We start from the raw sequence: 55,709 nt of genomic DNA on the forward strand, positions 1-55,709 counted from the left end.
GGGCGGGGCCCGCCTCGGGGGACTCGAAGTCGGTCTGGCAGCCGGTGATCTCCCACAGCTTCTGGCCGTTGGATGCCTCCCAGGCCTGGACGCCGCCGCCGCGCGTGCCGGTGACGACCGTGCCCCGGTCGGCCTTGAGGGAGTACACCCAGGCGTCCGTCTGCAGGCGCCACAGGTCCGCGCCCTCACGGGCCTCCAGGGCGAACAGCGTGGGGCCGTCCGAGGCGTGCACCCGGCCGTCGGCGACCGCCATCGACCAGGCCACGTCCCGGGTCTTGAAGCGGCGCCGGCCGGTGGCCACGTCCAGGGCGTGCACCTCGAAGGAGGTGACGTAGACGAGGTCGCCGGCGACCGCCGGGGTGCCCCACACGTCGTTGGACATGCGGAAGCGCCATGGACGCCAGCCCGCCGGGGTCTCCGGGGCCGACGGGAGAGCCGGGGCCGCCGTGGGGGCGGTCAGGGCGGTGTCGGCGCCGTTGACGCCGGGGCGGATCCGGGTCCAGGAGGCGACCAGGCCGGGCTCGGGCACCGGTGCCTTGACGGCGGCGGTGGCGCGGACGTCGGCGACGCGCGGGCCGGGCCCGATCGGCACGGCCGCGCCGGCCAGGCGGACGGGGCCGGTGTCGGGGGCGCCGACCGCGATCGGCGCGGGGGCCTGCGGGGCCGGGACCACCGGGTCGTGGGACGGCGGGGGCGGTACGGCCGGGCGGGCCATCCCCACTCCGCCGCCTCCGCCGCCGCTGCGCGGGCTCGCGGGGGCCGACTTGACCGGCCTGAGGCCGCCTCGGCGGGTCTCGATGAGGGTGACGGCCTTCTCGGGCAGCCACGCCGACGCCGTACCGCTGTCGTCGGAGCCGGAGCCGAAGAGATGGGGGGCGAGCTGGGCCTGGAGGTCGGCGGGGTTGGGGCGGGCCGTCGCCTCCATCTGCATACAGGACTCGATGAGCGGCCGCAGCTCGTCGGGGAGGCCCTCCAGGTCCGGGCCCTCGCGCAGCAGCATGAAGACCGTCTCGACCGGGTTGGCGCCGTGGAACGGCGGATGCCCGGTGGCGGCGAAGACCAGCATCGAGCCGAGCGAGAAGACATCGCTGGCGCCGGTGACGCTCCGGGAGTCCTTCGCCTGCTCGGGGGACATGTAGGCGGGCGTGCCGACGGCCACGTTCGTCATCGTCAAACGCGTGTTCGAGACGCCGGACGCGATACCGAAGTCGATCACCCGGGGGCCGTCCTCGACGACGAGGACGTTCGACGGTTTGAGGTCACGGTGGACGAGCCCGGCGCCGTGGATCGACTGGAGCGCCTCCGCGACCCCGGCCGCCAGCCAGCGCACCGCCTGGGCCGGCATCGGCCCGCACTCGTTCACTATCTCCTCGAGGGAGGGCGCGGGAACGTAGGCCGTGGCCAGCCAGGGCACGGCCGCGCGCGGATCGGCGTCGACGACCGCGGCCGTGTAGAAGCCGGAGACCGCCCGGGCCGCCTCCACCTCGCGCGTGAAGCGCACGCGGAAGAGCTGGTCCTCGGCCAGCTCGGTGCGGACCGTCTTGATCGCCACGCGCCGTCCGGACGCCGAGCGTGCCAGATAGACCAGCCCCATGCCGCCGGCCCCCAGCCGTCCCAGCACCTCGAACGGCCCGATCCGCCGCGGATCGTGCTGCGTCAGCTGATCCACCACTTGCCTGCCACCTCCCCGTACGAGCCCTGTCACCCACTTGTGTACACGGCCCCGTGCAGCGTCTCACCACCGCACCGCCATGGCGGCACGCACCCTGATTCTTCCTGGCCGGAAGGCCGGTTGCGAACCCGGGGACAAGCGGGGTGTCTCATCTCATATGCGGGCAATCCTGTACGTCACACACGCCGATCAGCGCTGAAGCAGCGCGAACGACGCCCCCTGATTGTCCGTGACGACTGCCACGGTGCCGTACGAGGCGGTGAACGGACCAGCGGTGACCCGCCCGCCGAGCCGGGTCACCTCGCCGAGCACGGCCTCGCAGTCCTCGACGCCGAAGTGCACGAGGAAGTGGGACGGCATGACGTCCGCGAAGACGTCCCCCACCGGCGACCGGCCGAAGTCGGGCTCGGCGCCGGGCCCGAAGAGGGCCTCGGCGAAGAGATGGCCGTAGAAGCTGTTGGCGGCCTCGGTGTCCCGGGCGTACAGCTGCGCCCAGGCGAAGGTGCCGGGGGTGTGCCGGACACCGAAACCCGGGTGGCCGCCGGGGGGCGCGCCCGCCTGCCAGAGGCCGAAGACGGCGCCCTCGGGGTCGGCGGCGAGCGCGGCGGTGCCCAGGCCGTCCACCGGGAACGGGTCCATCACCACGTGTCCGCCGGCCGCCCCGATCCGCCGGACGGTCGCCTGCACGTCCGGGGTCGCGAAGTACACCGTCCAGACGGTGGGCATCCGGCCGTCCGTCTTGTGGGCGAGCGCGGCGACGGCCGCGCCGTCGCGCCGGGCCCATACGGAGGTGCCGTAGGCGTCCTCGAACGTCCACCCGAACAGCTCACCGTAGAACCGCCTGCCCGCGTCCACGTCGGGGAGCTGCGCGTCCACCCAGCAGGGGACGCCCTCGGGGTACCCCTCCGGGGATCCCCCTGTGTACACCGATGCCCTGTTTTCGGCCATACAGCCAAACTAACGGCGGTGCACGCAGCCCGCAGACCAGGCACACCCGCCTCCGCACCCCCGCGCACCCCATTTGCAGTCGGCCGAATCGCGCTCCGATCACCCCTCGGTAAGCTGACGGCATGACAGGACAAGTGCGTACCGTCGACGGCCGCGTGGCCGGTCGGCGCGGGCAGGCGACGCGGCAGAAGCTGCTGGACTGCCTCAGCGAGATGCTCAGCTCTTCTCCGTACCGCGACGTCAAGGTCATCGACGTCGCCCGGAAGGCGGGCACTTCGCCCGCGACCTTCTACCAGTACTTCCCGGACGTCGAGGGCGCCGTCCTGGAGATCGCCGAGCAAATGGCCGCCGAGGGCGCCGGGTTGACCGAAGTCCTGGAGGGACGCTCCTGGGTCGGCAAGGCCGGCTGGCAGACGGCGCAGGAACTCGTCGACGGATTCCTGGAGTTCTGGAAGAGGAACGACGCGATCCTCCGCGTCGTCGACCTCGGTGCGGCCGAGGGCGACAAGCGTTTCTACAAGCTCCGCATGAAGATCCTGAACTCGGTGAACAACTCCCTGGCGGACGCCGTCACCGAGTTGCAGGCCAAGGGCAAGGTCGACAAGGACGTGAACCCGGCGGCGATCGCCGGTTCGCTCGTCGCGATGCTCGCGGCGGTCGCCTCGCATCAGAAGGGCTTCCAGTCGTGGGGCGTCAAACAGGCCGAACTGAAGCCGAATCTGGCGCTGTTGGTGCATCTCGGCATCACCGGCAAGAAGCCGACGAGGTAGCGGCGGCGCAGCCGACGATCCGGCCGGCGTATCAGCACCCAAGTCCTGTCTCTCGGGCGGTGGTCCACTGGGGTGGACCACCGCCCGTGCCGTTACGCCGGCAGCGGCCGGTCCTTCACCACATGCTTCATCACGAGCGTGGACGTCAGCCGCTGCACCCCCGGCAGGGTCGCGAGCCGCTCGTCGTACAGCCGCTGGAAGGCCGCGAGGTCGGCGGTGGCCACCCGCAGCAGGTAGTCGGGCTCCCCGAAGAGCCGCTGGGCGTCCAGGACGTGCTCCACCTCGCCGACGGCCCGCTCGAACTCGACGACCGTGTCCCGGTCCTCCTGCCGCATGGACACGAAGACCAGCGCCTCGAAGGCCAGCCCGACGGCCGTCGGCTCCACCACCGCCCGGTAGCCGCTGATCGCCCCGGACCGCTCCAGCTCGCGCAGCCGCCGGTGGCACGGCGAGACGCTGAGGCGCACCCGCGCGGCCAGCTCGGTCACGGTCAGCCGCCCGTCCTGCTGAAGCTCGGCAAGAATCTTCCGGTCCACGTCGTCCATGGGGAAGATCTTCCCTCACTCTCCCCTTTTTCGGGAAAACATCGGAAACACTTTCGGCCGCATCGCGCCTAATGTCCCCCCTATGGACTCCGCGACCCTTCTCTCCTTCCTCGCCCTCGACCTGCTGCTGGTCTGCGTGCCGGGCGCCGACTGGGCGTACGTGATCTCCGCCGGGCTGCGCGGACGCTCGGTGGGCGCGGCGGTGGCCGGGCTGGTGAGCGGCTACGCCCTGCACACGGCGCTCGCGGCGGCGGGCCTGGCGGTCCTGGTGGCCGGCTCCCCGGCGCTGCTCACGGTGCTGACGGTGGTGGGCGCGGCGTACCTGGTGTGGCTGGGGTGGAGCGTGCTGCGGACGCCCGGGGTGCCCGGGGCGGGCGAGGCGGTCACGGAGGGCGGCGCGCGGGTCTTCCTGCGGGGCGCCACGATCAGTGGCCTGAACCCGAAGGGACTGCTCCTCTATCTCTCCGTCCTGCCGCAGTTCCTGGTCGCGGGCGAGGGACATCTGCCGGTCGCCGCCCAGACGGCCGCCCTGGGGCTGCTGCACATGGCGTGCTGCGCGGCCGTCTACCTCACGGTGGGCGTCCTGGCCCGCACCCTCCTGGGCGCCCGCCCGACGGCGGCCCGCGCGGTGACCCGGACCTCCGGGGCGGCGATGCTGGGGATCGGGGCGTTCCTGCTGATCCAGCGGGCGTTCTGAGCCCCGCGGCTCCTCAGGCCCGGCGGACCAGCCGGAACAGCCGGATCTCCCGCTCCACCCGCGCCTGATAGGTGGCGTACGGCGGCCAGAACGCCAGCAGTTCCCGCCAGACGGCGGCCCGCTCCTCCCCTGTCAGCAGCCGGGCCGTGACCGGGATGTCGGTGCCCTTCCAGCTGATCTCGGCGTCGGGGTGGGCGAGGAGGTTGGCGGTCCAGGCGGGGTGACCCGTACGGCCGAAGTTGGAGCCGACGAGGATCCAGCCGCGACCGGTGCCGTTGCCGTCGGACTCGGGCATGCAGGCCAGGGGTGTCCGCCGCGGCAGGCCGCTTCTCGCGCCGGTCGAGGTGAGGATCACCCCCGGCAGCATCTGGGCGCTGAGCAGCACCTTTCCCCGGGTGAGCCGGTGGACGGCCCGGTCCAGGGCCGGGATGAGATGCGGGGCGACCTTCGCGAAGGCCCGGGTCGAGGAGACCCTCTGCACCACGCGGACGCCGATCACACCGCCACCTCCCCGCGCGTGAAGAGTCCGGCCTCGTCGGCCGCGTGGGCGCGCAGCCGGTGGACGGGCCCGAAGAGCAGCTCGTCGCCCGCGGCGCGCTTGAAGTACAGGTGGGCCTCGTGTTCCCAGGTGAACCCGATGCCGCCGTGCAGCTGGATCGCCTCCCCGGCGGCGGTCCGCAGCGCCTGGAGCGCCTGGGCGAGCGCCAGCCCGCCGGCCCGCTCCCCGTGCCCGGCCGCCCAGGCGGCGTAGTACGCGGCGGACCGGGCCGCCTGGACCGCCACGTACACATCGGCCAGCCGGTGCTGGACGGCCTGGAAGGAGCCGATCGCCCGGCCGAACTGCTCCCGCTGCCCGACGTACTCCACGGTCCGCTCCAGCGCCCGTCCGGCGGCCCCCACGGCCTCGCAGGCGAGCACGGCGGCGGCCCGGTTCCCGGCCGCGGACAGCGCCCCGGTGACGTCCGCGTCCTCGCCGCCCAGCACCTCGGCCGCCACGTCCCGGAGTTGGACGCGCCCCTGGGGCCGGGTCGCGTCGAGGGCGGTCTGCCGCGCCCGGACGAGACCGGGGGCGTCCCCCGGCACCAGGAACAGCAGGGTCCGGGACCGGACGAACCCGCCAGTGTGGGCGGCGACGACCAGCAGCCCGGCGCTGTGCCCGTCGAGCACCTGCGCGGCCTCCCCGTACAGCCGCCAGCCGGCCCCGGCGCGACGGGCCTGGACGCCGCCGGCCCGCCCGCCCCCGGCCCAGTCGCCGCCGTTCCCGCCGCTCAGGGCGAGGGCGGTGGTGAGCCGCGGTGCCGGGACGGCGAGCGCGGCGGTCAGCCGGCCGCCCGCGATGCGCGGCAGCAGGCTCGCCCGCTGGGCGTCGGTGCCGAGGGCGAGGATCAGCGGGGCGGCGAGGACGGACGTCGCGAGGAAGGGCGAGGGCGCGAGGGCCCGTCCGGTCTCCTCGGCGGCCAGGGCGAGGTCCGTGACCGGGCAGCCGACACCGCCGTACGCCTCCGGGAGGGCGAGCCCGGGAAGGCCGAGCTGGTCGGCGAGGGCGGTCCACAGGGCGGGGTCGTGTCCGGCGGGGGTGTCCAGGGCGGCCCGCAGTTCCTCGGGGCCGCAGCGTTTGTGGAGCAGTTCCCGCAGCGTGCGGCGGATCTCGTCCTGCTCGGCGGTGAAGCTGGGGTCCATGGCACTTCCCTCCGCATCTGACGGTCCGTCATATTAGGAGCAGCGCAACGAGATGCACAGAGGGAGGCGGCCCTTCATGACAGCGGGAACCCGGAAGGTGGCCGTGGTCGGCGTGGCCCTCTCCGACTGCGGCCGCGTGGACGACGCGACCCCGTACGCCCTGCACGCCCAGGCGGCCCGGCGCGCGCTGGCGGACGCGGGCCTCGACCGGTCGCTGGTGAACGGCTTCGCCTCCGCCGGGCTGGGCACCCTGGCCCCCGTCGAGGTCGCCGACTATCTGGGCCTGCGCCCCACCTGGGTGGACTCCACCTCGGTCGGCGGCTCGACCTGGGAGGTCATGGCGGCGCACGCGGCCGACGCGATCGCGGCCGGCCACGCCGACGCCGTCCTGCTGGTCTACGGCTCCACGGCCCGCGCGGACATCCGGGCCGGCCGGCGCACGGGCACGTTCGCCTTCGGCGGGCGCGGCCCGCTCCAGTTCGAGGTGCCCTACGGCCACACGCTCGTCGCCAAGTACGCGATGGCCGCGCGCCGCCACATGCTCGAACACGGCACGACGATCGAGCAGTTGGCGGAGGTCGCCGTCCAGGCGCGGGCGAACGCGGCCCTGAACCCGGAGGCGATGTTCCGCGACCCGGTCACGGTGGACGACGTCCTGTCCGGCCGGATGATCGCCGACCCGTTCACGAAGCTCCACTGCTGCATCCGCTCCGACGGCGGCGCGGCGGTCCTGCTGGCGGCCGAGGAGTACGCACGGGACTGCCGTACGGCCCCCGTGTGGGTCCTCGGCACCGGCGAGCACGTCTCGCACGCGAGCCTGTCGCAGTGGGAGGACCTCACGGTGTCCCCGGCGGCGGTCAGCGGCCGGCTGGCGTTCGCGCGGGCCGGGGTAGGTCCGCGGGAGATGGACTTCGCTGAGATCTACGACGCGTTCACGTACATGACGCTGGTGACCCTGGAGGACCTGGGCTTCTGCGCGAAGGGCGAGGGTGGGGCGTTCGTGGAGAAGGGGCGGCTCCGGGTGGCGGGCGGTGAGCTGCCGGTGAACACGGACGGGGGCGGACTGTCGGCCCAACACCCCGGGATGCGGGGCCTGTTCCTGCTGGTGGAGGCGGTACGGCAGCTGCGCGGCGAGGCCGGGGAGCGGCAGGTCCGGCGCGGGGACGGCGGGTTGCCGCGCCTGGGGGTGGCGTCGGGCACGGGCGGGTGGTTCTGCTCGTCGGGGACGGTGGTGCTGGGACGGGATTGAGAGCGCCGGCAACCTTTCCGAGCCCGGCGGCCACTGGGTAATCGGAAGGTCTGCCGGACCTGCACCCCCGAACCGCGTAAGGATTCATCCGTGGCATCCACCTCACACCGCCGCTCCCGCCCGGAGCGCCGCACCCCCCGCGCATCGGTCGTCTCCGTGGTGGCCCTGGCCGCCGTGGCGCTCGTCGTATCCCTGGTCGTGGCGTTCCGTCCCGACGGCGGGGGCAGCGACGGCGCCGACAAGGTCGCGCCGGTGGCGGGGGCGGGGGTGAGCGGGTCACCGACGGCGGCATCGGCGCCGCCGTCCGCGAAGCCGTCGTCGGCGTCCCCGAAGCCGAGCCCGACGGCCGAGGCGAAGAAGACCCCCTCGGCTTCCCCGACCACTGCATCGGCCCGCCCCTCCGCGAGGAGCACGCCGCGGGACTCCTCGGCCGGAGGCTCACTGGCGGGCCGCATCCGCCCCGGCGCCACCTACCGGGGCGTGGCCACCTCCTACGACATCGGCGACGGCAACGGCGCCTGCTCCTTCGGCCCGACCGCCGACGTGATGACCGCGGCGATGAACACGGCGGACTACGAGACGTCGAAGGCGTGCGGGGCGTACGTGCTGGTCCGGGCGGGCGGCAAGTCCCTCACGGTCCGCATCACGAACCTGTGCCCGGCGCCCTGTGCTCCCGGTCAACTGGACCTCAGCCAGCAGGCGTTCGCCAAGCTGGCCCCGCTCTCGACGGGCCGGATCCCGATCACCTGGACCCTTCTGAGCCCCGCCACCTCCGACACCATCTCGATCCGCTACAAGACGGGCTCCAGCCAGTACTGGTGCGGCATCCAGGCGATCGGCCACCGCAATCCGCTGGCCCGCCTGGAGGTCCGTACGAGCGGCGGCACCTGGCTTCGCCTCCCGCGCGCGGAGTACAACTACTTCCTCTCCGAGCAGGGCACCGGCTGCGGGGGCAAGATCAGGCTGACAGACATCTACGGGGAGCGGCTGACGGTGGACGGGATCGCGGTGCGGGCGGACGCGGTGCAGGGGACGGGAGTGCAGTTCGCCCGGCACTGACCCCGGCCGGATACTTCGTCCATGGCTACGGATCTTCATGAGCTGCTGAGGTCGCTGCGGGTGTGGGCCCCGGGCGCGACGGAGCTGCGCCCCTTCGGCCCGGCGTCGGCGCCCGACTCCCCGCTGGCCCTCTTCACGGAGTGGTTCGCGCAGGCGGTGGCGGCGGGCGAGCGCGAGCCGCACACCATGACCCTGGCGACGGCGGACGAGGACGGTCTGCCGGACGCCCGGATCGTGATGCTGCACGGCGCGGACGCGGACGGCTGGTCCTTCGCGACCCATGCCACGAGCCGCAAGGGCCGCCAGCTCGCCGCCCGCCCGTACGCGGCGCTCACCTTCTACTGGCCCGCGCTCGGCCGCCAGGTCCGCATCCGCGGCCCGATCACCACCGCCCCCGCCCGAGCGGCCCAGGCCGACCTGCACGCCCGCTCGGTCGGTGCCCTGGCCGCCGCCCTGACGGGCCGCCAGAGCGAGCCGCTGACCTCCCTGGAGGAACTGGCCGCCGCCTCCGAGGCAGCCTGGCGGCACGCCCGGGCGAACCCCACCGCCGAGTCGGAGACCTGGACCCTCTACCACCTCCACCCCGACGAGACGGAGTTCTTCCAGGGCGACGAACACCGCCGCCACGTCCGCCTGACGTACCGCAGGGACGGGGAGGGCTGGTCCCGGGGGCTGCTGTGGCCGTGAGGGCCCGACCGGCCCCCGGATCAGGCCGCGCGTTCCTCGAACACGACGGTGTTCCGCCCGTCGGAGACCACGACTGCCACGACCAAGCGTACGTCGATGCTGGCCGACCTGGCGGCCGAGAGCAAGCGGGGCTGGTGGGACACGTACGGGGGTCAACTCCCCGCGGCGCTCATGGACATCGCGGAACTGGAATGGCACGCCAGGCGGGTGCGGGCCGGCCTGGCCATGCACGTACCCGGCCTGCTCCAGACCGACGCGTACGCCCGCACCCTGTTCTCGGCCGCGCTCCCTCCCCTCTCCCGGGCCGAGGTCGAACTACGCGCGGCCCTCCGGCTGCAACGCCAGCAGGTGATGCACGGCGAGGACCCCATCGGATACGTCGGTTGGTGCACGAGGCCGCGCTGCGGGTCGAGTTCGGCGGCGCCAAGGTCATGCGGGCGCAACTCGAGCAGCTCTGCGAACTGTCCGAGCAAGGCAACATCGACGTACAGGTGATCCCTTTCCGGGCCGGAGCCTTCCCCGGAGCCGGGCAGGCCGTGATCTACGCGGAGGGGCCGGTACCCCAACTCGACACCGTGGAACTGGACGCGGCACACGGCCCCGAGTCCCTGCACGGACAGTCCCAGCTCGACAAGTACCGCGCGCACCTGGACTGGATGGAGTCGGCATCCCTGTCGTCCGCCGACTCGCGTGACTTCATGCACCGCATCGCCAGCGACTTCTGAGGAGCCCCCGATGAACCAGATCACCTGGGAAGACCCGTACTGCGGCGAAGGCAACAACTGCTTCCGCATAGGCACCGACCGTTCCTAAAAACTGAGCGGGAGTGAGTCCTGTTGCCAGGAGCCATGCTCAGCCGCGTGTCCCGAACGGTGTTGGGCACGCTGGTTCCCCGCTGTGACCGCACGGCCGGTCGCCGCCCTCTGGGGGCTGGTTCCGTTCCGTGTCCGGCGGAGTCCCTCACGCCCCCGAGTACCACGATCGGCCTGGACGGTCCGATGCCCGCCACCATCGCTCTGGTGGTGGCGGGGCGGTTTCGTCCGTCGCCGGATCGGGTGCCCGAGGGCGCGCCTTCCGATCGCGATGCCCGCCGCGTCGTGGCGGGTCATCGCACGCTTGCTGCTGGTCAGGGGTGTCTTCCAGTGCTCGGCGCCCCACTTGGAGGTGTGCGCCGGGTCGACGGCGACCAGGGCCAGGCCGTGCTCGGCGGCCATGTTCACCAGCCTGGCCTTGACCTTGCCAGTGGGGATGCCGTGGATGAGCTGCCGGAAGCGCTTCTTGCAGCCGAACTTCTCGCGGGTCTTCCCGTCGGAGAAGTCGAGGTCTTCGACGGCGATCGCGGTGACGCCGATCCGGGTGGCCCAGCGCAGCAACCGGCTGAGCGCGTGGCGTAGCTGCGCGTCGCGGTGGTCCGCCGAGCCGGTGAGGTCGTAGGTGAACCGTTGCGGGTCACCGACCGGGTTGCCGTGCTGGTCGAGGCGGTACGCGGCGAAGTGGTCGGCGTTCGTGTCCACACCGATCAGCCCGCCCGCCCGCGCCGCCTCCAACGGGATGGTCCGCACGGCGGGGCGCTTCCACGAGGCGGTCAGGTACCAGCGGCCCTTGGCCACGTCGTAGTGGATCTCGTACGCGACCGCACGGTTGTGGGCGATGCGGTCGGCCCACTCCTCGCCCCGGTGCTGGAACGCGACGCGGCTGGTCAGGACGTACCGGCCGCGCGGGCTGTTGGCCAGGTACTCCAGCGGCTTGGGCAGCTTGATCGAGACCTCGCCGTCCGGGGCGACGCGGATCGTCTCGTTCCCGAACCGCTTCCCCGACTCGCCGTCCGCGCTCAAAAACCAGCGGGCAGCCTCCCAGCGTTCCCGCCATCCGGTCTCGGTGAGTTGGGCGGCGGCCAGGTTGTGCCGGTTGTTCGCGAGCCTCTTCCCGCCGCGCACGACGTGCACCCGGCCGGTCGCGATGTCCTCCGAGACGGCCGCGAGACGGGCCTTGAGGATGTGGAGCCGGCGGGACTTGCGGAACCACTCCGCCTGCGACCGGTACCCACCCGGCCTGCCCTTCGTGCCCTTCTCCCCGACCGGGAGGGACAGGCGGTGCCCAAGCATGCGGATGCCGTCGGTGAGCTTGTCGCGGTACGCGAACTGGCCGCGCCGGGCCAGGGCGTACTGGTCGTGGGTGCCCTTGGTGACGGCACCGGCCCAACGCGACGACGACTCGGCGGTCAGGTCCTGCTTGCGGGTGGCCCAGGTCTGATTGGTGCGCCCGAAACCGGCCCGCGAGTACAGGGCGAGGTCAGCGGCTGCGAGGGAACCGACGTGGGCGCCGACCAAGCGCAGGACCTTGTCGTCCTGGGGTGTGAGGTCCTTGAACCGGTCACGGATCGCGACACCCGTCGCGTCCTGGACCACGAACGGGTCCCGGACGCCACGGAACGGCTCCTTACGCTCGTTCACTGCGCGGCCGCCTCAAGTGCTTTCCGCGCCCGGTTCCTCGCCGAGCGGCGGCCGTACAGGCGGGCACAGAACGAGGTCAGGACCTCGGTCATGTCGCGGACCAGGTCGTCCTCGACCTCGCACTCGTCGAGGACGACCAGGCGGCGGCCGTGCGCGGCCAGAGCGGCCTCGACGAGCTCAACATTCATCCGGCCGAGGCGGTCCTTGTGCTCGACGACCACGGTCGTTACGGCCGGGTCGGCCAGCAGCCGTCGGACCTTCACCCGCGCTCCGTTCATGCCCGAGGCGATCTCCGACTCCACACGCACGACCCGGTGCCCGGCCTTCGCCGCCCACCTGGCGAGGCGCGCGGTCTGCCGCTCCAGGTCAGCCTTCCGGTCGTGGGAGGAGACCCGGGCGTACAGGCCCACACCACCGGTGACATCGACGGCCTGGCCGGCCTCGATGTTCACCAGGATCGTGCGCGGACCCACCCGCATCGCGGGCACCGGCAGCGTTCCTTCACGAAACCAGCGGCGCGCGGTCTGCGGGTGGACACCCTGAGCCTTCGCCCACTCAGTCAGATTCACAGTCCCGACCGTAAGGGGCACTCACCCATGAACGCCCATAATCGCTCGTTCTTCACTAGAACGAGTGCGGTTCAAACCCCACCGGCAACGCCTACATCGCGATCGCCGGCCAGGAGGACACCCCCCTGACCGACACCCACGAGGCCCTCCGCGCCCTCATCCTCAACATCAAGGCGGGCAAGGCCGACCACCTGCTGTGAACGAGGGGCGGGTCAGGCCGGGCAGGAATGCGCGGCGGAGAAGAGCGCGCGTGGCCTCAGGAGCGATCCGTGGCGCGAGGGTGGCCGGTGCCGGCGAAGGTGACCCAGCAGGTGTCGCGGGACGTGTCCAGGAGATACCAAACGCGTCCACCGCCGGTCACTTCGATCTGCCACTGCTGGCAGATCCGCCCCCGGTACGCACCGTGCGCCAGGCTGCCCTTGAGGCGGTGGTGCCGGGGCGTCTCGACGCGCGGTGCCGGGTCCGTGCGCATGACGGTCCAAGCCCGGTACGTGTTCTCACGCGCCTGCTGTGCCAGGTACTCCCAGCCCTTCGCCGCGGCCGCGTCCGCGAAGCGGACCTCCCACTGGCCTTCCGGTGCCGGCGGCGCGGCACGGTCGCCGCGACCGGCGCTCACATGGCCTCCCGCGGATCCGGGGCCGGACCGTAGTCCTCGGTGTGATGCCTGGTCAGCGCCGCCAGCAGTTCGGGGTCGGAGTGGACCTCGGCCGTGTGCTGCCAGGCGATGAGCAACTGGGCGACGGACGCGCTGTTGCCGACGGAGTCCGCCGCCCGCATGGTGTCGACCAGTTCGACGGCGAAGGCGTGGACGTCGGCCTCGGGGAGGAAGCGGACCCAGGGAAACGCGTCCGGCAGTATGTCCAGAAGAAGGTCCGTGCTGCCGGGCTCCCGGCGCGCCAGCGCGGCCAGCATCCGCGTCGCGGCCGACACCACCGTCCGGTCCTGCTCGGCCCGGGTGGCGGTCGTGAGGACCAGGTCCTCCCCGTCTCTGCGGTGCAGCAACAGCCGGGGCGACTCCTTGAGCCGGGCAAGGGTCTGCTTGTTCTTGTTCACCAGCTCGGAGAAGTTCACAGCGGCGGCGTTCTCTGGGGCCATAACTTCGAAAGTACTTCGAAAGTTCCGCCTCCGCCACCATCCGCCTCCGGGCTCACTCGAAAGAGCGCGCCGTCGGTTCAGCAGTGCCGCGGCGCCTCCGGCTCCGCGTCCGGTGCCAGCCGGCCGTGCAGGTGGACGTCCCGGAAGGCGTCCCGGCGTTCCGCCTCCCACATCGCCCCGCGCAGCGTCCCCTCGTACCGGAACCCGCACCGCTCCGCGATCCGGCAGGACGCCTCGTGGCCGAGGGCGTGGCCCAGTTCCAGTCGGTGCAGGCCGACCTCGGTGAACGCCCAGCGGGCCGCCAGCAGCAGGGAACGGGTGGCGACGTGCCGGCCGCGCGCCTCCGGAAGGACCCAGTAGCCGACCCGGGCGACGCTGATGACCCGGTCGATCGCGTTGACGCCGATCTGTCCGAGGACCGTCCCGTCGGCGGCGTCCGTGACGCAGAAGGTCGTGCCGGTCCCGGTGGCCGTCTCCGCGGCCTTGGCCTCCAGCGAGGCCTGGGCGCTCGCGCTGTCGGTGATCGTCCGCAGCGGGGTGTTCCAGCGCCGGAAGTCCTCGTCGACGTGCCCGCGCAGCCACGCGTCCACGTCGACCGGGGACTCGGGGTCCCAGGCACGCAGGAGCAGGCCGTGGCCGTGGAGACCGGCGGCGAGAGGGGTGGGCTGCGGCTCGCGGATGTCGGTCATCCGGCCATTGAACACCCCGGATCTTTCACCCCGTCCGTCACACCCGGTCAACCGGTCACCCCGTCACCCGGGGCCCGCCTCGCTCACACGGGCCGCAGCACCGGCCGGAACACCGGGATCCCCTCCCGAAAGGTCACCGCCAGGGCCATCCCCATCCGCAGCTCGCCCTCGCCCTGCCCCGCCCCCACCACTTCCGTCGACATCCGCGGCCCCTCCGCGAGATCGACCACGGCGGCGACGTACGGTGTCCGCGCCCCGAAGGGCGGCAGGTCGTTGCGGTGCACCACCGACCAGGTGTGGAGCGTGGCCCGGCCGCTGGCGTCCTCCCAGGTCACGGCCTCGCTCCAGCAGTACGGGCAGAACTCCCGGGGGTAGTGGTGGGCCCGCCCGCAGTCCGCGCAGCGCCGGATCAGCAGCCGGCCCTCGGCGGCCGCGTCCCAGTACGTGCGCGTGAAGGCGTCGGCCTCGGGGACGTCGTACCGCGCCTCACCCATCGTCACCACCCGTTCCCACCCGTCGTCATCGAGAGTTCCCGTCCATCGTCATCGCCGGGCCTCGGCCGTCATCATCGCCGGGCCTCAGCCGTCGTCATCGCGGGTCCTCGGTCGTCGTCATCGCGAGTTCCCGCCCGTCAGAACCACCCCAGCACACTGTCCACCGACCACGTCTGCCAAGCCATCCCGCCCAGGCCCACCAGCGAGATCAGCGCCATCATCCCGTTCTGCCCCTGCTCGGCCCAGTCATGGATCATGAGGACGAGGTAGATCAGGTTGAGGAGCAGGCCGGCGGCCAGGGCGATCGGGGTGAGGAATCCGAGGACCAGCCCGAGCCCGAGCGCCAGTTCCGCGTAGACGACGACGTACGCCATCACGCGCGGCCGTGGCTCGACGACCACCGCGAAGCCCGAACGGACCACGTTCCAGCGGTGCTTGGTGGCGACGTCCGCCGCCCAGGCGATGCCGGAACCCTCGAACCAGCTCTTCTTCTCCTTGTGCCGCCAGCTCTCCAGCCACCACAGCCCGAGCCCGATCCGCAGGACGGCCAGCCATTCCGCACCCGTGAGCCAGATCGCATCCATGAATCTGACGGTACGTCAGATCAGCGGCTCCGGGAAGCCTGCACGTCGGATGAGAGGCCAACACCGACCCGGGCGACTTCATCACCTGGATCGCGAAGGTGACGGGGTACAAGGCCAAGAGCAAGAAGTGACCCATGCCCGGGGGAGCAACCCCGGGCCCCTGAACGCGGCGGCGTCCGTTTCCCCTCATAGCTTCTGACGCCGTCCGCCCGCGACGCCTGGCCCCTGCGCACCTGGACCAGGCGTCGCACCTTTCCCAGGACCGGGATTTCTCCACGCCGGGATCTCTCCACGCCGGGATCTCTCCACGACCGGGATGTCTCCACGAACAGGACTTCTCCACGACCAGGTGAAGTACGTCACCGGTCCCACCCACACCTCCCCCAAGCGTGATCGATCCGCAACCAATTCCGGTCTTGACCGAGACCCATCAACCGCCCGCGTGATTACGCTCGCGCTCATGGAAGACTCCGCACCGTCCGCGCCCGCCCCCGAGCCCGCCCCCGCGCCCGTCGCGATCACCACCGCGAACCCCGCCGACCGCCCGGTCTACGTCATCGGCGGCGGCCCCGGCGGACTCGCCACCGCGCACGCCCTGCGCGCGCAGGGGATACGCGCCGTCGTCGTGGAGAAGGCCGACCGGATCGGCGCGTCCTGGAGCCGCCACTACGACCGGCTGCATCTGCACACCACCCGGCGGCTGTCCTCCCTCCCCGGGCTGAAGATGCCGCGCCGGTTCGGGCGCTGGGTGCGGCGCGACGACGTCGTGCGGTACCTGGAGAAGTACGCCGAGGTCCACGAGCTGGAGATCGTCACCGGCGTCGAGGTCTCCCGGATCGAGCGCTCCGTGGACGGCACCGGCTGGCTGCTGCACGCCACCGGCGGGCGCGAGCTGACCGGTTCGGCGGTCGTCGTCGCCACCGGCTACAACCACACCCCGTACCTGCCGGACTGGCCCGGCCGCGAGACGTTCGACGGCGACCTCGCGCACGCCGCCGACTACCGCGACGGCAAGCCGTACGCCGGCCGGGACGTCCTCGTCGTCGGCGTCGGCAACACCGGTGCCGAGATAGCCGTGGACCTGGTGGAGAGCGGGGCCGAACGGGTCCGGCTGGCGGTGCGCACGGTCCCGCACATCGTCCGCCGCTCGACCGCCGGCTGGCCCGCCCAGTACAGCGGCATCCTCGTACGACGCCTGCCCGTCGGCCTCGTCGACCGGATCTGCCGGGTCATGGCGCTGAGCCTGCCCGACCTCTCCGCGCACGGCCTGCCGCGCCCCGACACCGGGCTCTACACGCGGGCGAGACAGGGAGCGATCCCGGTGCAGGACGTCGGCCTGATCGACGCCGTGCGCAAGGGCAAGGTCGAGGTCGTGGCCGCCGTGGAGGCCTTCGAGGAGGGCGGGAAGGTGGTCCTCGCGGACGGCACCCGGATCTCGCCGGACGCCGTGGTCGCCGCCACCGGGTACGTCCGCGCCCTGGAGACCCTGGTCGGCCACCTCGACGTGCTCGACGAGCGCGGTCTGCCCCTCACGCACGGCCCGCGCGCCCCCCAGAACGCGCCCGGCCTGTACTTCACCGGCTTCACCACCCCGATCAGCGGCACCCTGCGCGAGCTGGCGATCGACGCTGAGCGGATCGCGAAGGCCGTACGCCGCCGACTCGGGTAACCCCTCCCGAAACGCCTTCCGCGGCAACAGCTGCGCCGCAACTCCCTTACCGCCACACCTATTTACTCATGCGTCAGATGTGACGAGAGCGTTGTCCCGCGCCCACGCGCGGAGCCAGAATGTGAGCCCTGTTCACCTTTCCAGCTCCGCCCCTCTCTACGGAGGCCGCACGTGGCAAGTGAAAGACACCTCTCCCGCCGCTCCCTGCTCGGCCGCACCGCCGCCGTGGCCGCCGGCGCGACCGCCCTCACCGCGACCGCCGCCGGTACGGCGTCCGCGGCCACCCGGGACGTGGACGTCGCGATCGTCGGCGCCGGCCTGGCCGGTCTCACCGCGGCCCGCGACCTGGTGGCGGCCGGGAGGACGGTCGCCGTCCTGGAGGCCCGCGACCGCGTCGGCGGCCGAGTGGTCAACCTCTCCCTGGCGAACGGCGGGGTGACCGAGGGCGGCGGCGAGTTCATCGGACCCACCCAGACCCGCATCAAGGCCCTCGCCGACTCCCTCGGCGTCGGGACCTTCGCCACCTACAACACCGGCAAGAACCTGCTCTACAAGGACGGCAAGAAAACCGCGTACGCCACCGACGGCGTACTCGGCTCGGTCCCGCCGATCGATGTGGCCGGGCTCGCCAACGCGGCGATCGTGCAGGCCTCGCTGGACGACATGGCCAAGCAGGTGCCGGTCGAGGCGCCGTGGACCGCCGCCAAGGCGGACGAGTGGGACCGGCAGACCTTCGAGACCTGGCTGCGCGCCAACGCCGTCGTGCCGTCCGCCAAGTTCCTGCTCGACGTGGCCTGTACGTCGATCTTCTCGGCCGAGCCGCGTGAACTCTCGCTCCTGTTCGTGCTGTTCTACATCGCCGCCGCCGGTGACGCCTCGAACCCGGGCACCCTGGAGCGCCTGACCGAGACCGCGAACGGCGCCCAGGAACTGCGGTTCGTCGGCGGCTCGCAGCTGGTGCCGGTCAAGCTCGCCGCCACGCTCGGCGACCGGGTGGTGCTGAACGCCCCGGTGCACACCATCACCCGGTCCGGCGGCAGTTACGTCGTCACGGCGGACGGCGTCACCGTCACCGCCCGGCGGGTCGTCGTCGCCGTACCCCCGCCGCTGGCGGCCCGGATCGTGTACGACCCGCTCCTCCCGGCCGCCCGCGACCAGCTCACCCAGCGGCTGCCGATGGCCTCGGTCGGCAAGGCGATCGCGGTCTACGACACCCCCTTCTGGCGGGCCGACGGCCTGAACGGCCAGGTCGTCAGCGACACCGGGGTGATCAGCTCCACCTTCGACAACTCCCCGCCGGACGCCTCGTACGGCGCGCTGATGGGCTTCATCGAGGCCGACAAGGCGCGGGAACTGGACGCGGCGAGCGAGGCGGAGGTCAGGGCGGCTGTCCTGAAGGACTACGTGACGTACTTCGGCGAGAAAGCCGGCTCCCCCACGTCGTTCGTCCTGCAACGCTGGAACAACGAGCGCTACACCCGGGGCGGCCCCGTCTCCATCGCCGCGCCGGGCGTCCTGACCCAGTACGGCCCCGCCCTGCGCGCACCCGTCGGCGGCATCCACTGGGCGGGTACGGAGACGTCCGTCCACTGGATGGGCTTCATGGACGGCGCGGTCCGCTCGGGCGAGCGGGTGGCGAAGGAGGTGCTGGCGGCCCTGTAGGACGTCCGTCGCCCGTCTGGTCCGTCCCTTTCTGTGTGCACACCCATTCCTGACATCCCGTCAGGTCTGTAATCTGACAGAGCGTCAGTTACTTGGCAGTCACACAGGAGCGGGCGGACCGATGCTTGGATCAACCCACGGCACCCTCACCACCGACTCCCGCCGAGCCCGCGTCATCGCGTGCGGCGAGCAACCCGGACCGGCCGTGCACGGCCGGCCGGCCGACGCGGACGATCTCGACGTCAGCGGCCGGCCGCTGTACGCGGACGCCCCCGATCTGGACCGGTTCTTCCGGCCCGAGTCGGTCGCGGTCGTCGGCGCCTCGGACGCCGAGGGACGCCCGAACACCGGTGTCACCCGTCAACTGGTGCGCTGGGCCGAGCGGGTGGGGGCGCGGCTGCATCCCGTGCACCCCACCCGCGCGTCGGTCTTCGGCATCCCCTGCGCCCCGTCCGTGACCGAACTGCCGGAACAGGTCGACCTCGCGGTCCTGCTGGTGTCCGACCCGCTGCCGGTGATCGAGCAGCTCGCCGAGGCGAAGGCGAGGTTCGTGGTCGTCTTCGCCTCCGGCTTCGCGGAGACGGGCGAGGCGGGGGCCGCCGCGCAGGCCCGCCTCGCCACGGCGGTGAAACGTTCCGGGATGCGGCTGCTGGGCCCCAACACCAACCTCAACGCCTTCGAGCACTTCCGCGACGACCTCGACGGGCCGTCGATCGCGCTGATCACCCAGTCCGGCCACCAGGGCCGCCCGGTCTTCGCCCTCCAGGAGCTCGGCATCCGCCTCTCCCACTGGGCGCCGACCGGCAACGAGGCCGATCTGGAGACCGCCGACTTCGTCTCGTACTTCGCCGAACGCCCCGAGGTCGGCGCCATCGCCGCCTATGTCGAGGGCCTCAAGGACGGCCGCGCCTTCCTGCTCGCCGCCGACCGGGCCGCGCGGCGCGGGGTGCCGGTGGTCGCGGTCAAGGTGGGCCGCACCGAGACCGGCGCCCGCACCGCCGCCTCCCACACCGGCAAGCTGACCGGCGCGGACGAGGTCGTCGACGCCGCGATGCGCCAGTACGGCGTGATCCGCGTCGACGGCCTCGACGAACTCCAGGACACGGCGGCCCTGTTGGCCCGCGCCCGGCCGCCGCGGGCCGACGGGGTCGTCATCTACTCGATCTCGGGCGGCACCGGCGCCCACGCCGCCGACCTCGCGACCGCGGCGGGCCTGCGGCTGCCGGCGTTCTCGCCCGCCCGGCAGGCCGAGCTGCACCAGTGGATCCCCGAGTACCTGAACGTGGCCAACCCTGTGGACAACGGCGGCCACCCGGTGGGCGACTGGCGCGGCCGGAAGATCATCGACGCGATTCTGGACGACCCCGCGGTGGGCGTCCTGATCTGCCCGATCACCGGGCCGTTCCCGCCGCTCAGCGACCGTCTCGTGCGGGACCTGGTGGACGCGGCCGAGCACACGGACAAGCTGGTGTGCGTGGTCTGGGGCTCCCCGGTGGGCACGGAACCGGCGTACCGCGAGGTCCTCCTGGGCTCCTCCCGGGTGGCCACCTTCCGCACCCTCGCCAACTGCGTCACGGCGGTCCGCGCGCACCTCGACCACCACCGCTTCGTGAGCGACTACCGCTCCCCCTTCGACCAGGCCCCGCGCACCCCGTCCCCGTCCTTCCGCAAGGCCCGGATGCTGATGCGGCCGGGCCAGCAGCTCAGCGAGCACGCGGCGAAACAGCTGCTGCGGGCGTACGGCATCCGGGTCCCGCGCGAGCAGCTGGTCACCAGCGCGGCGGCGGCCGTACGGGCGGCGGGGCTGGTCGGCTACCCGGTGGTGATGAAGGCGTCCGGCGCGCAGATCGCCCACAAGACCGAGCTGGGCCTGGTGAAGATCGGCCTGACCTCGGCCAGCCAGGTCCGCGACGCCTACCGCGAGCTGACCGACATCGCCCGCTACGAGGGCGTGGGCCTGGACGGCGTCCTGGTGTGCCAGATGGTCGAGCGGGGCGTGGAGATGTTCGTCGGCGTCACCCACGACGACCTCTTCGGGCCGACGGTGACGGTCGGGCTCGGCGGGGTGCTGGTGGAGGTCCTGCGGGACGCGGCCGTACGGGTCCCGCCGTTCGGTGAGGACCAGGCCCGCGCGATGCTCGACGAACTGCGCGGCCGGGCCCTGCTGGACGGCGTCCGGGGCCGCCCCCCGGCCGACCTGGACGCCCTCGTCGAGGTGATCCTGCGGGTGCAGCGGATGGCGCTGGAACTCGGCGACGACCTCGCCGAACTCGACATCAACCCGCTGATGGTGCTGCCGTGGGGGCAGGGGGCGGTGGCACTGGACGCGCTGGCGGTGTGCCGTTGAGGATCTTCGGATGGACGACAGCGAGTGGGCACGGATCAAGACGCTCACCGAGGCGGTGGGCCGGGGGGACCTGGCCGAGGTGAAGGCGCTGATCGCGGCGGGGGCGGCGGATCCCGACGAACGGATCGGCGAGTACGCCGACCTCACGCCGCTGACGCTGGCGGCGGGCTGGGGCCACCTGGCCGTCGTCGAGGCGCTGCTCGACCTGGGCGCCGATCCGTCGCTCCCCAACAGATTCGGCCCGTTCCCCCTGCTGGAGGCGGCGATCACGGGCGACACCGAGGTCGTGGACCTGCTGCTGGACCGCGGGGCGGACCTCACGGCCCGGTACAAGGAGAAGACCGTCCTGGACTGGGTGCTGAGCCGTCCCGGCAGGGAGGACCTCGCACAACACCTGCGCGACCGGGGCGCGCGGCCGGGCCGAACGGACCGGACGGGCCGGACGGGCCGGACGGACCGGACGGACCGGATGGACCGGATGGACCGGATGGACCGGACGGACCGGACGGACCGGACGGACCGGACGGGCCAGCCAGAAGGGCCTGACCGATCTGACCGGACCGACCGGCCCCGGAGGTCACCCGACGAGACGGAGCGAGCCGATGCCCGACGACCAGTGGATCCTGGCCACGACTGACGACCACGTCACCCACCTGACCCTCAACCGCCCCGAGGCCCTCAACGCCCTCGCCCCCGCCCAGCGCGACGAGCTGATCGGGCTGCTCGCCGACGCCTCCGCCGACCCGGACGTCCGGGCGGTGGTCCTCACCGGAACGGGCCGGGGCTTCTGCGCGGGCGCGGACCTGCGGGGCGGGGGGCCGACGGGCCGGCGGGGGGCGGCGGGCGAGCGGGGGTCTGCGGGCCAGCGGGTGGCGGCGGGCGAGCGGGTGGCGGGCGATGTGGCCCGTACCCTCCGCCTGGGCGCCCAGCGTCTGATCGCCGCGGTCCTCGACTGCGAGAAGCCGGTGATCGCCGCCGTGAACGGCACGGCGGCCGGCCTCGGCGCGCATCTCGCCCTCGCCTGCGACCTGGTCCTGGCCGCCGAATCGGCCCGTTTCATCGAGGTGTTCGTCCGCCGCGGCCTGGTCCCGGACGGTGGCGGCGCCTATCTCCTGCCCCGGCTGATCGGCCCGCAGCGCGCCAAGGAGCTGATGTTCTTCGGCGACGCGCTCACCGCGGCGGAAGCCGAACGCCTCGGCCTGGTCAACCGGGTCGTCCCGGACGACGATCTGCCCAAAACGGCCCGCGACTGGGCCGCCCGCCTCGCCGCCGGCCCCACCCGCGCCCTGGCCCTCACCAAGCAGCTCGTCAACGCCTCCCTCGACACCGACCGCGCCACCGCCTTCGCCGCCGAGGCCGCCGCCCAGGAGATCAACATGACGACGGCGGACGCGCGGGAGGGTGTGGCGAGCTTCGTGGAGCGGCGGGAGGCCCGTTTCCGGGGCCGGTGAGCCGGCCGGGGGCCGAGCGCCGCACCCCGGCGCTCAGGAGGACGCCCGCTCCAGGATCCGTACGTCCCCCGCGTCGGGGTCCCCGAACACCGCGAAGAGTTCGGGGGCGCGGTCCGTGCCGCTGATCGTCCAGGTCATGTCCTCGCCGCAGCCGCTGCCGGTGCCGCTGCCCGCTGCGAGGTGCACGACGACGGCGTCCCGGTCGGAGTAGCCCGCCCGGCCGAGAGCCCACTCGCCGGTGCCGTCGCACACGAGCACGTCCCCGAACCCCACCCCCGGGTCCTCGGCCGGCATCCTCGTCAGCTCGGCCCGGCCGCCCGGCCGCAGCCGCAGCACCGCGCCGTCCTCGCCCCGCCAGACCCCGGCGAGCCGGGCAGCGGACAGCTCGGGGGGTTCGTACTCCTCGATCAGGCCGGTGATCGTGGCCAGAGCGCCGCCCGCGACGGTGAGCACGGACAGCGCGACGCAGGCCACCCCCGCCCGCCACCAGGTGCCCCAGGTGCCCCACGGCCGGCGCCGCACCAGGGCCACCGCGAGGACGGGCAGGACGCCGAGCACCACGAGGACCAGGGCGGTGGTGAAGAACGGCCATTCCCCCAGGACGGCCGCCGCCCCGGCCCACCCCACCGCGACCAGCGCCGTGCCCAGCAGGTGCCGCGCCCCCTCGGGCCAGGGCACGCGGCGCAGCGCGGTGCGGGCGAGGGTGGCGCCCGGCATGATGTGCGCGCACGCGTGCAGCAGGCCCAGCACCGGCAGGTACAGGGGCGCGAAGAGGAACAGACAGGCCAGGCCCCAGGTGGGTCCGATCAGCCCGTAGTCCTCCTGCACGGCCGTCAGCTGGATCCACCACAGGAGGAAGACCGCCGGGAGCTGCGCCGCCCCCGCCGCCGCGGCCGCGGTCGTCGCGGCCTTCCCCCAGTTCAGGCCTGTCCTCGTGCGTATGCCGTCCCACCCCATGGCGGCAGCGTACGTGACGCGCGCCCCTTCCTATCTGACGCACCGTCAGCTTCAATGGAAGGCGTGATGGGACACGCGGGGATGGCGGCAGCCGCCGTCCGATATCTGCGGGCGCGGCCGGTCGAGCCGCTGCCCCGGCCCGAGCTGCGCTGCGTCCGCGACGACGAGCGCGCGCCGGTGGACCAGACCGAGTTCCGGCGCGTCCTGGGCACCTTCGCCTCGGGCGTCACCGTCGTGACGGCCCCCGCCGGCGACGGCGAGTCCGGCCCCGCCGGCTTCGCCTGCCAGTCCTTCTCCTCCCTCTCCCTCGACCCGCCCCTGGTCGCCTTCATGGTCGGCCGTACGTCGACGACCTGGCCGCGCATCGCCCGCGCGGGCGTCTTCTGCGTCAACGTCCTCGGCGCGGGCCAGGCCGCTCTGTGCCGTGCCTTCGCGGTCAGCGGCGCGGACAAGTTCGCGGGCGTCCCGCACGACCCCGCCCCCGTCTCCGGCGCCCCGCGCCTCACCGGCGCCCTCGCCTGGATCGACTGCGCGATCCACGCGGTCCACACGGGCGGCGACCACCTCATCGTCGTGGGCCGCGTGAACGCCCTGGGCGCGGCGGACGACGAGGAGCCCCCGCTGTTGTTCCACCGGGGGCGGTTCCTCTAGGACCTGTCCGCCCTAGGACCTGTCCTAGACGGCCAGGGCCGGTCCGGGGGTGAGCGGCCGGCGTCGGATCACCAGCGCCATCAGCGCCGCCGCCGCGCACAGCGCGCCCGAGGCGTACCAGACCACGTCGTAGGAGCCGAAGGTGTCGCGGGCGACGCCGCCGAGGAAGGCGACGAGGGCGGCGCCGACCTGGTGGGAGGCGAGGACCCAGCCGAAGACGATGGCGCTCTCGTCGCCGTACTGCTCGCGGCACAGGGCCAGGGTGGGCGGGACGGTGGCGACCCAGTCGAGGCCGTAGAAGACGATGAAGAAGATCATCGGAGGGTGGACCGTGGGGGCCAGCAGCATCGGGAGGAAGAGCAGCGAGATCCCGCGCAGCGCGTAGTACACGGCCAGCAGACGGCGCGGTTCGAAGCGGTCGGTGAACCAGCCGGAGGCGATCGTGCCGACGACGTCGAACACCCCGATGACCGCGAGCAGCGAGGCCGCCGCCGGGACCGGCATGCCGTGGTCGTGCGCGGCGGGCACGAAGTGCGTCTGGACCAGGCCGTTGGTGGACGCGCCGCAGATCGCGAAGGTCCCGGCGAGCAGCCAGAACGGGCCGGTGCGGGCGGCCTTCAGCAGCACCGTGACCGTGCGCCGCGCCGCCCCCGTCACCGGCGCCGGCTTCTCGACGAACTCCCGCGCCCCGTACGGCTCGACACCCACGTCGGCCGGGTGGTCGCGCAGCAGCAGCCAGACGAAGGGGACGACGACGAGCGCGGCCAGCGCGACCGTTACCGCCGCCGGACGCCACTCGTACCGGGTGACCATCCAGGACAGCAGCGGCAGGAAGATCAGCTGGCCGGAGGCGGAGGCCGCGGTGAGGATGCCGCTGACCAGGCCCCGGCGCTCGGTGAACCAGCGGTTGGTGACCGTCGCGGCGAAGGCGAGCGCCATCGAGCCGGAGCCGAGACCGACCAGCAGGCCCCAGTAGAGCAGCAGCTGCCAGGCCGCCGTCATCCACACCGTCAGACCCGAGCCGACCGCGATCACGGTGAGCGCCATGGCGACGACCCGGCGGATGCCGAACCGGTCCATGAGCGCGGCCGCGAACGGCGCGGTGAGCCCGTACAGCGCGAGGTTGATGGAGACGGCCGCGCCGATCATGCCGCGCGACCAGCCGAACTCCTGGTGCAGCGGGTCGATGAGCAGGCTCGGCAGCGACCGGAAGGCCGCCGCCCCGATGATCGTGACGAAGGCGACGGCGGCGACGAACCAGGCACGGTGGATCCGGGCTGTCTTCTTCCTCTGTGCCTTCTGTGGCTTCGCCTCGGCTGCGGCGGGCGCTTCGCTTGTCTGGGTCACGCCATAAAGAGTCCGATGTCCGCCACTTTTCAACGAGTGGCCTGATGGACAGCATTCGCTAGGATCGGGCCATGCGCCAGGAATCCGGCTTCCGCCCGCACCGCGTCGTCGTCCTCGCCCTCGACGGCCTGCTCCCCTTCGAGCTGGGCATCCCGCACCGCATCTTCGGCCGCCCCAAGAACGCCGAGGGACGGCGGCTGTACGAGGTCGTGACCTGCTCGGTCCGGCCGCCGGGCCCGGTCGAGACGGACGCCGATTTCGCCGTCATGGTCGAGCACGGCCCCGAGGCCCTCGCCACCGCCGACACCGTGATCGTCCCCGCCTCCTACGAACTCGGCCCGGTCTTCGAGGAGGGCGTGCTCACCGAGGAGCTCGCCGCCGCCCTGGCCCGGATCCGGCCGGGCACCCGCCTCGCCTCCATCTGCACCGGCGTCTACATCCTGGCCGCCGCCGGCTTCCTCGACGGCCGCCGCGCGACCACCCACTGGGCGGATGCCGACCACCTGCAACGGCTCTTCCCCCGCGTCGAGGTCGACCCGGACGTGCTGTTCGTCGACGACGGCGACGTGCTGACCTCGGCCGGCGTGGCCGCGGGCATCGACCTGTGCCTGCACATGCTGCGCCGCGACCACGGCACCGCCGTCGCCAACCACGTCGCCCGCTACACGGTCGTACCGCCGCACCGGGACGGCGGACAGGCGCAGTACGTCGCCCGGCCGGTGCCCGACCCGCAGCAGTCCACCACGACCTCCGCGCGGGCGTGGGCGCTGGGCCGGCTGCACGAGCCGATCCAGCTGCGGGACATGGCCGAGCAGGAGTCCATGTCGGTGCGCACCTTCACCCGCCGCTTCCGCGAGGAGGCCGGCGTCAGCCCCGGCCAGTGGCTCACCCAGCAGCGGGTGGAACGGGCCCGGCACCTGCTGGAGTCCACCGACCTCTCCGTCGACCAGATCGCCCGGGACGCCGGCTTCGGCACCGCCCAGTCCATGCGGCAGCACCTCCAGGCGGCGCTCGGCGTGACACCGACGGCCTACCGGCGGACGTTCCGCACCGAGACCGGCGCCGTCCGGACGTAGGCCCGCGGCCGCCGGAGCCCACGCACCCCGCCCGCCGGAGCCCACGCACCCCGCCCGCCGGAGCCCACGCACCCCGCCCGCCGTCCGGCACGTACCCCGCCCGTCAGAAGGTGAGCACCCCGCGGGCCACCCGCCCCGCCTCCGCGTCCGCCGCCGCCTTCTCGAAGTCCTCCACCGGGTAGGTCTGGGTGACGAGTTCGTCCAGCAGCAGCCGGCCCTCGCGGTACAGGTCGGCGTACAGCGCGATGTCCCGCTGGGGGCGGGAGGCGCCGTAGCGGCAGCCCAGGATCGACTTGTCCAGGAACAGCGAGGAGACGAGGAAGGACGCCTCCGCGGTCGCGGCCGGCACCCCGAGCAGGACCGCCTGCCCGTGCCGGTCGAGCAGATCGACCGCCGCACGGATCAGCTCCACCCGCCCCACGCACTCGAAGACATGGTCCGCGCCCGTCGGCAGCACCTCCCGCACCTCGTCCACCGAGGTCAGGAAGTGCGTGGCCCCGAACCGCCGGGCCACCGCCTCCTTCGCCGGATTGGTGTCCACGGCGACGATCCGCAGCGCCCCCGCGATCCGCGCCCCCTGGAGCACGTTGAGCCCGATCCCGCCCGTCCCGATGACGACGACGCTCTCCCCGTACCCCACCCGCGCCCGGTTGAGCACGGCGCCGACCCCGGTCAGCACCCCGCAGCCGATCAGCGCGGCGGACGTCAGCGGTATGTCCTCCGGTATCCGCACCGCCTGCACGGCCTTCACCACCGTCCGCTCGGCGAAGGCGGAGTTGGACGCGAACTGGTACACCGGCCGTCCCGCGCGCGTGAACGGCTTCTGCGGACGCCCGATGGCCTGCCGGCACATCGTCGGCCGCCCCCGGTCGCACTCCGCGCACGTGCCGCAGCTGGCCAGCGTGGACAGCGCCACATGGTCGCCGGACGCGACATGGGTGACCCCGGCCCCGACGGCCTCCACCACGCCCGCGCCCTCGTGCCCGAGGACCACCGGCGCGGGGAACGGGATCATCCCGTCCACCACCGACAGGTCGCTGTGGCACAGCCCGGCAGCCGAGACCGCCACGAGCACCTCGCCGGGCCCCGGATCACGGACCTGGAGATCGTCGACGACCTCGGCCCGCTTCCCGTCGAACAGCACGCCTCGCATCACGCCACCACTCCCCTGTCACCTGGGCTGTCTCGGCAGGCCGAGCACGCGCTCGGCGATGATCGTGCGCTGGATCTGGTCCGAGCCGCCGTAGATCGTGTCGGCCCGGGAGAACAGGAACAGCTGCTGCGCCTCGTCGAGTCCGTACGGCTCCGAGGGCGACCAGTCCGCGGGACCCACGCCCGCGGCCGCCCCCCGCACCTGTACGGCGACCTCCCCGAGCCGCTGGTGCCAGCCGGCCCACAGCAGCTTGGCGACACTGGGCGCGCCCGGACCGCCGGAACCGCCCAGTGTCCGCAGCGCGTTCCACCGCATGGTCCGCAGCTCGGCCCACAACCGCACCAGCCGCTCGCGTATCACGGGGTCGTCGGCCGCCCCCGTCCCGACGGCGGCCCGGACCACGCGCCCCAGCTCCTCGGCGAAACCGATCTGCTGGGCGAGCGTCGACACCCCGCGCTCGAAGCCGAGCAGGCTCATCGCGACCCGCCAGCCGTCGCCCTCCGCGCCGACGACGTGCTCGGCGCGCGCCCCGTCGAAGAACACCTCGTTGAAGTCGCTCGTGCCGGTCAGCTGCCGGATCGGCCGGACCTCGACCCGGCCCGGCTGGTCCATCGGCACGAGCAGGAAGGTCAGCCCCCGGTGCCGCGTCGACTCCGGGTCCGTACGGGCGAGCACGAAGCACCAGTCGGCCTCATGGGCGAGGGAGGTCCAGATCTTCTGACCGGTGACCCGGTACCCCTCCGACGTGCGCTCCGCGCGCGTGCGCACACCCGCCAGATCCGACCCCGCGCCGGGTTCGCTGTATCCCTGGCACCACAGCTCGGCCCCGGCGGCGATCGGCGGCAGGAACCGCGCCTTCTGCTCCCGCGTGCCGTGCGCGAGCAGGGTCGGCGCGAGCAGGTTCTCCCCGATGTGCCCGGAGCGCGGCGGGGCGGCCGACCTCGCGTACTCCTCGGCCCAGGCGACCTGCTGGGTGAGGGTGGCGGTCCGGTTCCCGTACCCGCCCTCGCCCCAGCCGATCCCGATCCAACCGGAGGCGCCGAGGGTGCGTTCCCAGGAGCGCCGGTCCGAGGCATGCGGGGTGTGCGCGTCCAGCCATTCCCGCGCTTCGGCACGGAACCCGTCGTCCTCCGCGGTGAACCCGAAATCCACGTTCAGCTCCTTGAGTCAGGGCAAGTGCACCCCCTGGGGGCGCGGGGCGGCAGCGATATGCGGCTCCGCCGCGATGGGGTCCCCCCGCTCGAGCGAAGTCGAGAGTGGGGGAGCGGATACCACGACGAGCCCGCAGCCGCCGAACGGCCCGGGCTCCCGAGTCATCGGGCGTTCGGTCGGCTCCCTTCCGCCGCGGCGCGCCGCATCTCCTCCAACCGCTCCAACATCGGCATCGGATCCATCCCGACGGACCCCGGCAGAACCTCCGCAATCCGCGACGGAGTCCACGCACCCCCCTCCGCGAAGGCCGAGCGCAGCTCCCGCGGCTGCGCCCACACCGCGATCTTCGCACCGGCGACCGTGTAGACCTGCCCGGTTATCCCCAGCTCCCGCGCGCGGTCCGACAATAGGAAAGTCACCATCGCGGCCACGTCCTCCGGCTCCCCGATCTCCGCCAGCTCCATCGGCACACCCGCCGACATCCGCGTCCGCGCGACCGGCGCCACCGCGTTCGCCGTCACCCCGTACTTGTGCAGGCCCAGCGCGGCGCTGCGCACCAGCGAGATGATGCCGCCCTTCGCCGCGCTGTAGTTGGCCTGCGACACGGACCCCTGGTGGTTCCCGCTGGTGAACCCGATCAGCGTGCCGGTCCCCTGCCGGCGCATGACCGCCGAGGCCGCCCGGAACACCGTGAACGTGCCCTTGAGATGCGTGGCGACGACCGGGTCCCACTCCTCCTCGGTCATGTTGAACAGCATCCGCTCGCGCAGGATCCCGGCGACGCACACCACCCCGTCGAGCCGCCCGTACGCCTCCAGAGCCGTGTCCACGACCCGCTGCCCGCCCGCCATGGTGGAGATGTCGTCGGCGACGGCGACGGCCTCCCCACCGGCCGCCTCGATCTCCTTGACGACCCCCTCGGCGACCTCGCTCGTGGGGGAGCCCCCGTCCACGGCCACGCCGTAGTCGTTGACGACCACCCTCGCGCCCTCGGCCGCCGCCGCCAGCGCGACCGCTCGCCCGATACCGCGTCCCGCGCCGGTGACGGCGACGGCCTTGCCGGCCAAGAAGTTCCCCACGCCTCTCCCCTTCCAGCAGTTTCTGACGGACGGTTAGATGCTCCTGAAACCGTATCTGACGGTCCGTTAGATTCTATGACCCGCCGGACGGGCGAGGACAAGCCCCGGGGAGGCACCGATGGCACTGCCGGACGAGTTCCACGACATCGCCAAGCGCGTCAGCAACTGGGGGCGCTGGGGCGCCGACGACGAGATCGGCACCCTCAACCTGATCACCGACGAGGTCGTGCGCCGGGCCGCCGCGGAGGTCCGCACCGGCCGCCGGGTGCCGCTGGCCCTCCCGCTGCGGGAGGACGGCGTGCAGACCGGGATGATCCCGGGGCGGGTCAACCCGCTGCACGCGATGGTGCAGATCAACCAGGAGATCTTCGGGCCGGGCACCGTGGCGTGCAGCGACGACGCCGTGACCATGGGCCTCCAGGCGGCCACCCACTGGGACGCGCTGACCCATGTCTCGCACTCCGGGAAGCTGTACAACGGCCGCCCGGCGTCCTCCATCACCCCGCACGGCGGCGCGGAGTTCAGCGGGATCGACAAGGCGCGGCACATCGTCTCGCGCGGGGTCCTCCTGGACGTGGCACGCGCGCGTGGCGTCGACCGGCTGGCCGGCGGGCACGCGGTCACCCCGCAGGACCTGGAGGCGGCGGAGGAACTGGCCGGTACGCGTGTGCGTGCCGGCGACATCGTGCTCGTACGGACCGGGCAGGTCCGGCTCTACCTGGCCGGCGACAAGCACGGCTACGGCTTCCCCTCACCGGGCCTGTCGATCCGTACGCCGGAGTGGTTCCACGCGCGCGATGTGGCCGCCGTCGCCAACGACACGCTCACGTTCGAGATCTTCCCGCCGGAGATCGAGGACCTCTGGCTGCCGGTGCACGCGCTCGACCTGGTGGAGATGGGGATGCTCCAGGGCCAGAACTGGAATCTCGAAGAGTTGTCCACAGCCTGTGGAGAAACTGGCCGCTACGCGTTCCTGCTGTCGGCGATGCCCGAGCCGTTCGTGGGCGGCACGGGGACTCCGGTGGCCCCCGTGGCCGTTCTCTGAGCGCCCTGGCCGTTCCCTGATGCCCCTACGGCCGCCCCTGAGCCGCCGCGACCACCCTCCGGGGGAGCAGCGCGGCATCCCGCCGCCCCGCGGCCATCCCCCCGCCCCCCCGCAGACGTTGGATGGCGGCGCGCCGCTGCCCGCCCCGAGCACGGCACCGCGCGCCGCCATCCCACTCCGGCGTACCGCCCCGGTTCCCCTCCGGCCCTGAGGGAGCCGACGCCGAACACGACCCACACTCGGCGAGGGCCTCCGTCACCGAAGCCCTCGTCGTCCCCTCACGGCGAATCGCTGACACAAGCGTGATCAAACGGACACGCCGCGTCAACACCCGAACGGAGATTTATTACTTACGCCCTGTTTGTCACGGGCGCGCACGGAAGCACATCCGGGCGCATCACGACCGTTCCCGACCGCACCGACAGCGCTTTCTGCAACCGCGCGCCGCCCACCGCCCGTCACACGACCTCGAACGCGAACCCCTCATAGGTCGGCGTGCGGTACGCCGCGCTCCCGCGGTCCGCCGCGTTCCCGTGGTCCACCGCCTCCTCGCACGGCCGCGCGCACCGGTCCAGTTCGCACCAGATCCGCTTGCCGCCGCCCTCGACGCTCCAGCCCCAGCGGTCCGCGAGGCCGTCGACGAGGGCGAGGCCCCGGCCGTTCGTGGCCTCGTCGCCCGCGCACCGGGGCACGGGGGCCCGCTCGCTGGTGTCGGCCACCTCCAGGCGGACGGTGACCTCCCCGTCGGCCCCACAGCCGGGCAGGGACAGCCGCAGCACGGCCGGACGCCCGGTGTGCACGACGGCATTGGTGACCAGTTCGGAGACGAGCAGGACGAGCGTCTCGCCGAGCGGCTCGTCGGCTCCTATCCCGGCCCCGGCGAGGCGCGAACGGGCCCACCTCCTGGCGCGCCCCACCTCAGCGGGGTCGGGCCGGATCTCCAGCTGCACTTGAAGCACCTGCACCGCTCACACCATCCGAACCGGCGGACACATGGCCGTGCGCCACGCAAGCCACGCGAGCCGCGTGCGCATCATGACGACGAGAGCCACGATCGTAGCCATTTTCTGCATGGCCAGAACAACAGCCAGAGGCAGGGTGACGGAACGTGAATCCCTTACGGGACAGCTTGGTTGACGTACAGTCACCTCAACAAGCGCTTCGGGCATATTCCAGCGCGAAGGAGTACTCGTGCGGCATACTGTGCGACGCTCGCCCGGGGGAGTCGAACAGACGGGGTCCAGATACCCGTCCGCCCTGCGAGTGGCGGCGCGCACCGCCGGATCCGGCACCGCCCCGGGGGCGCCGCCGACATGGCTCGTCCTCGGAACCACTCGCATCCCACAGAAGGTACCGGAGCACCTCGCCGACTCCGGGCCGTGACGGGTCACGCATCGGACACAACCCGATATCGACGCTGCGTGATTCCGGTATGCCACAATCCGCGACATCCGTACGGCCGTACGACCACCCGCACGGCGTCCTGCCGGCCGGCCCGGCCACCGGCCCGGCCACCGACCCTCAGGGCCTGTCCTGGCGGCCGCCCCCGGACAGCAGTTCGCGCGCGAGCAGTTCCTCGCTCTCGGTTCCGCCACCCGCGCGACGGGTGCGCACCCAGGCCCGTTTCAGCAGGAGATGGACGTCCGCCTCCCAGGTGAACCCCATGCCGCCGTGCACCTGGAGACAGTCCCGGGCGCCGCGTACGGCGGCCTCGTCGGCGAGGAGCCGGGCCGCCGCGATGTCGGCCGGGTCGGCGGTGACGGCGGCCGCGTAGACCGCCGCACGGGCCACCTCGACCCGCACCAGCAGCTCCGCGCACAGGTGCTTGACCGCCTGGAAGGCCCCGATCGGCTGCCCGAACTGCTCCCGGGTCCGCGCGTGTTCCACGGCCAGCTCGCACGCGCGTGTGGCCGTGCCGAGCTGCTCGGCGGCGGTGAGCAGCACGGCGACGGGGTCCGGGGCGCCCCGCGCGCGGACCCGGTGCAGCGGCGTCAACGGGTCCACCGACCGCAGTGGTACGGCGTCCGGGTCGTCCCCGAGCACGACGTCCGCCGCCGTCCGCCACTCCACGAGCCCGCCGCCGTCGGCGGCCGCCACGACTGTCTCCCCCTCGGCGGCGCCGGGCACGCTCCCCGCCGCGAGGTGGGTGGCCACCAGCGGTCCCGGCAGCAGCGCCCGGCCCGCCTCCTCGAACACCAACACCGCCTCGGGCAGCCCGAGTCCGACCCCGCCCGCCGGCTCCGGCAGCCGCAGCGCGAAGAACCCGGCCGCGCCCAGCTCCCGCCACAGCGCCCGGTCGAGCCCCGGCCGCTCGACGGCGGCCCGCAGCGCCTGGCGGCCGAACCGCCGGGCGAGCAGCTCGCGCACGCCCCGCCGCAACGCCTGCTGGTCGTCGGTCAGTTGAAACCGCACGTCACCGCCTCCTTCCCGGGCCCGCAGAGGCCCCGCCGGCGCCCGTCCGCGCCCGTCAGCGCCCTTTCGGCAGCCCCAGGATCCGCTCGGCCACGATGTTCCGCTGGATCTGCGAGGTACCGGCCGCGATGGTGTACGACAGCGAGGAGAGCCGGTCGAGCACCCAGGGCCGGTCGAGGTCGAGGGCGTCGTCGCCCAGGACGTCGGCGGCGGTGTCGTACAGCTCCTGACGCGCGTGTGAGTACCTCAGTTTGAAAACCGAACCCCCTACGCCGGGCACCCCGCCGTCCGAGGCCTCGCTCACGTTCCACTGCGTGAGCCGCCACAGGGCGCGGAACTCGGCGTCGAGCAGGCCGAGCCGCCGCCGGAGCGCCGGATCGTCCCAGCGGCCGTTGCGCCGCGCCTCGCGGGCCAGTTCGCCGAGCACCCGCCGGCAGGCGACGACCTCACCGACGAACGCCGTGCCGCGCTCGAAGGAGAGCGTCACCATCGTCACGCGCCAGCCGTCGTTCTCCTCCCCCACCCGGTGGGCGACCGGCACCCGCACCTCGTCGAGGAACACCTCGGCGAACTCGGCGGACCCGGCGAGGGTCCGCAGCGGCCGTACCGTCACCCCGGGGGCGTCCATGCGCATCGCCAGCCAGGTGATGCCCCGGTGCTTCGCGGCGGTGGGGTCGGTGCGCACCAGCAGTTCGCACCAGTCGGCGACCTCGGCGTGCGAGGTCCAGATCTTGGACCCGCTCACCACGTAGTCGTCGCCGTCGCGCCACGCGCGTGTGCGCAGCGAGGCGAGGTCGGAGCCGGCGTCCGGCTCGCTGAACCCCTGGCACCAGACCTCCTCGCCGCGCAGGATCGGCGGCAGCCAGCGCGCCCGCTGTCCGGCGGTCCCCTCGGCGGCGATCGTCGGTCCCGCGTGCAGCAGTCCGACGAAGTTGGCGCCCACGTAGGGCGCGCCGGCCCGCTCGGTCTCCTCCAGGAAGATCAGCCGTACGGTCGGGGAGGCCGCCCAGTGCACGTCCGCGTACCCGGCGTCGTACAGCGCCCGCTGCCAGCCGAGGTCGTGGGCGCGGCGGCCCGGCCAGTCGTCCGGGGACGGCTTCGGCGGGAGCGCGGGCAGCACCTTGCCCAGCCACTCCCGCAGCCGCGCGCGGAACTCGGCGTCCTCGGGGGTGTCCGCGAGGTCCATCAGAGCGCCGTCACTTGTCCAGGTCCAGGTCGAGCATGCGGATGGCGTTGCCCCGCATCAGCTTGTAGACCGTCTCGTCGTCGAGGCCCTTGACGTGGTCGAGGGCGACCTCCTTGGTGTGCGGGAAGGTCGAGTCGACGTGCGGGTAGTCGGTCTCGAAGGTCGCGTTGTCGCGCCCGACGACGTCCAGGGACGCGACGCCGTGCTTGTCGCGGAAGAAGCAGCAGAACATCTGCCGGTAGTAGTACGTCGACGGCGGCTCGGGGATCAGGTCCCGGACCCCGCCCCACGCGCGGTGCTCCTCCCACACGTCGTCGGCGCGCTCCAGGGCGTACGGGATCCAGCCCATCTGACCCTCGGAGTAGGCGAGTTTCAGGCGCGGGAAGCGCACCAGGACGCCGCTGAAGAGGTAGTCCATCATCGAGGCCATGGCGTTGTTGAAGGACAGGGACGCCTGGACGGCGGGGGGCGCGTCCGGGGAGGCGGCCGGCATCTGGGACGACGAGCCGATGTGCATGTTGACGACCGTTCCGGTCTCCTCGCACACCGCGAAGAACGGGTCCCAGTAGCCGGAGTGGATCGACGGCAGCCCGAGGTGGGAGGGGATCTCGGAGAAGGTCACCGCGCGCACCCCGCGGGCGGCGTTGCGCCGGATCTCGGCGACCGCCAGGCCGATGTCCCACAGCGGGATCAGACAGAGCGGGATGAGCCGGCCGCCGCTGTCCCCGCACCACTCCTCGACCATCCAGTCGTTGTAGGCGCGCACACAGGCCAGGGCGACCTCCTTGTCGTGCGCCTCGGCGAAGGTCTGCCCGCAGAAGCGGGGGAAGGACGGGAAGCACAGGGAGGCCTCGACATGGTTGAGGTCCATGTCCGCGAGGCGCGCCTTGGGGTCCCAGCAGCCGCGCCGCATCTCCTCCCGGGTGATGCCCTCCAGGGTCATCTCGTCCCGGTCGAAGCCGACGGCGGCGATGTTGCGCTTGTACGGGAACTTCAGGTCCTCGTAGATCCACCAGTCGGTGGGGGTGCCGGCGGGGTCCATGGTGATCTGGTACTTCCCGGCGACGTAGGCCAGCTCGCCGATCCCGGCGGTGAGCGGCTGCGGCCCGCGGTCCCGGTACTTGGGGGGCAGCCAGGTGGCGAAGAGGTGCGCGGGCTCGATCACATGGTCGTCGACGCTGATGATGCGGGGCAGTTCCGTCATGGTCCCCTCCGGCCTGAGGCATGGGTCCCGGCGCACTCGACGCCTATCTGATGGACCGTCAGATAACACTCCCACGAAGGCTAGTCCCGCGGCTATGGACCGACAAGGCGACCGGGCCTACGCTCTGCTCCACGATCTGACTGTCCGTCAGCTACCGGCAGGGGGCCGCCGTGAACCAGACCGCCCACGAGCTGAGCGCGTCCCGCACCCTCTGGGACCTCCTCGCCCGCCGCGCCGCCCTCACCCCCGACGGCCCGGTCCTCCTCCAGGACGACCGGGTCCTGACCTTCGGCGGGCTCCACGACCGCGCCGAGCGGGTCGCGGCCGGGCTCCACGGCATGGGCGTACGCCCCGGCACGGTCGTCGCCTGGCAGCTGCCCACCCGCCTGGAGACGGCCGTGCTCTCCTTCGCGCTGGCCCGCCTGGGCGCCGTCCAGTCGCCGGTCATCCCGTTCTACCGGGAGCGCGAGGTCGGCTTCGCGCTGCGCGAGTCCAGGGCCGAGTTCTTCGCCGTACCGGGCGTCTGGCGCGGCTTCGACCACGGCGAGATGGCCCGCGGACTCGGCGCGAAAGGCATCTTCGAGGCGTACGACGACCTCCCCGAGGGCGATCCGCGCGTGCTGCCCGCACCGCCCGCCGAGGGCACCTCGGTCCGCTGGATCTACTGGACCTCGGGCACCACCTCCGACCCCAAGGGCGTCCTGCACACCGACCGCTCGCTGATCGCCGGCGGCTCCTGCCTCGCCCACGCGCTCCGGCTGACCGCCGAGGACGTGGGCTCGATGGCGTTCCCGTACGCCCACATCGCCGGCCCCGACTACACGGTGATGCTGCTGCTGTACGGCTTCCCGGCGGTGATGTTCGAGCAGTTCGCGCTGCCGGACGCGCTGGAGGGGTACCGGCGGCACGGGGTCACCGTGGCGGGCGGGTCCACGGCGTTCTACTCGATGTTCCTCGCCGAGCAGCGCAAGCGGCCGGACGTCCCGGTGATCCCCTCGCTGCGGCTGCTGGCCGGGGGCGGGGCGCCGAAGCCGCCCGAGGTGTACCACGCGGTGGTCCGCGAGATGGGGGTGCAGCTCACCCACGGGTACGGCATGACCGAGGTGCCGATGATCACCATGGGGGCACCGGACGACACCGCCGAGAACCTCGCGACGACGGAGGGGCGCCCGCCGGAGGGCATGCGGATACGGATCGCCGAGGACGGGGAGGTACGGCTGCGCGGCGAGGCCGTGTGCCAGGGGTACCTGGATCCGGCGCAGACCGCGGCGGCCTTCGACGAGGACGGGTTCCTGCGCACCGGGGACCTCGGACACCTGACCGCGTCGGGGCACCTGGTGCTCACCGGGCGGCTGAAGGACGTGATCATCCGCAAGGGCGAGAACGTCTCGGCGAAGGAGATCGAGGACCTGCTGGCCGCCCACCCGGGCGTCGGGGACGTCGCGGTGATCGGGCTGCCGGACGCCGAGCGCGGGGAGCGGGTGTGCGCGGTCGTCGAACAGCCGGCGGGGGCGGACGCGCTGACGCTGGAGGCGGTGACGTCGTATCTGCGCGCGGCGGGGCTCGCCACGCACAAACTGCCCGAGCAGCTGGAGGTGGTGGACGCCCTGCCGCGCAACGAGACGCTCAGGAAGGTCCTGAAGTACAAGCTGCGCGAGCGGTACTCGGGGACCTCCCCGGAAACGGGCGCGGAAGCGGTTACTCGGGAACCGTGAAGTAGCGGGCGAACGCCGGCACGATCTCCGCCTCGCCGACCTTGCCGTCCGCGTCGGCGTCGAGCGCGGCGGCGCTCGCGCGGGCCAGGTCCGCCGGGACGCCCAGGGCGCTCAGCACGCGCACGGTGTCCTCGATCGTGGCCCGGCCGTCGCCGTCCGTGTCGGCGATGTCCAGGGCGGCGTGCAGGAAGGGGCGGGCGATCTCAGCGAACCGGTCCGGATTGTCGCGCAGCCGCTTGACCGCGCCGTTCACGAACTCGTCCCGGGTGATGCGCTGGTCGCCGTCCCGGTCCGCGATGCCGGCCATGCCCTGCCAGAACGCCTCGGCGCCCGCGTACAGGGCCTGTCCCTTGTCGGACCGGGCCGCGATGCCGAACTCGGCGAGCAGCGCCTGGGCGGCGGCGCCGAAGTCCACGCGGTCGATGTAGCCGTTGCCGTCCTGGTCGAAGATGGCGAACCGGCCGGCGATCCTGCGTCCGTACTCGCTGCTGACCATGTCTCTCGCGCCGCCTCACGTCGTCACGTCGGGATGTCTGGGTGTCTCGGAGGTGCTCGGGTGTCCGGGCGTCTCCCGGCTCGGAGCGTACGACGTCGGCGTCGCTCCGGCAGCGGGAAGGTGGCCACTGTGCCAGGACCGGGGGAATTTCGGGACAGGTGTGTGGCAGAGGCGGGATGTGGTCCACTGGGGGTGTGGAGGCGGTCGCGGCCAGTGTCATAGCGGTGATGGGGACCCTGCTGGGGGCCGGGGTGACCCACCGGTTCCAGTTGCGGGCGGTGGCACGCAACGAGCGGTTCCTGCGCGACGAGAAGCTGCGCCAGGAGCGGATGGACGCGTACTGCGGGTACGCGGGCGCGCTCGTGAACTACCGGCGCGCCCTGGTCCACCGCTGGTTCCGCGAGCAGGAGGGCGCGCCCGCCGAGGAACTGGCGGAGAAACAGCTCCAGGGGTACGCGCTGCGGTCCGTGGCCCAGGAGGCGCTGTTCCGGGTGCAGATGCTGTCGCCGGACGAGGAACTGGTGCGGCAGGCCTGGCAGGTGTTCCGCGAGATCGAGCAGATCCACAAGACGGCCGACCGCACCGTGCTCGACGAACGCCGGGACACCACGCAGACGCTGATCACCACCTTCGTGACCGACGCCAAGGCCACACTGGGCTGATCCCGCGCGTCACGCCGACACGCGGCACGGTGTCCGGTCGTCCCGCCGTCACACCATCCCGCCGTCACACCGTCACACCGTCACGCCGACAGCGGCTGCGTCCCGTCGTCCTCGTCCACCGCCGCCGCGAGATCTGCGTAGACGTCGAAGAGGCGCCGCACGCCGAGCGCGCCGAGGACCCGGTTGACGTGCGAGCCCTCGGCGGCTCCGCGCGCGGGCAGGATCAGCCTGAGGCGTCCCCGGCAGGAGCGGATCAGACGGCGCGCGGCGATCAGGACGCCGACGCCGCTGGAGTCGCAGAAGTACACCTCGGAGAGGTCCAGGACGAGATCGTGGCGGCCCTCGGCCACCTCGTCGTGCACCCGCTGACGCAGCACCGGCGACGTCACCAGGTCCAGCTCGCCCGACACATGGAGCACGGCCCATCCACCCCGCTCACCACCGGTCACTTTGAAGGCCACCACCACGCCTTTCGCTCGCCGTAAACGGAAGCCGTCCCTTCGCTTCCTTGCAGCGCGGCTGCCCAGCGGCGCTGCCCCGAAACGCCGGGGCAAAAACAGAAACCGCGAGAAAGAGGCTTGTTTCAATCACATCCAGTCCTGTTCGATCCTTCTCAGTCGAAGTCGATCAGGGTTGATCGCGAGGGGGAAGGGTAGGCGCGCGCCGGGACACCACATGAGCAGTCCGGGACGGACGCAATACCACCCCCCGCCCGGCAGGGGGCGCACATTGCCACAAAGGGGCGTGCGTCGTCGGACGTGCCGACTACATTCGAGGTGACGGTGGACGCACGCTGGACAGAGGCACGGGCACACGCACGGGCACGGGTGAGGGGGCCGCATGGCGAAGAAGGACGCACCGCCCCGCTGGGACCGCAAGATGCAGCAGCGGCTCGCACGCGGTGAGGCGGCCGCCCTGGGTGAGCTCTACGACCGGTTCGCTTCACTCGTGCACGGACTCGCCCACCGCGTGCTCAAAGACGAACGGGCGGCCGACGGCATCACCCGCGAGGTCTTCGCCCACGTCTGGGAACACCCCGACACCTACGACCCCAGGCAGGGCCCCCTGCGCACCTGGGTCGCCGCGCTGACCCACCGTCTCGCCGTACAGCGGCTGCGGGCCACCGAGACCGCCGCGCTGGCCGAGGGCGGGCCCGGCTCCACCGAGGAACTGGAACTGAAGGTGCGCCACGCCTCGGTCGCCGCCCGCGCCGACTACATCGTCCAGGCCATGCCCGCCCCGCTGCGCGCCGCCCTGGAGCTGGCCTACTTCCAGCGCCGCGACTACCGCCAGACCGCCGCCGACCTCGGCGTCACCGAGGACGAGGCCCGCCGCCGGCTCCGCCTCGGCCTCCAACTGCTCTCCACGGCCCACGACACCGCACCCCCGGGCGCCCCGCCCGGCTACGGAGGTGCGGCGTGAGCGACACGGACGGCTTCGCGGCGTACGACGGCGACGGCGAGGAGGACAGCGACAGGAAGCCCCACGAGACCCGCGACGCACACGGCGGGGACGACAGGGACGACCAGGGCGACAGGGACGACAGGGGCGCCCAGGACCCGCGCGGCGCGGGCACGCCCGCGCCCAGGACCCCGCCCCGCATCCCCCTCCCCCGCGCCTCCGTCGAGGACACCGGGCTGCCGCTGCCCGCACTGGAGGACCTCACCGGCCCGGAACCCCTGCGCCTGGCGCACCCGGTGCTGAAGGCCCTGCTGGGCGCGTGGGCGCTGGCGGCCTGCTCGGCCGAGGAGACGGCGGCCGTCGAGGAGCACCTCGGCGACTGCGGCACCTGCGCCGACGAGGCCCGCCGACTGCGTGAGGCGGTCGGCCTGCTCCAGCGCCCGGAGAGCCTCGACCTCGACCCCGGCCTGCGCACCCGCGTCCTGGAGAGCTGCCTGGACCGGCGCCCGCCCCGCATCCCGGTGCCGGCCTGGGCCGCGTCGTACGACGCCGAGACCGCGCGGTTGGACGCCCTGCTCCAGGACTTCGGCGACGCCGAGTGGCACGCGCCCGTGCGGCTGCGCTGGTACCGGGGCGAGCGCTCGCAGACCCGCAGGACCACCGTCGCCGGAGTCATCGCCCACCTCCTCGCGGTGGACGGCCTGGTCGCCGCCGCGCTCGGCCTGGACGACCCGTTGGGCCCCGGCGACCCGGACAAGCGGGACGACACCCGCACCCCCTCCGAGCGCACGGAGGCGTTCTGGGACGCCGCGCACTTCCCGCACACCCGCTCCGTGCGCGGCCCCTGGCGGGACCAGACCCACGCCCTGGTGCGGACGGTCTCCTTCACCGGCGGCGGCCCCGGCACCCTGCCGGTGTCGTACGGCCCGTTCGAACTGCCGCTGCGGGACGCGATGCTGGACCGCGCCTTCGAGTGCTGGGTGCACGCCGAGGACATCGCGGAGGCGGTCGACTACCCCTACGCGCCGCCCGCGCCAAGCCATCTGCACGAGATGATCGACCTCGCGGCGCGTCTGCTGCCGGAGGCGCTGGCGGTCCGCCGCCGTGCGGGGCTGGCCACGCCGGCCGCCGACCGCCATCTGGTGACCGCCGGACAGCCGGGCCGCAGCCTCCGCCTGGAGATCGAGGGCGAGGGCGGCGGCCAGTGGCTCATCCCCCTGGACTCACCGGGCGCGGTGGGCTCCGCCGACCACGAGGTGGCCCATGTCGCCCTGGACGACGTGGAGTTCTGCCGACTGGCCGCGGGACATGTGTCTCCGGAGGAGGCGGCAGCGGGACAGTTGGGCGACCGCGAGGCGATCAGGGACGTCCTGTTCGCGGCGGCGTCCTTGAGCCGGATGTGACGACATCCCCTAGGGACCCCCTAGGCCCTGTCCGGTGGATCTTGGCCGGGTCCACGACCCTGGCGCGGGTACCGGACTTCCACGAACGCGGGACCGCCACCGTGCCGGGGGCGGTCCCGCGCGCGGCAAGCGGCTTTGTCGTTTCACGACCAGAACGCGTCGTACGCCTTCTGGTCGGACCACAGCCCCCAGGCTTCGGTAATCCGACCATCCTGGATGTGGAAGATGATCGTCTCGTTCATGTCGAGCTCTTTGCCCTCGCGTGAGGCCGTGACGTGGAGCAGGGCGACCGTGTGCTTGTCGTTGGCAAGCACATCGTGGAGACGGGGGCGATAGGTGCCCCCTGTCAGCTCGAATTCCCGTCGGAACATGGCGAATGCGGCTTCGCGGCCCTGGTAGTCGCCAGCCAGCGGGCCGTGGCCGCCGAGATGCCACACCACATCCGGGTGGAACACCTCCGCCAGCGCCTCCATGTCGCCAGCCGAAAACGCCTCCATGGCCCGCTGAAACACCCCGATGTTCGGGTGATCGGGCATCGCAGCCTCCTTTGATCCCTACGAACGTAGGCCGGATCCGGCCGGAACGACTCAGGCACACCGGCTTCGCCAGCCCCGCCACCTGATCGGACGCCCGCCCCAGGAGTTGTCCGGTGAGGGCCTGGGCCGCTCCCGAGGCGGGTTCACCAGCAAGCTCCACCTAAGTGCCGACGGCCGCTGCCGGCCCCTGTCCCTGGTCGTCACGCCGGGACAGCGGGCGGACTGCACCCAGTTCAAGACGGTCCTGGAGAAGATCCGCGTCCCCAGGACAGGGCCGGGCAGGCCGCGTAAGAAGCCTGACAGCCTGGCGGCCGACAAGGCATACAGCAACGGGCCCTGCCGCGAGTACCTGCGACAGCGGGGCATCCGGCACACCATCCCGGAGAAGACGGACAGCCAGGCCGCCCGCCTGCGCAAAGGATCACGCGGCGGACGGCCACCGGGCTTCGACGAGGACCGCTACAAGAAGCGCAACACCGTCGAACGGGCAATCAACCGCTTGAAGCGGTCCCGTGCGGTCGCCACTCGCTACGACAAGCGCGGGTACGTCTTCCTCGGCACCGCGACAGCAGCAGCCCTGGTCATCTGGCTGCGAACTTGATCGCCCGGACAAGTCTTCCTAGGGACTGTCCGCCGGACCGGCCCTAGCCGAAGACGACCGTCCTGCGTCCGTTGAGCAGGATCCGCCGCTCCGCATGCCACTTCACGGCCCGCGCCAGCGCCTGGCACTCCACGTCCCGCCCGATCGCGACGAGCTGGTCCGGCGTGACGCCGTGCCCGACCCGCTCGACCTCCTGCTCGATGATCGGCCCCTCGTCGAGGTCGGCGGTGACATAGTGCGCCGTCGCGCCGATCAGCTTCACGCCCCGCGCATGCGCCTGGTGGTACGGCTTCGCGCCCTTGAAGCTCGGCAGGAACGAGTGGTGGATGTTGATGATCCGCCCGCTGAGCTGCTTGCACAGGTCGTCCGAGAGCACCTGCATGTACCGGGCGAGGACGACCAGCTCGACGTCCTGCTCCCGCACGAGCTCGAGCAGCTTCGCCTCGGCCTCCGCCTTCGTCTCCTTCGTCACCGGAATGTGGTGGAAGGGGATGTCGTACGAGCCGGCCAGCTCGGCGAAGTCGGTGTGGTTGGACACCACCGCCGCGATCTCCACCGGCAGCGCGCCGATGCTCGCGCGGAACAGCAGGTCGTTCAGGCAGTGGCCGAACTTGCTGACCATCAGGACGATGCGCATCTTGTCGTCGGCCCGGTGGATCTGCCAGTCCATCTGGAAGGAGTCACCGATCGCCGCGAAGCTCGCCCGCAGCTTGTCCACGGTCACCGGCGCGTCCGCCGAGAAGTGGACGCGCATGAAGAACAGACCCGTGTCGTGGTCGCCGAACTGCTGACTGTCCTCGATGTTGCAGCCGGTCATGAAGAGATAGCTCGACACGGCGTGCACGATGCCCTGCTTGTCCGGGCTGGAGAGCGTGAGGACGTACTGGTCGGCGGGGACCGCCGCGGCTCGGGTGGACTGCTCGTTCATGCAGCACAGCGTCTCACGTCCGCGCGAACGTGCGAGATCTCCGTCCGCTACGCGGACCTGGTCATGATCCGCAGGACTTCCAGGGTGCGCGGCGGCGCGTCCGGGTCCTCGCCGTCGGCCACCGCCATCCGCACATGCGCGTCCCGCGCCGCCCGCACGGCCTCCGGCCAGCCCTCGTGCTGGACGTAGACGGAGACGTGCGCGTCCGGCCCGACCTGGTGCATGATCCGCAGCACCCGCAGCACGGCGGTGTCCACGAGGGCCGCCTCCTGCGAGTCACGGAAGATCGTGCCGACGTACTTCTCGGCGGACCAGTTGTCCAGCCAGGTGTCCTCGACCAGGCGGTACACGGCGTCGGTGACGTCCCCGTATCCGTCGACACCGGCCAGCCAGACGTTCTGCTGGAACACCGGGTCGGAGAGCATGTGCAGCGCGGAGCGCACATTGCTGCGCCAGCGCCACCACGGCATGTCGTTGAGTGGCATGCCGCCCATGGTGGAGGAGCGACGGCCGCGACGGGAAGAGTTCTCCGAACCTTGCACGGTCGTCGATCGTACGTTTCTCCGTCACAGGCACCTCACCCGCCCCGGTAATTCACCTTTACGTCACCTTACGTTGACCAAGGGTCACTCCCGGGTTAGCGATGTGGCGGAATCGTGCGTGTCCATGACCGGCAGGCGACGCATATTCCGTGGAAGTACCTTCCTCCCCAGGTCCCTCCGCTTCACCGGGTCCGGCAGAGCGTCCGCCCTGGCGGCGGGTGCGCTGGTGGCCTGTGCGTCGCTCACCGCCGGATGCGGGGCCGTCCCCGGCACCACGGGGGGTTCCGGGGACGATTCCATCGTCGTGATGACCTGGGCGCCGGAGGGCACGGCCGCCACCAACATGCCCGGCATGCCCGCCTTCGCCCGCGCCTACGCCCGCTGGATCAACTCCCAGGGCGGCCTGAACGGCCATAAGCTAACCGTCCTGACCTGCAACGACCACAACGACACGGTGGACGCCGCGGCCTGCGCCCGGCGCGCGGTGAAGGAGAAGGCCGTCGCGGTCGTCGGCTCCTACAGCCAGCACTCCGACGCGTTCTTCCCGCATCTGGAGGGTGCCGGCATCCCCTACATAGGCGGCTACGGCGTCACCAACGCCGAGTTCACCAGCCCCCTGTCCTACCCGGTCAGCGGCGGGCAGCCCGCCCTGCTGGCCGGCCTCGGCAAGGAACTCGCCGCCGAGTGCGGTCCCGTCGCCCTGGTCCGCCCGGACACCATCGCGGGCGACGCCCTGCCGACCATGCTCAACGCGGGGCTGAAGGCGGGCGGCCACGACAGCGCCCGGGACCAGCGGGCGGCGGAGGACGCCACCGAGTACTCCGCGCAGGCCGAGCAGGCCCTGAACACCGCGACCGGCTCCGCCACGGGCACCTCCACCGGAACCGGCACCGGCACCGGCACCGGAACTGGAACTGGAACCGGCACCTCCGCCGACAAGGGCTGCGTGGTGCCCGCCCTCGGCGACCGCACCAGCACGTTCATGGACTCCTTCCGCCGCACCCGCGCCGACTACCCCGACGTGCGCACCGGCAGCGTCCTGGGCAGTGTCGACCAGACCGTCATCGACGCCACCGGCGGCGGCTCCGGGCCGTACGAGGGGGCCTACATCACCGGCTGGTACCCGCCGGCGAGCGACAAGCGCTGGGCCGGCATGAAGAAGGTCATCAGCGAGGCGGCCTTCTCGGACACCCGGATCGACCCGGGCGACACAGGCGTCCAGACCACCTGGGTCGCCTACACCGTCCTGCGGGAGGTGGTGGAGTCCCTCGGCGACGGCGACGTCACCGCCTCCACCGTGCGGGGCGCCCTCGACGACGGCATGAAGATCGACACGGGCGGCCTCACGCCGGCCCTTCGCTGGCAGTTCGCCGGCCGCCTCAGCGCCATCGGCTTCCCCCGCCTGGTCAACGCCGAGGTGACCCTCCAGACCGTACGGCAGGGCCGCCTCGTCGCGGCCAAGCAGGGCTTCGTGGACGTGACGAAGACCCTGGAGTCGGCGGATCTCGGCTGACACCGGCCCGATCACCGGCGCCGCGCCCGGGCAGGTCACCGGCGCCGGCGGATCACCGGCGCCGGCCGGCCGTCACAGCTGGGTCGGCTGGCGCTGGGTCAGGCCGTACGTCTTGGCGATCGCGTTCCACAGCCTGGCCGCCTCGGCCTTCTGCGTGCTGGCGGTGCCGCTGGCCCGATTGCCCTGCTGGGTCTCGGACGTGGCGCGGGCCGTGCCCTTCCGACAGCCCTTCTTCTGGCTGCCGACCTGGTCGGCCCAGGCCGCGTAGTGGTTGTCGGCGGCCGCGGACGCCTGCCACGCCTTGGTGAGCGCGGTGGTCAGGGCGGCGTTGTCGGGCAGCTTGTCGAGGGACAGCCCGGCCAGCTTCGTCACCAGGTCGGTGCGCTGGGTGCCCGCGTCCCGCAGGTCGGTGGCGGCCTGTTCGAGGTTGGTGCACGCCTTCACGTCCGCCACGGCGGCGATCACCGTGGCCCGGCTGCTGCCGCTGTCCGCGAGCAGCTTGTCCAGCGCGACCGCCTGCTCCTTCGCCGGGTCGACGCCCGCCGACGCGGACCCCTCGGTCGCGGGCGCCGACGCGGCGACGGTCTCGTTGTCGTCGCCGTCCCCGCCCCCGCCGCCGAGCAGCGCGCCCGCGCCCACCCCGACGACCACGAGGGCCACACCGATCGCCGCGAACAGCGGGACCCGCGAGCCGGTACGGCCGCCCCCGCCGCCGTGATCGTCGTCGTCACGTGAGACGGGCGGGATGAAGGAGGGCTGCGGGGCGCGCGCGGCGCGACCGGCGCCGTGGCCCTGGCCCTGCCCCGGGATGCGCGGCAACTGCTGGGTGGAGCCGGCCGGACTCTCGCCGCCCGGCCCGTCGCGGAAGAGGTTCTCGAACCCGGCGGGCGGCTGAGGACCCCCGCCGGGCGCCGGGTACGGCTGCGCGGGGACGGGCGGGATGTACTGCGTGGCCTCCGCGTCGGAGGGGGACGCCCCCGGCATCGGGCCCGCGTCGCGGCGCGGTGCGCCCAGGTAGTGCGTCGACTCGGCCGCGTTCTCGGGGGGCAGCGCGCCCGGCCCGACCGGCGGGATGTACTGCGTCGCGCCCTCGTCGCCACCGGGCACGGCGGCGGGGACGGGCGGCAGGTACTGGGTACGGCCGTCGTCGACCGGCCCCGCCGCGACCGGCGGTATGTACTGCGTGGCGCCCTCGTCCGCGGGCGGCAGCGGCACACTCCCCGCCCCCTGCCCGTACGAGGACGCCGGCCCGCCCTGCCCGTACGACGGCGCCTGCGCGCCCTGGCCGTACGACGACGGCTGCGCGCCCTGGCCGTACGAGGGCTGCTGCGCGCCCTGGCCGTAGGAAGGGGCCGGTGCGCCCTGACCGTAGGTCTGCGCCGGGGCCGGCGCGCCCTCCGGCGGGAGCGGGCCCGAGCCCCAGGCGTCCGGCTGCGGGGTGCCCCACTGCTGCTGGTCCGCCGGAAGCGGCCAGGACCGGCCCGGCTGCTGGGCGGGCGGCTGCTGCTCGGGCCCCCAGGGCTGGCCCCAGGTCTGTCCGCCGGCCGGCGGCTGCCGGTCGTACTCCTGCTGCCCGTACTGCCCCGGCCCGTACGCCCCGGAGGGGTCGGCCGGCTGCGATCCGCTGGACGTCATCCCCGGAAGCAGGGGTTCACCTCCGTCGGAGGGCAGCACGATGCCTTCGCGCGCGGGTCGCGCCGAGGGCTCCTCGCCCTGTCCACTCTGCGTCACCGGGACTCCTACGAATGGGGGACCTTCGGAATCGTCGGCTCACGCTACCGGGTCCCCGGAACCCCGTGCCACGCAGCTCAGGACGTGATCTCCCTCCCAGTGACATCGGTAACACAACCGGAGCGCCGCCCACTGCGTCCGTCGCCTCCCGTACGGGACCAGCGCGTTTCCCGTACGTTCACGCGGCGGCGCCCCGCCCGTTCACGCCGCGGCCTGGAGGTCCAGCCGCGCCCCGAACTCCCTTACCACCGGCTCCTCCCGGTACGGCTCCAGCCGTTGCTGGAGGTCCTCCAGGTACTCCGCGCCCCGGTTGGAGCGGAGTCCCTCGAGGAGCTCGACCGCCTTGAGACCCGAATGGCAGGCCTGTTCGACCTCCCGCTGCTGCACCTGCGCGGTGGCGAGCAGCACATAGCCGATCGCGCGCCGCCGCGCACGGCTCTCCGGATGCCCGGCCAGGGACTGCTCGGCGCACCGGGCGGCGGCCTCGGCCTGGCCCAGGTCGCGGTGGCAGTGCGCCAACTCGTCGGCCAGATAGGCCTCGTCGAAGTGCGCGATCCACGCCGGGTCGTCGCCGGCCGACGGATCGGCCGCCTCCAGCGCGGACATCGCCCGCCCGGACGCCAGTTGCGTGGCCCGTACGTCGCCCATCAGCGCGTGGCCGCGGGCCTCGGCCGCGAGGAACATCGCCTCCGCGCGCGGGGTGACCCGCCCGCGTGCGCCCTCCTGGGCGGCGCGCGCCAACTGCGAGATCTCCCGCGGGTTTCCGAGCTGCGCGGCGAGGTGGCTCATGGAGGCGGCGAGGACGTATCCGCCGTAACCGCGGTCGCCCGCCGCCTGGGCCAGGCGCAGCGCCTGGATGTAGTAGCGCTGGGCCAGGCCCGGCTGGCCGGTGTCGACGGCCATGTACCCGGCCAGCTCGGTCAACCGGGCGACGGCGGCGAAGAGTTCACGGCCCACCGACTCCCGGTAGGAGCCGGCCAGCAGCCCCGAGACGACGCTGTTGAGGTAGTGCACGACGACCGGGCGGACGTGCCCGCTGCCGTACTGGTGGTCGAGGTCGACCAGGGCCTGGGTCATCGCCCTCACGGCGGCCACGTCGGACAGGCCCACCCGCGGTCCCGCCGACCGCGCCACCTGGGCGTCGGGCGACGAGATCAGCCAGTCGCGGCTGGGCTCGACCAGCGCCGACGCGGCGACGGAGGAGCCGGTGAGGAAGTCACGGCGGCCCACGTCGCTGCGCCACAGCTCGCAGACCTGCTCGATGGCCCCCAGTACGGTCGGCGAGAACTGGAGACCGACGCCGGAGGCGAGGTTCTTGCCGTTGGCCATGCCGATCTCGTCGATCGTGACCGTGCGGCCGAGTTTGCGGCCCAGGGCCTCGGCGATGATGGCCGGCGCGCGTCCGCGCGGCTGCTGTCCGCGCAGCCAGCGGGCCACGGACGTCTTGTCGTAGCGCAGGTCGAGTCCGTGCTCGGCGCCGCACATGTTGACCCGGCGGGCGAGCCCGGCGTTCGAGCACCCCGCCTCCTGGATGAGCGCCTGCAACCGTTCGTTCGGCTGCCGCGCGACGAGAGGCCTTGCGGCCATTGGCACTACCCCCTGTGGAGTTCCGTACCGAAAAGTTCCGGCCGAGAAGATCAATGCCCCATGGACATAGCGAAAATGCGAGGCATGAGAGGATTGCCGAGTATCTCCGGGTTACCGACGGAAGCCCGCCCCCCTCGTGACTACCCGCTCCCGCGCCCGTTCCTCCCGCGCGCCCCCGCTCGTGCACCCATGCGCCCCGGACGCGGAATCGATGCTCCTCCCCCGCGCAAACGGCCATGCGTAACCCCTGGTGACCGCTAGAGTTGTGTTCACCGTGGAAGAGACCATCGTCGGCGCCGACGCCACTCAAATCCCGAAGCAGCGCGGGGAATCGCTGCTCGAGACCGCCGTCCGCTACGCCGAGGAACGACATTGGGACGTGTTTCCCGGCACCTGGCTGGAAGCCGTCGACGGGGTGCAGCGATGCTCCTGCGAGGACACCGCGTGCGGTGCGCCGGGCGCGCACCCCGCACGCCCTGACTGGGCGACACAGGCGACGGGCAGCGCGACCGTCGCCCGCCGGATGTGGCAGAAGCAGCCGACCGCCTCCATCCTGCTGCCGACCGGGCGCACCTTCGACGCGATCTCCGTCCCGGAGACGGCGGGATTCCTCGCGCTCGCGCGGATGGAGCGGATGGAACTGACCCTCGGGCCGGTGACGTTGACGCCGGACCGGCGGATGCAGTTCTTCGTGCTGCCGGGGGCGGCGGCGAAGGTGCCGGAGCTGGTGCGCAAGCTCGGCTGGTCGCTCTCGGCCCTCGATCTCGTCACGTTGGGCGAGGGGACGTACGTGGCCGCGCCGCCGACCCGGTTCGGGTCACGGGGTGCCGTCCAGTGGGCCTGCCGGCCGACCGCCGCGAACCGATGGCTGCCGGACGCTGAGGAGTTGATCTCGCCGCTCGCGTACGCCTGCGGACGGGATCGGTAGATCAGCAGACCGATGGATCAGCAGACCGGTAGACCGGTAGATCAGTAGACCGGTAGAAGCTCCGCGCACCTCCAGGGCGTTCCCCCTCACCGTAGAGTTCCGGCATGACGTCCGTACGCGTGCGCAATCTCTGGAAGCGGTTCGGGCAGCAGGTCGCCGTCGCCGGGATCGATCTCGATCTTCCCGCCGGGAAGTTCATCGGACTGGTCGGGCCGAACGGTGCCGGGAAGACCACCACGCTGTCGATGGTGACCGGGTTGCTGCGGCCCGACGAGGGGACCGTCGAGGTCGTCGGGCACGACGTGTGGCGGGATCCGGTGGAGGTCAAGGCACGGATCGGGGTGCTGCCGGAGGGACTGCGGCTGTTCGAACGGCTGTCGGGGCGTGAACTCCTGGGCTACAACGGACGGTTGCGCGGGCTGCCCGGCGCCGAGGTCGACAAGCGGGCCACGCAGCTGCTCGACGTCCTCGACCTGGCGGGCGCCCAGCACAAGCTCGTCGTCGACTACTCGACCGGTATGCGCAAGAAGATCGGGCTCGCGGCCGCACTCCTCCACAACCCCGAAGTGCTCTTCCTCGACGAGCCGTTCGAAGGCGTCGACCCCGTCTCCGCGCAGACCATCCGGGGCGTGCTGGAGCGGTACACGGCCTCCGGCGCCACCGTCGTCTTCTCCTCCCACGTCATGGAGCTGGTCGAGTCGCTGTGCGACTGGGTGGCCGTGATGGCCGCCGGACGCATCCGGGCCCATGGACCGCTGGAGGACGTGCGCGGGTCCGCGCCCTCGCTCCAACAGGCGTTCCTGGAGCTGGTCGGGGCGCAGGGGCGCGATGCCGGGTCCGATCTCGACTGGCTGGGCGGCGGGGCCGCCCGATGAACCCACTGGTCTCCACCGTCGTACGGCTGAAGCTGTCGCTGCTGCGCAACGGGCTCCGGCAGTCCGGGGGGCGGCGGGCCGCGTACGTGGCCTCGGCCGTGTGCGCGCTGCTGTTCGCCGCGTTGCAGCTGATCGGGCTGATCGCGCTGCGCGGGCATGCGCACGCCGAGTCGCTCGTGGTGCTGCTGGTGGCGGTGCTGGGGCTGGGGTGGGCGGTGATGCCGCTGTTCTTCCCCAGCGGCGACGAGACCCTGGACCCGACCCGGCTGGTGATGCTGCCGCTGCGGCCCCGGCCGCTGGTGTGGGCGCTGCTGGCGGCCTCGCTGGTGGGCATCGGGCCGCTGTTCACGGTGCTCATGCTGGTGGGGTCGGTGATCGCGGTGGCGCACGGCGGCGCCGCGTTCGCGGTCGGTGTGGTCGGGGGCGGGCTCGCGCTGCTGGTGTGCGTGGCCCTCGCGCGGGCCGTCGCCGCCGCCAACATCCGGCTGCTGACCAGCCGCAAGGGGCGCGATCTCGCGGTGCTGAGCGGGCTGGTCATCGCGGTCGGCGCGCAGGTCGTCAACTTCGGGGCGCAGCGGCTCGGATCCAGCGGCCTCGGGCAGCTCGACCCGGTGGCGGACATCCTGCGGTGGCTGCCGCCGGCTTCCGCGATCGGCGCGGTGGACTCCGCGAGCGAGGGGTCGTACGGGATCGCCGTCGCCCAACTGCTGCTCAGCGCGGGCGTGTTGGCGCTGCTGGTGCGGGCGTGGGCGCGGAGTCTGACCCGGCTGATGGTCTCGCCGGACGGCTCCACCCTCCAGGCCGCCGAGCCGGCCGCACGGAAGAGGCGCGGTACGTCAGGGCTGACGCGGCTGCTGCCGGGCGGGCGGACCGGCACCGTGATGGAGCGCAGCCTGCGCTATGTGTGGCGCGACCCGAAGACGAAGGCGGCCTGGGTCACCTCCCTGGCGATCGGGGTGATCGTGCCCGTCTTCAACGCGCTCCAGGGCACCGGCTCGATCTACTTCGCCTGTTTCGCCGCCGGGATGCTCGGCATCCAGATGTACAACCAGTTCGGACAGGACACCTCCGCGTTCTGGATGGTCGCCATGACGATCTCCTCCACCCGGGACGCGTACGTCGAACTACGCGCGCGGGCGCTGGCGCTGCTGGTGATCACCCTGCCGTACGCCACGCTGGTGACGTTCCTGACGACCGCACTGCTGGGCGACTGGGCGAAGCTGCCCGAGGCGCTGGGGCTGTCGCTCGCGCTGCTCGGCGCGATGCTGACGACCGGCGCGTGGGCGTCGGCCCGCTTCCCCTACTCGATACCGCAGGAGGGCTACAAGAACGTCGCCCCGGGCCAGACCGGCCTCGCCTGGATCTCGATCTTCGGCGGGATGGTCTCGGCGGCCCTGCTGTGCGCGCCCGTGATCGCGGTGACGATCTGGCTGAACGTGAGCGAGGGCGGCGACGCGTGGACCTGGCTGCTGTTGCCGGGGGGCGCGGTGTACGGGGCGGCGATCACCGTGCTGGGGCTGCGGCTGGCGGCTCCGCGCACGGCGGCGCGGCTGCCGGAGATCCTGGCGGCGGTGAGCAAGGGGTGAGCCGGGGCCGAGTCGTGGGGTGAACCGGGGTGAGTCGGGGGCGCGAACTCCACGGGTGGCTACGGTGTGCTGAACACCGTGTCCAGGAAGGGTTCGAGCGCCGTGCGCCAGCCCTCCGGCTGGTCGTAGTGGACGAGGTGGCCGGCGTCGGCGACCTCCGCGTACTCCCCGCGGGGCAGGACGCGGACCATCTCCTGGGCCTCCGCGCGGCCCAGTTCGCCGTCGAGACCGCGGACGACCAGGGCGGGGCACCGGACCTGGGTCAGTTCCTCCCAGTGAGCGTCGTACACCCAGGTCTCGCGGGACTTGAGCATCTGCTCGGGTTCGAAGACGGGGCGCCAGCCGTCCGGGGACTCGTGCATGACCTCGGCGTAGAACTCGCCGCGGGAGGCGTTCGGGCGCTCCACCCAGGGGTCGTCCTCGCCGAACCACTTGCGGACCTCGGCGAGGGTGGCGAAGGGGACGGGCCAGGACTTGAACCAGTCGGCCCACTCGCGCTGCGAGGCCGCCCCGAGCGCGGAGGCCCGCATGTCGCAGATGACCATCCCGCGCACCAGGTCGGGGCGTTTCGCGGCGAGCTGCCAGGCGGTCAGCGCGCCCATGGCGTGGCCGATGAGGACGGCGGGGGCGAGGCCGAGCTGTTCGATGGCCGCCTCCAGGTCCTCGACGTACGCCTCCCGGGTGAAGGCGGCTTCCGGTGGCTTCTCGCTCTGACCGTGTCCGCGCTGGTCGAGGGCGACGGCGCGGTGGCGCTCGGAGAGCCAGCGGGCGGTGGACGCCCAGTGCGAGGCCCGGCCCATCAGACCGTGCAGTAACAGGACGCCCGGCCGGTTCTCGGTCTCGGCCCCGGTCGCGGTCGTGGCGCGCGGGGTGGCTGCCCCATTGCTTTCTCCGGTGCGTTCTGCGGTGCGTTCACCGGTGTGCTGTCCGGTGGACTGGGCGGGGATCACGGGGTCCGCCCCGTCCTTGGGCGGGTCCCCGAACTCCCAGGCCGCCAGGCGTACGCCGCCCGCCCCGGTCACGTCGATGCGTCGCGCCATAGGTCCTGGCACCCCCCTAGCCGTCGTACCGCTGTGCTGCCGCTGCCTTGATCAGCGCACGCCCGGTGCGCTCCGTCACGCCGTCACGCGCAGAGTATCGAATGCCTATTCGAAAAATGTCGGATCCGAGAGCAACACCCCTCGTTCGAGTGACCACGCTCTGGGCATGATCGCCGCTGGCGGGGGGAGATCTTCAGCGGGAGGCGGACCGCTCGGGGAAGACGGTCCGAGGGGAACGACCCTGAGAGCTCGGGGCTCCGGGTCGTAACAGGGGAGGACAGGCCCCGGTGCCACACGGCACCGGGGCCCTCCACTCGTCTGCGGCACGTCATCCCCGCCCCCTCAGGTCATATGCCTCACGCCAGCCTGGCACGCGAACCGCCGCCGCGCTGCGATTCGACACAGGGAACCCTCGATTCGACGAGATCGACGGAACGCCACAACGACCCCAAGAATCCCGGGAGTTGACAGAACCTGAACAGCCCTCGGCCCTCAGCGATCAGCAATCGGCATCAGTGATCGGCAATCAGCGATCAGCGCTTCGCGACGAACACGTGCGACGCGACGTCGGCCTCCAGCTCGGCCGCCTCGCCGCCGCTGCCCACCAGCACCCCGCCGGCCGACTCCGTCACGCTCACCACCGAACCCGGCTGCACACCGGCCCGGCGCAGCGTGTACATCAGCTGCGCGTCGGTCTGGATCGGCTCGCCGATCCGGCGTACGACGACCGTCTTGCCCTCCAGGCCCGGGTCGAGGTCGGCCAGCGAGACCATGCCCTCGTCCAGGAACGGGTCGGCGCCGTCCTTCTCGCCCAGCTCCTCCAGGCCCGGGATGGGGTTGCCGTACGGCGACTCGGTGGGGTGGCGCAGCAGCTCGAGGACGCGGCGCTCCACCGCCTCGCTCATCACGTGCTCCCAGCGACAGGCCTCGGCGTGCACCTGCTCCCACTCAAGGCCGATCACGTCGACCAGGAGACACTCGGCGAGACGGTGCTTGCGCATCACGCGCGTGGCGAGGCGACGGCCCTCGTCGGTCAGCTCCAGGTGCCGGTCGCTGGCCACGGAGACCAGGCCGTCACGCTCCATGCGCGCCACCGTCTGGCTGACCGTCGGCCCGCTCTGGTCGAGCCGCTCGGCGATCCGGGCGCGCATGGGGACCACACCTTCCTCCTCCAGCTCGAGGATGGTGCGGAGATACATCTCCGTGGTGTCGATCAGTCCGGACATTCGTGCCCCTTGATGAGATCTGCCGAAGGCTCGAGGACTCTCCGGCGCGTGCGCTGGCCCTGGCCTCAATTCTGCCGGATACCACTGACAACCGTGCCGCGCCGGTGAAACCAAGTGGTTACGCCGGGATGCCCGAGTCGCCGCGCACCGCCCCGGCGGACGGCCGACGGCGCCCACCCGCACCGGGTGTCCCGCTCGCCCCGGCTCCCCCGCCCCGCCGTATTGACAGCGCACTGGTCCAGACCGCACGGTGATCCGCGACACGGACACCCGGCACTGATCCTCGACACCGATCCTCGACACGGCAAAGGGGCCCTTCGGATGAGCGACCGCCAGCTCGGCGCCCAGTTCTTCGACGCCGCGATCACGCTGCTCCAGCGGGTCCGCGACGAGGAGGCCGAGGCCGTCGAAGCGGCTGGTGCGCTCCTCGCCGACACCGTGGCCGACGGCGGCCGGCTCTTCGCCTTCGGCGCCGGGCACTCCTCCCTCGCCGCCCAGGACGTCGTCTACCGCGCGGGCGGCCTGGCACTGATGAACCTGCTGGCCGTGCCGGGCGTGGTCGGCGTCGACGTCATGCCCGCCACCCTCGGCTCCGCCCTGGAGCGCGTCGACGGCCTCGCGAGCGCCGTCCTGGACACCTCCCCGGTCCGCGCGGGCGACGCCCTCGTGATCATCTCGCTGTCCGGCCGCAACGCCCTGCCCGTGGAGATGGCCCAGCACGCCCGCGCCCTGGGCGTGAAGGTCATCGGCGTGACGTCGGTGGCGTACGCCGCGCAGACCACGTCCCGGCATGTCTCGGGGACCTTCCTGAAGGACCACTGCGACGTCGTACTGGACTCGAAGATCGCGGTCGGGGACGCGGAACTCACCCTCGACACCGTCCCGGCGCCGTTCGCGCCCGCCTCCACCGTCGTCACCTCGGCCCTGCTCCAGGCCGTCATGGCCACCGCGGCCGGTGCCCTCGCCGAGCGCGGCGTCGAACCCCCGCTGCTGCGCTCCGGGAACGTCGACGGCGGCCACGACTGGAACGGGCAGATCATGGAGAAGTACGGGGACCGGATCTTCTACCGGCGCTGATCCCGGGCGCCGCACACGCGCGTGCCGTCTCAGCCGCCGTCGGGCCGCCCCGCCAGGTCGGTCAGGTCGGCCAGGTCCAGGGCCGCCGCTATGCGGACGGCGACGTCCTCGGCGTAGGTCGCGTCGGAGCGCTGGAAGGCGGTGCGGCCGGCGCCGCGCAGGAACGTCACGACGCCGAGGGTGCGGCCCCGGCTGCGCAGCACCGCGCACAGGGCGTGCACCGTGTCCTCGGGCCACTGGCGGGCCCGCGCCCACTCCCGCGCCTCCTCGGCCGGTACGG

The 55,709-nt window shown here is 72.6% G+C and carries 53 protein-coding genes and 2 pseudogenes (2 of these 55 cut by a window edge); 24 read left to right on the plus strand and 31 right to left on the minus strand.

What is annotated here, in order from left to right; all coding sequences use genetic code 11:
• Positions 1–1,672, minus strand: partial view of a protein serine/threonine kinase AfsK gene (gene afsK / locus ACZ6D7_RS13725; protein ID WP_469488971.1) — the 5' portion only. The gene continues 722 nt to the left of window position 1, outside the view; only the first 1,672 of its 2,394 coding nucleotides appear in the window; its start codon is at positions 1,670–1,672; the stop codon falls past the left edge of the window.
• Between the two features lie 189 nt (positions 1,673–1,861).
• The gene (gene kbpA, locus ACZ6D7_RS13730; protein ID WP_469488974.1) at positions 1,862–2,620 is read right to left on the minus strand and encodes an AfsK-binding protein KbpA; all 759 of its coding nucleotides are present in this window, start codon (positions 2,618–2,620) and stop codon (positions 1,862–1,864) included.
• A 134-nt stretch (positions 2,621–2,754) separates the two neighbouring features.
• On the opposite strand from kbpA, the gene ACZ6D7_RS13735 reads away from it, so the two are divergent.
• Positions 2,755–3,390: a TetR family transcriptional regulator gene (locus tag ACZ6D7_RS13735; RefSeq protein WP_469489429.1), complete on the plus strand. Its 636-nt coding sequence runs from the start codon at positions 2,755–2,757 to the stop codon at positions 3,388–3,390.
• 92 nt (positions 3,391–3,482) lie between these two features.
• Here ACZ6D7_RS13735 and ACZ6D7_RS13740 read toward each other — a convergent pair whose 3' ends face one another.
• Positions 3,483–3,935, minus strand: coding sequence for an Lrp/AsnC family transcriptional regulator (locus ACZ6D7_RS13740; RefSeq protein ID WP_189713313.1), 453 nt, complete (start codon positions 3,933–3,935; stop codon positions 3,483–3,485).
• Positions 3,936–4,017: 82 nt separating this feature from the next.
• Between ACZ6D7_RS13740 and ACZ6D7_RS13745 the strand changes: the two genes are divergently transcribed.
• Positions 4,018–4,632, plus strand: coding sequence for a LysE family translocator (locus ACZ6D7_RS13745; protein ID WP_469488979.1), 615 nt, complete (start codon positions 4,018–4,020; stop codon positions 4,630–4,632).
• A 13-nt stretch (positions 4,633–4,645) separates the two neighbouring features.
• Here ACZ6D7_RS13745 and ACZ6D7_RS13750 read toward each other — a convergent pair whose 3' ends face one another.
• The gene (locus ACZ6D7_RS13750; RefSeq protein WP_469488982.1) at positions 4,646–5,131 is read right to left on the minus strand and encodes a nitroreductase family deazaflavin-dependent oxidoreductase; all 486 of its coding nucleotides are present in this window, start codon (positions 5,129–5,131) and stop codon (positions 4,646–4,648) included.
• On the minus strand, positions 5,128–6,312 hold the full coding sequence (locus ACZ6D7_RS13755; RefSeq protein WP_469488985.1) for an acyl-CoA dehydrogenase family protein: 1,185 nt from the start codon (positions 6,310–6,312) through the stop codon (positions 5,128–5,130). The genes ACZ6D7_RS13750 and ACZ6D7_RS13755 overlap by 4 nt, the downstream gene beginning before the upstream one ends.
• A gap of 76 nt (positions 6,313–6,388) precedes the next feature.
• Here ACZ6D7_RS13755 and ACZ6D7_RS13760 point away from each other — a divergent pair, with 76 nt between their 5' ends.
• The 4 genes and pseudogenes from ACZ6D7_RS13760 (at position 6,389) to ACZ6D7_RS13775 (ending at position 10,032) form a co-directional block, all read left to right on the plus strand.
• A complete protein-coding gene (locus tag ACZ6D7_RS13760; RefSeq protein ID WP_469488988.1) occupies positions 6,389–7,561 on the plus strand; it encodes a thiolase C-terminal domain-containing protein in 1,173 nt (390 codons plus the stop codon).
• Between the two features lie 90 nt (positions 7,562–7,651).
• Complete coding sequence (locus ACZ6D7_RS13765) at positions 7,652–8,620, plus strand: expansin EXLX1 family cellulose-binding protein (RefSeq protein WP_469488991.1); 969 nt, start codon at positions 7,652–7,654, stop codon at positions 8,618–8,620.
• Positions 8,621–8,641: 21 nt separating this feature from the next.
• Complete coding sequence (locus ACZ6D7_RS13770; protein WP_469488994.1) at positions 8,642–9,307, plus strand: pyridoxine/pyridoxamine 5'-phosphate oxidase; 666 nt, start codon at positions 8,642–8,644, stop codon at positions 9,305–9,307.
• 225 nt (positions 9,308–9,532) lie between these two features.
• A pseudogene (locus ACZ6D7_RS13775) lies at positions 9,533–10,032 on the plus strand (DUF5753 domain-containing protein).
• 84 nt (positions 10,033–10,116) lie between these two features.
• On the opposite strand, the gene ACZ6D7_RS13780 reads toward ACZ6D7_RS13775, so the two are convergent.
• From ACZ6D7_RS13780 to ACZ6D7_RS13810, 7 genes are all read right to left on the minus strand, one after another.
• The gene (locus ACZ6D7_RS13780; RefSeq protein WP_469488997.1) at positions 10,117–11,760 is read right to left on the minus strand and encodes an IS200/IS605 family accessory protein TnpB-related protein; all 1,644 of its coding nucleotides are present in this window, start codon (positions 11,758–11,760) and stop codon (positions 10,117–10,119) included.
• Positions 11,757–12,329: an IS607 family transposase gene (locus tag ACZ6D7_RS13785; protein WP_469489000.1), complete on the minus strand. Its 573-nt coding sequence runs from the start codon at positions 12,327–12,329 to the stop codon at positions 11,757–11,759. Before ACZ6D7_RS13785 ends, ACZ6D7_RS13780 begins: the two co-directional genes overlap by 4 nt.
• Before the next feature lie 256 nt (positions 12,330–12,585).
• Positions 12,586–12,945 (minus strand): hypothetical protein, encoded by a 360-nt coding sequence (locus tag ACZ6D7_RS13790; protein WP_469489003.1) that lies wholly within the window; start codon positions 12,943–12,945, stop codon positions 12,586–12,588.
• Complete coding sequence (locus ACZ6D7_RS13795) at positions 12,942–13,424, minus strand: hypothetical protein (protein WP_469489006.1); 483 nt, start codon at positions 13,422–13,424, stop codon at positions 12,942–12,944. The genes ACZ6D7_RS13790 and ACZ6D7_RS13795 overlap by 4 nt, the downstream gene beginning before the upstream one ends.
• A gap of 77 nt (positions 13,425–13,501) precedes the next feature.
• Entirely contained in the window at positions 13,502–14,113 is a 612-nt protein-coding gene (locus ACZ6D7_RS13800) for a GNAT family N-acetyltransferase (protein WP_469489009.1), read from the minus strand.
• Positions 14,114–14,196: 83 nt separating this feature from the next.
• A complete protein-coding gene (locus ACZ6D7_RS13805) occupies positions 14,197–14,607 on the minus strand; it encodes a Zn-ribbon domain-containing OB-fold protein (RefSeq protein WP_469489011.1) in 411 nt (136 codons plus the stop codon).
• Between the two features lie 137 nt (positions 14,608–14,744).
• Entirely contained in the window at positions 14,745–15,191 is a 447-nt protein-coding gene (locus ACZ6D7_RS13810; RefSeq protein ID WP_469489014.1) for a DoxX family membrane protein, read from the minus strand.
• A 460-nt stretch (positions 15,192–15,651) separates the two neighbouring features.
• Here ACZ6D7_RS13810 and ACZ6D7_RS13815 point away from each other — a divergent pair, with 460 nt between their 5' ends.
• From ACZ6D7_RS13815 to ACZ6D7_RS13835, 5 genes are all read left to right on the plus strand, one after another.
• Positions 15,652–16,860, plus strand: a complete 1,209-nt coding sequence (locus tag ACZ6D7_RS13815) for a flavin-containing monooxygenase (RefSeq protein WP_469489017.1) — start codon at positions 15,652–15,654, stop codon at positions 16,858–16,860.
• Between the two features lie 171 nt (positions 16,861–17,031).
• On the plus strand, positions 17,032–18,522 hold the full coding sequence (locus ACZ6D7_RS13820) for a flavin monoamine oxidase family protein (RefSeq protein WP_469489020.1): 1,491 nt from the start codon (positions 17,032–17,034) through the stop codon (positions 18,520–18,522).
• A 121-nt stretch (positions 18,523–18,643) separates the two neighbouring features.
• Positions 18,644–20,869: an acetate--CoA ligase family protein gene (locus ACZ6D7_RS13825; protein ID WP_469489022.1), complete on the plus strand. Its 2,226-nt coding sequence runs from the start codon at positions 18,644–18,646 to the stop codon at positions 20,867–20,869.
• A 10-nt stretch (positions 20,870–20,879) separates the two neighbouring features.
• A complete protein-coding gene (locus tag ACZ6D7_RS13830) occupies positions 20,880–21,506 on the plus strand; it encodes an ankyrin repeat domain-containing protein (protein WP_469489025.1) in 627 nt (208 codons plus the stop codon).
• A complete protein-coding gene (locus tag ACZ6D7_RS13835; protein WP_469489027.1) occupies positions 21,472–22,320 on the plus strand; it encodes an enoyl-CoA hydratase/isomerase family protein in 849 nt (282 codons plus the stop codon). Before ACZ6D7_RS13830 ends, ACZ6D7_RS13835 begins: the two co-directional genes overlap by 35 nt.
• A 33-nt stretch (positions 22,321–22,353) precedes the next feature.
• Here ACZ6D7_RS13835 and ACZ6D7_RS13840 read toward each other — a convergent pair whose 3' ends face one another.
• Positions 22,354–23,277, minus strand: coding sequence for a hypothetical protein (locus ACZ6D7_RS13840; protein WP_469489028.1), 924 nt, complete (start codon positions 23,275–23,277; stop codon positions 22,354–22,356).
• A gap of 66 nt (positions 23,278–23,343) precedes the next feature.
• On the opposite strand from ACZ6D7_RS13840, the gene ACZ6D7_RS13845 reads away from it, so the two are divergent.
• The gene (locus ACZ6D7_RS13845) at positions 23,344–23,928 is read left to right on the plus strand and encodes a flavin reductase family protein (RefSeq protein ID WP_469489030.1); all 585 of its coding nucleotides are present in this window, start codon (positions 23,344–23,346) and stop codon (positions 23,926–23,928) included.
• A gap of 24 nt (positions 23,929–23,952) precedes the next feature.
• Here ACZ6D7_RS13845 and ACZ6D7_RS13850 read toward each other — a convergent pair whose 3' ends face one another.
• On the minus strand, positions 23,953–25,275 hold the full coding sequence (locus ACZ6D7_RS13850) for an MFS transporter (protein ID WP_469489033.1): 1,323 nt from the start codon (positions 25,273–25,275) through the stop codon (positions 23,953–23,955).
• Positions 25,276–25,346: 71 nt separating this feature from the next.
• Between ACZ6D7_RS13850 and ACZ6D7_RS13855 the strand changes: the two genes are divergently transcribed.
• Positions 25,347–26,351, plus strand: coding sequence for a GlxA family transcriptional regulator (locus ACZ6D7_RS13855; protein ID WP_469489036.1), 1,005 nt, complete (start codon positions 25,347–25,349; stop codon positions 26,349–26,351).
• A 103-nt stretch (positions 26,352–26,454) separates the two neighbouring features.
• On the opposite strand, the gene ACZ6D7_RS13860 is transcribed toward ACZ6D7_RS13855, so the two are convergent.
• The 3 genes from ACZ6D7_RS13860 to ACZ6D7_RS13870 form a co-directional block, all read right to left on the minus strand.
• Positions 26,455–27,504, minus strand: a complete 1,050-nt coding sequence (locus tag ACZ6D7_RS13860) for a Zn-dependent alcohol dehydrogenase (RefSeq protein ID WP_469489431.1) — start codon at positions 27,502–27,504, stop codon at positions 26,455–26,457.
• Positions 27,505–27,522: 18 nt separating this feature from the next.
• Positions 27,523–28,656, minus strand: coding sequence for an acyl-CoA dehydrogenase family protein (locus ACZ6D7_RS13865; protein WP_469489039.1), 1,134 nt, complete (start codon positions 28,654–28,656; stop codon positions 27,523–27,525).
• 161 nt (positions 28,657–28,817) lie between these two features.
• Positions 28,818–29,735, minus strand: a complete 918-nt coding sequence (locus tag ACZ6D7_RS13870; protein WP_469489046.1) for an SDR family oxidoreductase — start codon at positions 29,733–29,735, stop codon at positions 28,818–28,820.
• A gap of 118 nt (positions 29,736–29,853) precedes the next feature.
• On the opposite strand from ACZ6D7_RS13870, the gene ACZ6D7_RS13875 reads away from it, so the two are divergent.
• A complete protein-coding gene (locus ACZ6D7_RS13875) occupies positions 29,854–30,780 on the plus strand; it encodes a cyclase family protein (protein WP_469489049.1) in 927 nt (308 codons plus the stop codon).
• Between the two features lie 458 nt (positions 30,781–31,238).
• On the opposite strand, the gene ACZ6D7_RS13880 is transcribed toward ACZ6D7_RS13875, so the two are convergent.
• The 4 genes from ACZ6D7_RS13880 to ACZ6D7_RS13895 form a co-directional block, all read right to left on the minus strand.
• Positions 31,239–31,730 (minus strand): ATP-binding protein, encoded by a 492-nt coding sequence (locus ACZ6D7_RS13880; protein ID WP_469489434.1) that lies wholly within the window; start codon positions 31,728–31,730, stop codon positions 31,239–31,241.
• Positions 31,731–32,301: 571 nt separating this feature from the next.
• Complete coding sequence (locus ACZ6D7_RS13885) at positions 32,302–33,192, minus strand: acyl-CoA dehydrogenase family protein (protein ID WP_469489052.1); 891 nt, start codon at positions 33,190–33,192, stop codon at positions 32,302–32,304.
• 55 nt (positions 33,193–33,247) lie between these two features.
• On the minus strand, positions 33,248–34,378 hold the full coding sequence (locus ACZ6D7_RS13890; RefSeq protein ID WP_469489055.1) for an acyl-CoA dehydrogenase family protein: 1,131 nt from the start codon (positions 34,376–34,378) through the stop codon (positions 33,248–33,250).
• A 10-nt stretch (positions 34,379–34,388) separates the two neighbouring features.
• Positions 34,389–35,582 carry an amidohydrolase family protein gene (locus ACZ6D7_RS13895; protein ID WP_469489058.1) on the minus strand — a complete coding sequence of 398 codons (1,194 nt, stop codon included), beginning with the start codon at positions 35,580–35,582 and terminating at the stop codon, positions 34,389–34,391.
• Between the two features lie 170 nt (positions 35,583–35,752).
• On the opposite strand from ACZ6D7_RS13895, the gene ACZ6D7_RS13900 reads away from it, so the two are divergent.
• Positions 35,753–37,297: a class I adenylate-forming enzyme family protein gene (locus ACZ6D7_RS13900; protein ID WP_469489063.1), complete on the plus strand. Its 1,545-nt coding sequence runs from the start codon at positions 35,753–35,755 to the stop codon at positions 37,295–37,297.
• On the opposite strand, the gene ACZ6D7_RS13905 is transcribed toward ACZ6D7_RS13900, so the two are convergent.
• Positions 37,281–37,793: an EF-hand domain-containing protein gene (locus ACZ6D7_RS13905; protein ID WP_469489067.1), complete on the minus strand. Its 513-nt coding sequence runs from the start codon at positions 37,791–37,793 to the stop codon at positions 37,281–37,283. The genes ACZ6D7_RS13900 and ACZ6D7_RS13905 overlap by 17 nt on opposite strands.
• A gap of 227 nt (positions 37,794–38,020) precedes the next feature.
• Here ACZ6D7_RS13905 and ACZ6D7_RS13910 point away from each other — a divergent pair, with 227 nt between their 5' ends.
• The gene (locus tag ACZ6D7_RS13910) at positions 38,021–38,455 is read left to right on the plus strand and encodes a hypothetical protein (RefSeq protein ID WP_469489070.1); all 435 of its coding nucleotides are present in this window, start codon (positions 38,021–38,023) and stop codon (positions 38,453–38,455) included.
• Between the two features lie 80 nt (positions 38,456–38,535).
• Here the strand turns inward: ACZ6D7_RS13910 and ACZ6D7_RS13915 are convergent, their stop codons facing one another.
• A complete protein-coding gene (locus ACZ6D7_RS13915) occupies positions 38,536–38,922 on the minus strand; it encodes an STAS domain-containing protein (RefSeq protein WP_469489073.1) in 387 nt (128 codons plus the stop codon).
• 373 nt (positions 38,923–39,295) lie between these two features.
• On the opposite strand from ACZ6D7_RS13915, the gene ACZ6D7_RS13920 reads away from it, so the two are divergent.
• Together ACZ6D7_RS13920 and ACZ6D7_RS13925 are read left to right on the plus strand one after the other, a co-directional pair.
• Positions 39,296–39,877, plus strand: a complete 582-nt coding sequence (locus ACZ6D7_RS13920) for a sigma-70 family RNA polymerase sigma factor (protein ID WP_469489075.1) — start codon at positions 39,296–39,298, stop codon at positions 39,875–39,877.
• A complete protein-coding gene (locus ACZ6D7_RS13925) occupies positions 39,874–41,259 on the plus strand; it encodes an MDMPI N domain containing protein (protein WP_469489079.1) in 1,386 nt (461 codons plus the stop codon). Before ACZ6D7_RS13920 ends, ACZ6D7_RS13925 begins: the two co-directional genes overlap by 4 nt.
• Before the next feature lie 143 nt (positions 41,260–41,402).
• Here ACZ6D7_RS13925 and ACZ6D7_RS13930 read toward each other — a convergent pair whose 3' ends face one another.
• Positions 41,403–41,795, minus strand: a complete 393-nt coding sequence (locus ACZ6D7_RS13930) for a nuclear transport factor 2 family protein (RefSeq protein WP_392360750.1) — start codon at positions 41,793–41,795, stop codon at positions 41,403–41,405.
• A 94-nt stretch (positions 41,796–41,889) separates the two neighbouring features.
• On the opposite strand from ACZ6D7_RS13930, the pseudogene ACZ6D7_RS13935 reads away from it, so the two are divergent.
• Positions 41,890–42,396 (plus strand): annotated as a pseudogene (locus tag ACZ6D7_RS13935) (IS5 family transposase); the annotation flags it as partial.
• Between the two features lie 43 nt (positions 42,397–42,439).
• Here the strand turns inward: ACZ6D7_RS13935 and purU are convergent.
• Positions 42,440–43,324: a formyltetrahydrofolate deformylase gene (gene purU / locus ACZ6D7_RS13940; protein ID WP_469489085.1), complete on the minus strand. Its 885-nt coding sequence runs from the start codon at positions 43,322–43,324 to the stop codon at positions 42,440–42,442.
• A 47-nt stretch (positions 43,325–43,371) separates the two neighbouring features.
• The gene (locus ACZ6D7_RS13945) at positions 43,372–43,818 is read right to left on the minus strand and encodes an SCO4402 family protein (RefSeq protein ID WP_469489088.1); all 447 of its coding nucleotides are present in this window, start codon (positions 43,816–43,818) and stop codon (positions 43,372–43,374) included.
• A gap of 172 nt (positions 43,819–43,990) precedes the next feature.
• On the opposite strand from ACZ6D7_RS13945, the gene ACZ6D7_RS13950 reads away from it, so the two are divergent.
• Positions 43,991–45,379: an ABC transporter substrate-binding protein gene (locus ACZ6D7_RS13950; RefSeq protein ID WP_469489091.1), complete on the plus strand. Its 1,389-nt coding sequence runs from the start codon at positions 43,991–43,993 to the stop codon at positions 45,377–45,379.
• A 72-nt stretch (positions 45,380–45,451) separates the two neighbouring features.
• Here the strand turns inward: ACZ6D7_RS13950 and ACZ6D7_RS13955 are convergent, their stop codons facing one another.
• Positions 45,452–47,110 carry a hypothetical protein gene (locus ACZ6D7_RS13955; protein WP_469489095.1) on the minus strand — a complete coding sequence of 553 codons (1,659 nt, stop codon included), beginning with the start codon at positions 47,108–47,110 and terminating at the stop codon, positions 45,452–45,454.
• Between the two features lie 201 nt (positions 47,111–47,311).
• Positions 47,312–48,697 carry a transcriptional regulator gene (locus tag ACZ6D7_RS13960; protein ID WP_469489097.1) on the minus strand — a complete coding sequence of 462 codons (1,386 nt, stop codon included), beginning with the start codon at positions 48,695–48,697 and terminating at the stop codon, positions 47,312–47,314.
• A gap of 265 nt (positions 48,698–48,962) precedes the next feature.
• On the opposite strand from ACZ6D7_RS13960, the gene ACZ6D7_RS13965 reads away from it, so the two are divergent.
• From ACZ6D7_RS13965 to ACZ6D7_RS13975, 3 genes are all read left to right on the plus strand, one after another.
• Complete coding sequence (locus ACZ6D7_RS13965; protein WP_469489100.1) at positions 48,963–49,625, plus strand: bifunctional DNA primase/polymerase; 663 nt, start codon at positions 48,963–48,965, stop codon at positions 49,623–49,625.
• A gap of 104 nt (positions 49,626–49,729) precedes the next feature.
• Positions 49,730–50,500, plus strand: coding sequence for an ABC transporter ATP-binding protein (locus ACZ6D7_RS13970; protein ID WP_469489103.1), 771 nt, complete (start codon positions 49,730–49,732; stop codon positions 50,498–50,500).
• Complete coding sequence (locus ACZ6D7_RS13975) at positions 50,497–52,086, plus strand: transporter (RefSeq protein WP_469489106.1); 1,590 nt, start codon at positions 50,497–50,499, stop codon at positions 52,084–52,086. The genes ACZ6D7_RS13970 and ACZ6D7_RS13975 overlap by 4 nt, the downstream gene beginning before the upstream one ends.
• Positions 52,087–52,145: 59 nt before the next feature.
• On the opposite strand, the gene ACZ6D7_RS13980 is transcribed toward ACZ6D7_RS13975, so the two are convergent.
• The gene (locus ACZ6D7_RS13980) at positions 52,146–53,126 is read right to left on the minus strand and encodes an alpha/beta fold hydrolase (RefSeq protein WP_469489109.1); all 981 of its coding nucleotides are present in this window, start codon (positions 53,124–53,126) and stop codon (positions 52,146–52,148) included.
• Positions 53,127–53,659: 533 nt separating this feature from the next.
• Positions 53,660–54,352 carry a metal-dependent transcriptional regulator gene (locus ACZ6D7_RS13985; RefSeq protein ID WP_067020955.1) on the minus strand — a complete coding sequence of 231 codons (693 nt, stop codon included), beginning with the start codon at positions 54,350–54,352 and terminating at the stop codon, positions 53,660–53,662.
• A 321-nt stretch (positions 54,353–54,673) separates the two neighbouring features.
• On the opposite strand from ACZ6D7_RS13985, the gene ACZ6D7_RS13990 reads away from it, so the two are divergent.
• A complete protein-coding gene (locus ACZ6D7_RS13990; protein WP_469489112.1) occupies positions 54,674–55,429 on the plus strand; it encodes an SIS domain-containing protein in 756 nt (251 codons plus the stop codon).
• A 29-nt stretch (positions 55,430–55,458) separates the two neighbouring features.
• On the opposite strand, the gene ACZ6D7_RS13995 is transcribed toward ACZ6D7_RS13990, so the two are convergent.
• Positions 55,459–55,709: the end of a PAS domain-containing protein gene (locus ACZ6D7_RS13995; protein WP_469489115.1), read on the minus strand. 1,222 nt of this gene lie beyond the right edge of the window; the window shows 251 of its 1,473 coding nt (coding positions 1,223–1,473); its start codon lies off the right edge, out of view — the gene reads right to left on this strand; the stop codon is at positions 55,459–55,461.

It is taken from the genome of Streptomyces sp. NPDC041784, from assembly GCF_055591025.1.

Excerpts from the sequence above, each read along its gene's own strand:
- ACZ6D7_RS13960 (WP_469489097.1), bottom strand. The coding sequence starts at position 48,697 with ATGGCCGCAAGGCCTCTCGTCGCGCGGCAGCCGAACGAACGGTTGCAG.
- ACZ6D7_RS13770 (WP_469488994.1), top strand. The coding sequence starts at position 8,642 with ATGGCTACGGATCTTCATGAGCTGCTGAGGTCGCTGCGGGTGTGGGCC.
- ACZ6D7_RS13800 (WP_469489009.1), bottom strand. The coding sequence starts at position 14,113 with ATGACCGACATCCGCGAGCCGCAGCCCACCCCTCTCGCCGCCGGTCTC.
- ACZ6D7_RS13990 (WP_469489112.1), top strand. The coding sequence starts at position 54,674 with ATGAGCGACCGCCAGCTCGGCGCCCAGTTCTTCGACGCCGCGATCACG.
- kbpA (WP_469488974.1), bottom strand. The coding sequence starts at position 2,620 with ATGGCCGAAAACAGGGCATCGGTGTACACAGGGGGATCCCCGGAGGGG.
- ACZ6D7_RS13895 (WP_469489058.1), bottom strand. The coding sequence starts at position 35,582 with ATGACGGAACTGCCCCGCATCATCAGCGTCGACGACCATGTGATCGAG.
- ACZ6D7_RS13840 (WP_469489028.1), bottom strand. The coding sequence starts at position 23,277 with ATGGGGTGGGACGGCATACGCACGAGGACAGGCCTGAACTGGGGGAAG.
- ACZ6D7_RS13945 (WP_469489088.1), bottom strand. The coding sequence starts at position 43,818 with ATGGGCGGCATGCCACTCAACGACATGCCGTGGTGGCGCTGGCGCAGC.
- ACZ6D7_RS13920 (WP_469489075.1), top strand. The coding sequence starts at position 39,296 with ATGGCGAAGAAGGACGCACCGCCCCGCTGGGACCGCAAGATGCAGCAG.
- ACZ6D7_RS13755 (WP_469488985.1), bottom strand. The coding sequence starts at position 6,312 with ATGGACCCCAGCTTCACCGCCGAGCAGGACGAGATCCGCCGCACGCTG.
- ACZ6D7_RS13910 (WP_469489070.1), top strand. The coding sequence starts at position 38,021 with ATGGGGACCCTGCTGGGGGCCGGGGTGACCCACCGGTTCCAGTTGCGG.
- ACZ6D7_RS13845 (WP_469489030.1), top strand. The coding sequence starts at position 23,344 with ATGGGACACGCGGGGATGGCGGCAGCCGCCGTCCGATATCTGCGGGCG.
- ACZ6D7_RS13980 (WP_469489109.1), bottom strand. The coding sequence starts at position 53,126 with ATGGCGCGACGCATCGACGTGACCGGGGCGGGCGGCGTACGCCTGGCG.
- ACZ6D7_RS13760 (WP_469488988.1), top strand. The coding sequence starts at position 6,389 with ATGACAGCGGGAACCCGGAAGGTGGCCGTGGTCGGCGTGGCCCTCTCC.
- ACZ6D7_RS13815 (WP_469489017.1), top strand. The coding sequence starts at position 15,652 with ATGGAAGACTCCGCACCGTCCGCGCCCGCCCCCGAGCCCGCCCCCGCG.
- ACZ6D7_RS13975 (WP_469489106.1), top strand. The coding sequence starts at position 50,497 with ATGAACCCACTGGTCTCCACCGTCGTACGGCTGAAGCTGTCGCTGCTG.
- ACZ6D7_RS13985 (WP_067020955.1), bottom strand. The coding sequence starts at position 54,352 with ATGTCCGGACTGATCGACACCACGGAGATGTATCTCCGCACCATCCTC.
- ACZ6D7_RS13855 (WP_469489036.1), top strand. The coding sequence starts at position 25,347 with ATGCGCCAGGAATCCGGCTTCCGCCCGCACCGCGTCGTCGTCCTCGCC.
- ACZ6D7_RS13825 (WP_469489022.1), top strand. The coding sequence starts at position 18,644 with ATGCTTGGATCAACCCACGGCACCCTCACCACCGACTCCCGCCGAGCC.
- ACZ6D7_RS13835 (WP_469489027.1), top strand. The coding sequence starts at position 21,472 with ATGCCCGACGACCAGTGGATCCTGGCCACGACTGACGACCACGTCACC.
- ACZ6D7_RS13860 (WP_469489431.1), bottom strand. The coding sequence starts at position 27,504 with ATGCGAGGCGTGCTGTTCGACGGGAAGCGGGCCGAGGTCGTCGACGAT.
- ACZ6D7_RS13905 (WP_469489067.1), bottom strand. The coding sequence starts at position 37,793 with ATGGTCAGCAGCGAGTACGGACGCAGGATCGCCGGCCGGTTCGCCATC.
- ACZ6D7_RS13745 (WP_469488979.1), top strand. The coding sequence starts at position 4,018 with ATGGACTCCGCGACCCTTCTCTCCTTCCTCGCCCTCGACCTGCTGCTG.
- ACZ6D7_RS13970 (WP_469489103.1), top strand. The coding sequence starts at position 49,730 with ATGACGTCCGTACGCGTGCGCAATCTCTGGAAGCGGTTCGGGCAGCAG.
- ACZ6D7_RS13810 (WP_469489014.1), bottom strand. The coding sequence starts at position 15,191 with ATGGATGCGATCTGGCTCACGGGTGCGGAATGGCTGGCCGTCCTGCGG.
- ACZ6D7_RS13890 (WP_469489055.1), bottom strand. The coding sequence starts at position 34,378 with ATGGACCTCGCGGACACCCCCGAGGACGCCGAGTTCCGCGCGCGGCTG.
- ACZ6D7_RS13930 (WP_392360750.1), bottom strand. The coding sequence starts at position 41,795 with ATGCCCGATCACCCGAACATCGGGGTGTTTCAGCGGGCCATGGAGGCG.
- ACZ6D7_RS13950 (WP_469489091.1), top strand. The coding sequence starts at position 43,991 with ATGACCGGCAGGCGACGCATATTCCGTGGAAGTACCTTCCTCCCCAGG.
- ACZ6D7_RS13805 (WP_469489011.1), bottom strand. The coding sequence starts at position 14,607 with ATGGGTGAGGCGCGGTACGACGTCCCCGAGGCCGACGCCTTCACGCGC.
- ACZ6D7_RS13740 (WP_189713313.1), bottom strand. The coding sequence starts at position 3,935 with ATGGACGACGTGGACCGGAAGATTCTTGCCGAGCTTCAGCAGGACGGG.
- ACZ6D7_RS13875 (WP_469489049.1), top strand. The coding sequence starts at position 29,854 with ATGGCACTGCCGGACGAGTTCCACGACATCGCCAAGCGCGTCAGCAAC.
- ACZ6D7_RS13795 (WP_469489006.1), bottom strand. The coding sequence starts at position 13,424 with ATGGCCCCAGAGAACGCCGCCGCTGTGAACTTCTCCGAGCTGGTGAAC.
- purU (WP_469489085.1), bottom strand. The coding sequence starts at position 43,324 with ATGAACGAGCAGTCCACCCGAGCCGCGGCGGTCCCCGCCGACCAGTAC.
- ACZ6D7_RS13830 (WP_469489025.1), top strand. The coding sequence starts at position 20,880 with ATGGACGACAGCGAGTGGGCACGGATCAAGACGCTCACCGAGGCGGTG.